At 53.8% G+C, this 57,671-nt stretch carries 48 protein-coding genes, 1 tRNA gene, 1 pseudogene and 1 riboswitch (1 of these 51 running past the window's edge); of the genes and pseudogenes, 17 read left to right on the top strand and 33 right to left on the bottom strand.

What is annotated here, in order from left to right:
* The 8 genes from AC2FF7_RS12875 to AC2FF7_RS12840 form a co-directional block, all read right to left on the bottom strand.
* A protein-coding gene (locus AC2FF7_RS12875) for a biopolymer transporter ExbD (protein WP_170356050.1) crosses the window boundary here: on the bottom strand, nt 1-159 show its 5' portion. The gene continues 168 nt to the left of window position 1, outside the view; the window shows 159 of its 327 coding nt (coding positions 1-159); the start codon lies at nt 157-159; the stop codon falls past the left edge of the window.
* Nucleotides 160-190: 31 nt separating this feature from the next.
* The gene (locus AC2FF7_RS12870; RefSeq protein ID WP_496905746.1) at nt 191-856 is read right to left on the bottom strand and encodes a MotA/TolQ/ExbB proton channel family protein; all 666 of its coding nucleotides are present in this window, start codon (nt 854-856) and stop codon (nt 191-193) included.
* Nucleotides 853-1,287, bottom strand: coding sequence for a hypothetical protein (locus tag AC2FF7_RS12865; RefSeq protein WP_496905745.1), 435 nt, complete (start codon nt 1,285-1,287; stop codon nt 853-855). The genes AC2FF7_RS12870 and AC2FF7_RS12865 overlap by 4 nt, the downstream gene beginning before the upstream one ends.
* A 135-nt stretch (nt 1,288-1,422) precedes the next feature.
* On the bottom strand, nt 1,423-3,711 hold the full coding sequence (locus AC2FF7_RS12860; protein ID WP_496905744.1) for a glycoside hydrolase family 9 protein: 2,289 nt from the start codon (nt 3,709-3,711) through the stop codon (nt 1,423-1,425).
* A gap of 334 nt (nt 3,712-4,045) precedes the next feature.
* Complete coding sequence (locus AC2FF7_RS12855; protein ID WP_496905743.1) at nt 4,046-4,972, bottom strand: glycosyltransferase family 2 protein; 927 nt, start codon at nt 4,970-4,972, stop codon at nt 4,046-4,048.
* A 1-nt stretch (nt 4,973) separates the two neighbouring features.
* A complete protein-coding gene (locus AC2FF7_RS12850) occupies nt 4,974-5,939 on the bottom strand; it encodes a glycosyltransferase family 2 protein (protein ID WP_496905742.1) in 966 nt (321 codons plus the stop codon).
* Nucleotides 5,940-5,976: 37 nt separating this feature from the next.
* The gene (locus tag AC2FF7_RS12845; RefSeq protein WP_496905741.1) at nt 5,977-6,858 is read right to left on the bottom strand and encodes a sulfotransferase family protein; all 882 of its coding nucleotides are present in this window, start codon (nt 6,856-6,858) and stop codon (nt 5,977-5,979) included.
* 73 nt (nt 6,859-6,931) lie between these two features.
* Complete coding sequence (locus AC2FF7_RS12840) at nt 6,932-7,732, bottom strand: WecB/TagA/CpsF family glycosyltransferase (protein WP_170355795.1); 801 nt, start codon at nt 7,730-7,732, stop codon at nt 6,932-6,934.
* A gap of 266 nt (nt 7,733-7,998) precedes the next feature.
* Here AC2FF7_RS12840 and AC2FF7_RS12835 point away from each other — a divergent pair, with 266 nt between their 5' ends.
* Entirely contained in the window at nt 7,999-10,233 is a 2,235-nt protein-coding gene (locus tag AC2FF7_RS12835; protein ID WP_496905740.1) for an exopolysaccharide transport family protein, read from the top strand.
* A 120-nt stretch (nt 10,234-10,353) separates the two neighbouring features.
* Here the strand turns inward: AC2FF7_RS12835 and AC2FF7_RS12830 are convergent, their stop codons facing one another.
* The 3 genes from AC2FF7_RS12830 to AC2FF7_RS12820 form a co-directional block, all read right to left on the bottom strand.
* Nucleotides 10,354-11,658: a polysaccharide biosynthesis/export family protein gene (locus AC2FF7_RS12830; RefSeq protein ID WP_496905739.1), complete on the bottom strand. Its 1,305-nt coding sequence runs from the start codon at nt 11,656-11,658 to the stop codon at nt 10,354-10,356.
* A gap of 42 nt (nt 11,659-11,700) precedes the next feature.
* Nucleotides 11,701-12,405 carry a sugar transferase gene (locus AC2FF7_RS12825; protein WP_353392686.1) on the bottom strand — a complete coding sequence of 235 codons (705 nt, stop codon included), beginning with the start codon at nt 12,403-12,405 and terminating at the stop codon, nt 11,701-11,703.
* Between the two features lie 905 nt (nt 12,406-13,310).
* Nucleotides 13,311-14,738: an oligosaccharide flippase family protein gene (locus AC2FF7_RS12820; RefSeq protein WP_496905738.1), complete on the bottom strand. Its 1,428-nt coding sequence runs from the start codon at nt 14,736-14,738 to the stop codon at nt 13,311-13,313.
* A 446-nt stretch (nt 14,739-15,184) separates the two neighbouring features.
* On the opposite strand from AC2FF7_RS12820, the gene AC2FF7_RS12815 reads away from it, so the two are divergent.
* The 3 genes from AC2FF7_RS12815 to AC2FF7_RS12805 all read left to right on the top strand — a co-directional run bounded on the left by AC2FF7_RS12815 (nt 15,185) and on the right by AC2FF7_RS12805 (nt 18,715).
* Nucleotides 15,185-16,336 (top strand): O-antigen ligase family protein, encoded by a 1,152-nt coding sequence (locus tag AC2FF7_RS12815; protein WP_496905792.1) that lies wholly within the window; start codon nt 15,185-15,187, stop codon nt 16,334-16,336.
* A gap of 187 nt (nt 16,337-16,523) precedes the next feature.
* The gene (rfbF, locus tag AC2FF7_RS12810; protein ID WP_170355784.1) at nt 16,524-17,438 is read left to right on the top strand and encodes a glucose-1-phosphate cytidylyltransferase; all 915 of its coding nucleotides are present in this window, start codon (nt 16,524-16,526) and stop codon (nt 17,436-17,438) included.
* Nucleotides 17,439-17,545: 107 nt separating this feature from the next.
* The gene (locus AC2FF7_RS12805) at nt 17,546-18,715 is read left to right on the top strand and encodes a glycosyltransferase (protein ID WP_496905737.1); all 1,170 of its coding nucleotides are present in this window, start codon (nt 17,546-17,548) and stop codon (nt 18,713-18,715) included.
* Nucleotides 18,716-18,963: 248 nt separating this feature from the next.
* Here AC2FF7_RS12805 and rfbC read toward each other — a convergent pair whose 3' ends face one another.
* From rfbC to AC2FF7_RS12775, 6 genes are all read right to left on the bottom strand, one after another.
* Nucleotides 18,964-19,497 (bottom strand): dTDP-4-dehydrorhamnose 3,5-epimerase, encoded by a 534-nt coding sequence (rfbC, locus tag AC2FF7_RS12800; protein WP_170755137.1) that lies wholly within the window; start codon nt 19,495-19,497, stop codon nt 18,964-18,966.
* A 31-nt stretch (nt 19,498-19,528) separates the two neighbouring features.
* Nucleotides 19,529-20,878: a UDP-glucose dehydrogenase family protein gene (locus AC2FF7_RS12795; protein ID WP_496905736.1), complete on the bottom strand. Its 1,350-nt coding sequence runs from the start codon at nt 20,876-20,878 to the stop codon at nt 19,529-19,531.
* Nucleotides 20,878-21,987, bottom strand: a complete 1,110-nt coding sequence (locus AC2FF7_RS12790) for an NAD-dependent epimerase/dehydratase family protein (RefSeq protein WP_496905735.1) — start codon at nt 21,985-21,987, stop codon at nt 20,878-20,880. The genes AC2FF7_RS12795 and AC2FF7_RS12790 overlap by 1 nt, the downstream gene beginning before the upstream one ends.
* Nucleotides 21,988-22,006: 19 nt before the next feature.
* On the bottom strand, nt 22,007-23,311 hold the full coding sequence (locus AC2FF7_RS12785) for an NAD(P)H-dependent oxidoreductase (protein WP_496905734.1): 1,305 nt from the start codon (nt 23,309-23,311) through the stop codon (nt 22,007-22,009).
* 331 nt (nt 23,312-23,642) lie between these two features.
* Nucleotides 23,643-24,710, bottom strand: a complete 1,068-nt coding sequence (locus tag AC2FF7_RS12780) for a hypothetical protein (RefSeq protein WP_496905733.1) — start codon at nt 24,708-24,710, stop codon at nt 23,643-23,645.
* Nucleotides 24,711-25,271: 561 nt separating this feature from the next.
* Nucleotides 25,272-25,347 (bottom strand) — tRNA-Lys (locus tag AC2FF7_RS12775).
* A gap of 211 nt (nt 25,348-25,558) precedes the next feature.
* Between AC2FF7_RS12775 and dapF the strand changes: the two genes are divergently transcribed.
* Together dapF and mtaB are read left to right on the top strand one after the other, a co-directional pair.
* Nucleotides 25,559-26,401 (top strand): diaminopimelate epimerase, encoded by an 843-nt coding sequence (dapF, locus tag AC2FF7_RS12770; protein ID WP_496905732.1) that lies wholly within the window; start codon nt 25,559-25,561, stop codon nt 26,399-26,401.
* Nucleotides 26,398-27,654, top strand: coding sequence for a tRNA (N(6)-L-threonylcarbamoyladenosine(37)-C(2))-methylthiotransferase MtaB (mtaB, locus tag AC2FF7_RS12765; protein WP_496905731.1), 1,257 nt, complete (start codon nt 26,398-26,400; stop codon nt 27,652-27,654). Before dapF ends, mtaB begins: the two co-directional genes overlap by 4 nt.
* Before the next feature lie 142 nt (nt 27,655-27,796).
* On the opposite strand, the gene AC2FF7_RS12760 is transcribed toward mtaB, so the two are convergent.
* The 3 genes from AC2FF7_RS12760 to petA are packed head-to-tail and all read right to left on the bottom strand — an operon-like array spanning nt 27,797 to nt 30,527.
* A complete protein-coding gene (locus AC2FF7_RS12760) occupies nt 27,797-28,582 on the bottom strand; it encodes a cytochrome c1 (RefSeq protein ID WP_170355726.1) in 786 nt (261 codons plus the stop codon).
* 17 nt (nt 28,583-28,599) lie between these two features.
* Nucleotides 28,600-29,931 carry a cytochrome b gene (gene petB / locus AC2FF7_RS12755; protein ID WP_170355725.1) on the bottom strand — a complete coding sequence of 444 codons (1,332 nt, stop codon included), beginning with the start codon at nt 29,929-29,931 and terminating at the stop codon, nt 28,600-28,602.
* Nucleotides 29,932-29,942: 11 nt separating this feature from the next.
* Complete coding sequence (gene petA / locus AC2FF7_RS12750; RefSeq protein WP_170355724.1) at nt 29,943-30,527, bottom strand: ubiquinol-cytochrome c reductase iron-sulfur subunit; 585 nt, start codon at nt 30,525-30,527, stop codon at nt 29,943-29,945.
* 490 nt (nt 30,528-31,017) lie between these two features.
* Here petA and AC2FF7_RS12745 point away from each other — a divergent pair, with 490 nt between their 5' ends.
* Nucleotides 31,018-31,311: a c-type cytochrome gene (locus AC2FF7_RS12745; protein WP_496905730.1), complete on the top strand. Its 294-nt coding sequence runs from the start codon at nt 31,018-31,020 to the stop codon at nt 31,309-31,311.
* Nucleotides 31,312-31,463: 152 nt separating this feature from the next.
* On the opposite strand, the gene AC2FF7_RS12740 is transcribed toward AC2FF7_RS12745, so the two are convergent.
* Complete coding sequence (locus tag AC2FF7_RS12740) at nt 31,464-32,078, bottom strand: FMN-binding negative transcriptional regulator (protein WP_496905729.1); 615 nt, start codon at nt 32,076-32,078, stop codon at nt 31,464-31,466.
* 55 nt (nt 32,079-32,133) lie between these two features.
* Nucleotides 32,134-32,282: riboswitch (FMN riboswitch) on the top strand.
* Between the two features lie 68 nt (nt 32,283-32,350).
* On the opposite strand from AC2FF7_RS12740, the gene AC2FF7_RS12735 reads away from it, so the two are divergent.
* The 5 genes from AC2FF7_RS12735 (at nt 32,351) to cobO (ending at nt 36,300) form a co-directional block, all read left to right on the top strand.
* The gene (locus AC2FF7_RS12735) at nt 32,351-32,791 is read left to right on the top strand and encodes a 6,7-dimethyl-8-ribityllumazine synthase (protein WP_353392648.1); all 441 of its coding nucleotides are present in this window, start codon (nt 32,351-32,353) and stop codon (nt 32,789-32,791) included.
* 124 nt (nt 32,792-32,915) lie between these two features.
* Nucleotides 32,916-34,016 (top strand): chorismate synthase, encoded by a 1,101-nt coding sequence (aroC, locus tag AC2FF7_RS12730; protein ID WP_353392647.1) that lies wholly within the window; start codon nt 32,916-32,918, stop codon nt 34,014-34,016.
* Nucleotides 34,000-34,674 carry an HD domain-containing protein gene (locus AC2FF7_RS12725; RefSeq protein ID WP_496905728.1) on the top strand — a complete coding sequence of 225 codons (675 nt, stop codon included), beginning with the start codon at nt 34,000-34,002 and terminating at the stop codon, nt 34,672-34,674. The genes aroC and AC2FF7_RS12725 overlap by 17 nt, the downstream gene beginning before the upstream one ends.
* Before the next feature lie 32 nt (nt 34,675-34,706).
* A complete protein-coding gene (locus AC2FF7_RS12720) occupies nt 34,707-35,642 on the top strand; it encodes a DMT family transporter (RefSeq protein ID WP_496905727.1) in 936 nt (311 codons plus the stop codon).
* Nucleotides 35,643-35,700: 58 nt separating this feature from the next.
* Nucleotides 35,701-36,300 (top strand): cob(I)yrinic acid a,c-diamide adenosyltransferase, encoded by a 600-nt coding sequence (cobO, locus tag AC2FF7_RS12715; protein WP_496905726.1) that lies wholly within the window; start codon nt 35,701-35,703, stop codon nt 36,298-36,300.
* Nucleotides 36,301-36,353: 53 nt separating this feature from the next.
* Here cobO and AC2FF7_RS12710 read toward each other — a convergent pair whose 3' ends face one another.
* The 3 genes from AC2FF7_RS12710 to AC2FF7_RS12700 form a co-directional block, all read right to left on the bottom strand.
* Nucleotides 36,354-36,686, bottom strand: a complete 333-nt coding sequence (locus AC2FF7_RS12710; protein ID WP_496905725.1) for a hypothetical protein — start codon at nt 36,684-36,686, stop codon at nt 36,354-36,356.
* Between the two features lie 140 nt (nt 36,687-36,826).
* Nucleotides 36,827-37,447 carry a hypothetical protein gene (locus AC2FF7_RS12705; RefSeq protein WP_496905724.1) on the bottom strand — a complete coding sequence of 207 codons (621 nt, stop codon included), beginning with the start codon at nt 37,445-37,447 and terminating at the stop codon, nt 36,827-36,829.
* Between the two features lie 44 nt (nt 37,448-37,491).
* Nucleotides 37,492-38,346 carry a 6-hydroxymethylpterin diphosphokinase MptE-like protein gene (locus tag AC2FF7_RS12700; protein ID WP_496905723.1) on the bottom strand — a complete coding sequence of 285 codons (855 nt, stop codon included), beginning with the start codon at nt 38,344-38,346 and terminating at the stop codon, nt 37,492-37,494.
* Nucleotides 38,347-38,845: 499 nt separating this feature from the next.
* Here AC2FF7_RS12700 and glf point away from each other — a divergent pair, with 499 nt between their 5' ends.
* The 4 genes from glf (at nt 38,846) to AC2FF7_RS12680 (ending at nt 48,637) form a co-directional block, all read left to right on the top strand.
* Complete coding sequence (gene glf / locus AC2FF7_RS12695) at nt 38,846-40,015, top strand: UDP-galactopyranose mutase (RefSeq protein ID WP_496905722.1); 1,170 nt, start codon at nt 38,846-38,848, stop codon at nt 40,013-40,015.
* A gap of 96 nt (nt 40,016-40,111) precedes the next feature.
* A complete protein-coding gene (locus AC2FF7_RS12690; RefSeq protein ID WP_496905721.1) occupies nt 40,112-43,663 on the top strand; it encodes a glycosyltransferase in 3,552 nt (1,183 codons plus the stop codon).
* Between the two features lie 164 nt (nt 43,664-43,827).
* Nucleotides 43,828-44,148 (top strand): ParA family partition ATPase, encoded by a 321-nt coding sequence (locus AC2FF7_RS12685; protein WP_496905720.1) that lies wholly within the window; start codon nt 43,828-43,830, stop codon nt 44,146-44,148.
* A gap of 751 nt (nt 44,149-44,899) precedes the next feature.
* On the top strand, nt 44,900-48,637 hold the full coding sequence (locus AC2FF7_RS12680) for a glycosyltransferase (protein WP_496905719.1): 3,738 nt from the start codon (nt 44,900-44,902) through the stop codon (nt 48,635-48,637).
* A 39-nt stretch (nt 48,638-48,676) separates the two neighbouring features.
* On the opposite strand, the gene AC2FF7_RS12675 is transcribed toward AC2FF7_RS12680, so the two are convergent.
* From AC2FF7_RS12675 to AC2FF7_RS12640, 8 genes are all read right to left on the bottom strand, one after another.
* Nucleotides 48,677-49,732 carry a class I SAM-dependent methyltransferase gene (locus tag AC2FF7_RS12675; RefSeq protein ID WP_496905718.1) on the bottom strand — a complete coding sequence of 352 codons (1,056 nt, stop codon included), beginning with the start codon at nt 49,730-49,732 and terminating at the stop codon, nt 48,677-48,679.
* Nucleotides 49,733-50,173: 441 nt separating this feature from the next.
* The gene (locus AC2FF7_RS12670; protein ID WP_496905717.1) at nt 50,174-51,073 is read right to left on the bottom strand and encodes an SMP-30/gluconolactonase/LRE family protein; all 900 of its coding nucleotides are present in this window, start codon (nt 51,071-51,073) and stop codon (nt 50,174-50,176) included.
* Between the two features lie 121 nt (nt 51,074-51,194).
* The gene (locus AC2FF7_RS12665; protein WP_170756216.1) at nt 51,195-52,115 is read right to left on the bottom strand and encodes a phosphoglycerate dehydrogenase; all 921 of its coding nucleotides are present in this window, start codon (nt 52,113-52,115) and stop codon (nt 51,195-51,197) included.
* Nucleotides 52,116-52,125: 10 nt separating this feature from the next.
* Complete coding sequence (locus tag AC2FF7_RS12660) at nt 52,126-52,848, bottom strand: acylneuraminate cytidylyltransferase family protein (protein WP_496905716.1); 723 nt, start codon at nt 52,846-52,848, stop codon at nt 52,126-52,128.
* Nucleotides 52,829-53,617, bottom strand: coding sequence for an inositol monophosphatase family protein (locus AC2FF7_RS12655; protein ID WP_480870584.1), 789 nt, complete (start codon nt 53,615-53,617; stop codon nt 52,829-52,831). The genes AC2FF7_RS12660 and AC2FF7_RS12655 overlap by 20 nt, the downstream gene beginning before the upstream one ends.
* Before the next feature lie 2 nt (nt 53,618-53,619).
* A complete protein-coding gene (locus tag AC2FF7_RS12650; protein ID WP_496905715.1) occupies nt 53,620-54,246 on the bottom strand; it encodes an SIS domain-containing protein in 627 nt (208 codons plus the stop codon).
* A 34-nt stretch (nt 54,247-54,280) separates the two neighbouring features.
* Complete coding sequence (locus AC2FF7_RS12645; protein WP_170756220.1) at nt 54,281-55,258, bottom strand: hypothetical protein; 978 nt, start codon at nt 55,256-55,258, stop codon at nt 54,281-54,283.
* Between the two features lie 2 nt (nt 55,259-55,260).
* Nucleotides 55,261-56,307: a Gfo/Idh/MocA family protein gene (locus AC2FF7_RS12640; protein WP_496905714.1), complete on the bottom strand. Its 1,047-nt coding sequence runs from the start codon at nt 56,305-56,307 to the stop codon at nt 55,261-55,263.
* Nucleotides 56,308-56,526: 219 nt separating this feature from the next.
* Between AC2FF7_RS12640 and AC2FF7_RS12635 the strand changes: the two genes are divergently transcribed.
* On the top strand, nt 56,527-57,267 hold the full coding sequence (locus AC2FF7_RS12635) for a hypothetical protein (protein ID WP_496905713.1): 741 nt from the start codon (nt 56,527-56,529) through the stop codon (nt 57,265-57,267).
* A gap of 94 nt (nt 57,268-57,361) precedes the next feature.
* Here the strand turns inward: AC2FF7_RS12635 and AC2FF7_RS12630 are convergent.
* Nucleotides 57,362-57,671 (bottom strand): annotated as a pseudogene (locus AC2FF7_RS12630) (transposase); the annotation flags it as partial.

Here is a 57,671-nt window from a genome sequence, read left to right as displayed (position 1 = left end):
CTCGGGCCCGAGTTGAACAAAAAACCGTTCGGTCGGGGTATCAGAGGGAGTGCCGCCGCCGGTCGCGTTACTCAGCTCGATTTCGGCGTATTTCGAAAAAGTTGACGTGAGCATGAAGAACAGCAGCAGCAGAAAGATCACGTCGATGAGCGGCGTCATCGACAGCGGTCGTCTGACAAAGGGCGCCCTGTTACGCATGTCCCGGTGCGGTTTCCATGGGTTGGTCAGTATCGGCGAGCGGGATCGCTTGCCCAGGCACAAGGATCGTGCGCAGCGCCTTGTCGGCGAATACTCTTTCACGTGCCGTCCGGCTTTCGAACCAAGACAGGACCATTGAGGTCGGCATAGCCACGGCCAACCCTACGGCAGTCGTGATCAGAGCCACCCAAATTCCGCCCGCCAAAAGTGACGGATCAACAGACGAGCCAGCGGATTGCAGGCTTTGAAACGCCTCGATCATACCCAGAACAGTCCCGAACAAACCCAGCAGCGGGGCCAACTGCGCCACCGTGTCTAACAGGCGAAAGCCGCGTTCAAGCCCGGCCAGCGCCAGCCCGGCTTCGGCATCCAGACGTTGGTCCAGCCCTGGTGCATCCGGCGCATCCATGGCCACTTCAACCAGCGGTGCCAGATAGCTGCGGCTTTTGGCCAGCCGCGCGCGCGCCGTCTGCTTGTCGCCATCATCCCAGGCGGCCAATGCCTGCGACAACACCCGGTGCCGTCCAACACCTGACACGGCGAACTGCCAGACCTTATAGAGCGTCACCGCAAGGGTCACGACGGACATGGCAATCAGGATCGCAACAACCGGCCCGCCAAGGTTCAGGATTTCGCGCAGCGCGTCAATCGGGCTCATCCCAGAAGCTCCACATCTGTGCGGCTACTCAGCTTCAGTGCCTCAATGCAGATCGGACTGTCTGCGCCGTCGACCGAGCATTTCTTTGCACCGTTGATCAGCACTTGGCCGATGGACGCGCAGCTTACGTCGCGCAGGTCAAATCGCCGTAACCGGGGACGATCCACGGGCAGTTCGCGAAAAGGGTACAGCGTCAGGGTGATCAGACTGCCGGATGTGTCGAAGATAACCGTTTCGAAACTGGCGTCTTCTATGTCGACACCGGTTTTGTTTTCGACCAGGAAGTTCATACGACAGCCCTGTTCGACATCCTGCAAGGCATTCAATTCAATCTGCAAATTCCCCGGCCCACTGTCCTGAGACTGCGCGGCAGACGCGAACGGCAAGCTACAGAAGATCAAAGCCACAAGGGCCGGGCGGAGAAACGGCATTTACGTGCTCCCGATTGTTCAAAGCGGACATCGAAGACCGACGACACTTGACTGGCGATCCGCTACACATAGCGAACACCGCAAGCCGGTAAAAGAGTAGCAGACGGCTTTGTGAATTTCGTGGCAGACCTGCGCCTATTCGGTTGTAGTGTCACCATTTCCCGACGCCTCATCAGAGGGTCGACGCGTTGCGAATGCACAGGCAACCAACCATTCCATCGCGTTCGCCTTCATGTCATGTTCCGCTGTCACGGCGATACTGCGACTTTCGAAGATCTGATTGTAAATCGGCCAGTCATCCTGGAGAGAAGGGTAAATCGACCCTTGTGTCTTTCTCTGCTCCCATTTGTGCATCTTGCCTCCGGCTACTCCAAAGCTGATCTGGCCGGGAATCGTGGCCGTTCCACGCCGGTCGGTCATCAAAGGGTCCGAAAAATCGCGATGCCCCATACCTTGCACAAAACTGACATTGGCGGGATTGCAGCCCAGCCCGAACCACATGCCTTCCGCAGCCTTGTCCAGCAAATCCTGCGGCACGTCCTCTGCCAACGCACCGTACATGGCAAACTGCCCGGCTCTCCAGTTCGAGCCGGGACCAAAACGCATCCAACCCCGGCCCCAAGGGTACGTGGCCGTCGTGTGCAACCCGAAATCCCGCCCCATTCTTTCGCCTTTTAAAGCGCGCGATTTTATCCAGCGACCGATCGCGGTATACACTTTGCTGTTTACGGGCCTGCCTTCTTTGGCGGCTTTCATATATTCGGTATTGCTGTAGGGATAGACACCCAATCGAACGCCGTCCACAGGCGTATCAGCCTGCGGGGCAAACGGGTTATGAGCTTCAAACGCGGTGCGCGCCTGTTTGTTACCGGTCGCCCGATACAAAGCCGCCGCGGCAGCGACACGAGCCTCGGCGACCCTGCTTTTCGACAAAACGGCCGTCTCATCAGCTTCGTCCATGTCCGGCACGGGTTGCTGTTCCGCCCAATTCCACGCCGACAGGGCTTCGGCAATGATCGCATCGCCCAGCACCTGGTCTGCGCAGGTGTTCTTGATCACATGCCCCAGCTTGGCTGCGCCGAAGACGAACCGATAAGCGGCCCAGACCTCGGGTCCATAGGCATAGATTTTCTGCACCGGGTTCCATGAAACCGATCCAAATATCCCGCTTCTGGAATACTCGACGCCCCCTATGATCGCACCATCCTCGTGCTGTGTGCGACGCCACAAAGACGCGCCCCAAAGTGCCTCGTGGATCAGATCAGGCAGGACGGTTTGACCATCTCCGATATCCTGCGCGTTCTTTTTGGCCTTCACGGCCGGATGCGCGAAAGGTTTGCCGCTTTCAGGCAGATTCAGGTCCAGAGTTCGACAGTGATCATGAGCCTCGACAAGTTCGGCCATGTGAAAGACCACATCCATGTGCTGCACGCGGCGATCCCAGTCACCCGCGTCATGCCATCCACCCCATGCGCTTGGATTGGTCGGCATCGTCGACAGTTCGGGCGCGGCGTCGGTACCTCCTGCCCCCTGTACATACTCGGACAGCAATTCAAAAACGCGCGCTTTTCCGTAGCCCTCGCTTGTAACGCCCAGTTTAACGTCCGTTTGCCATATTCTGAGCCCATCGTCGGGGTGGCCGTCGCGCGGCCGCGATATCCCCTCGCCGAATGGTTCCGCAATTTCACAACCGGATCTCTGGTAATAGTACCAGCGGGCAGCCAGTCGCAGGGCTTTGTCGTAAGGTGCGAGTGATACAGGGAAGGGAAAGGACCGACCCAACCCGTCGACATGAAGATGAAAATCTCCCTCGAGATTCAGGTCAGAAAAGTCAGCCTCATATATATCGCAGCCATTGAAATTAAGGTCTTTCCGATGCGGCTCGGCCCCAGGTTTCACTAGTCGCAGACGACCTGACATCGCTTCGACCCCGTCTTGGGTGGACGTAAGGCGCCAAACCGTGTCCTCCGATACTGCGCCATCCGTGGTTCCGGCCCGGCCGTTCTGGTCCTGCCCCCACCACGCACCGACATATGCCTTCTTTGGCCCGGTCAGAGGATATCCGGAGTGACAAACGTGGATCGCTTCGCTGAACGGGTTTTTTTCTCGGCGGTGTTCGATCCTTTTTACAGACGGCCCCTTGATGGCAACGACCGCACCGTCGGGAATGTCTTGATCCAGTTCGAAGGTTACAACATGCCTTTTCGTGCTTTCGAAACGTCCGTTTGCGACTGCCATCGTCTGAACAGGTGTCGATTTGCGGTACAGCGCGGTCACCTGCACGGCTGTACCGTCGACGGTCACTTGCCACTGATCAGCCTCATCAGCCAAAGCGTGCTTTTGATGGTCTTCTTTGCCCAGACGAAACCCGCCCAAGCGGCTGCCCTTCTCGACTTTGGCCCAACTTGTGAAAAGTTGAGGCATGGTTGCGCTCTCATTCCCCGAGAAGTTCCCTGAACGACCATTCAACTTCCCAACCGAACCGAAATCCTTTGTTGGGTCCGGCGACCATACGACTCGGTCACTAGCGGTCACTTCAACAGATTCAGGTGCTGCCAATTTGGTATCAACAAGAGTGAGCTGGATAGTACTTGCGCCAATAAACCCAACACTATCTTCTGTCACATGCTGTCGCGCCTGAGCATGAACCGGCGCGGCCCCAGCCCAAAAAAGCCCTGCCAAACAGGTGCTTTGCAACAAAAACATACGCCGAGACAAAGCCATTGATCATGCGCCCCCTTCTGATCATTCGCCTATCTTACACCCTTCGATCCAAACTGCGAACGAAGCGCCAGATCAATTTCGGGCGAAACAAGCTGTCCGGGTACATGATCACGCCACATAAGCCTTCGAACAAGGCGACGGGTTTGCGCCCATACAGGTACTGATTTCGGACACCCGACCAAAACGCATCTATGTGCCGCGCACGTAAAAGAAAACGCAAACGCGCGCCGAATTCTTTTTGCATCTCAGGATTAACCGCAATCTTCTTGACGCAAGGCACCTGCTGCACAAACAGCGAACTGCGTGTTTTGAAATTCGCCCCGTTTGCGACCTGACGGTAATACAACAAAGCCGGGCCTCGGATCACGCTGAATTGGCCATGCAGCAAGACACGGCACCAGAATTCCCAATCTTCCCCGGCGGTCAGGTCTTCGTCATATCCTCCGGACAGCCGTGCAACCTCGGTGCGCAGGGCAAGCGCGCCTCCGTTTACGACGAAGTTCTTTTTCAACAAGGCAGGCAGTTGTTCTCCGTCCGGTACCAGCGACCTGTTATCAGCACCGCGCAGATGTTCACCTTCGACATTAATACGCTGGACGCCCGCCAGCGCTCCGATTGCGTCAGAACCTTCGAGAGCGTCCTTGTAAAACAGCAGCCCATCAGCGTGCAGCAGATCATCCGCATCCAGGAATAACACGTAGACACCACGCGCCAGACTTAGACCCAAGTTTCGTGCGGCGCTAACACCCTTGGCCGGCCCGACAACGGGAATGAAACGCGGGTCGCGACCGGCAAACTCTTCGATGATGCCCCGAGTTCCGTCGGACGAGCCGTCGTCAATACAAAGAACCTCGAAATCTGCGAAGGTTTGGGCAACAAGGCTTTGAAACGTTTCTTCGATGAAACGTTCCATGTTGCGTGCGGGAATAACCACCGAAAACACCGGGTTTGCCTGCTGCATGTCAACGCCCCCCTATGCGATCGACCTGAACGGCCGCCGCGCTATATTCGGAAAAGGTTAATCGCGCCATCGCCGCCAGCATTCCCGCACCACGACAGACTTCAAGAACACCCCGATACATCCTTGCTCTGGAGCCGAAACCCAAACACAGGCACAAGGTTGCCCCCCACCCGATGGCCCCGACGCCTTTGACCATCCGTAGAACCACCCCCTGACGCCGGATCAATGCGATGCGCCCCAATGTATTGCCCTTGCGGAACCAACGTCGGCTTAGCCAACGCATGGTGGTCCTGTTTTCCGGGACATCATCCCAAACCAGCGCATCGGCTGCAGACCGGATCATGCCGCCCGTTTGCTTTAACCGCGAAAAGAACTCTTCATCCTCGCCTCCGGTCGTGTTGAAGCGCATGTCGAACCGCAGGCCATGCGCCCGAATGACCGCAGCATCCGCGATCGAGTTGTTCGTTGCAGCAGAAGGTAACTGAGCCCGATGTTCATAAGGCCCCATTTGAAACAGCCCTAATGCGTCCACCCAATCTGGCGGTTGTTTCCGATACTTGGGCTGGACTGCGCCCTGCACAGCAACCGTCTCGGGTGTTTCAATCACATCAAGCATGCGCGCCAACCAAGTAGGAGAGGCCGTTTCATCATCGTCCAAAAAGGCGAAATACCTTGCATCATATGGGGCCTCAGCCAGAGTCCGGTTGCGCGCCGAAACAATTCCGCGCTCGTGCTCGATCACGTAGATCACCGGCCAAAGGCTGAGCCCGTGTATGTCGCCCAACTGGGATTGTGCCGTTTCATCCGGCGCGTTGTCCGCGATGACCAGCGTGATCCGGACATTCCAACCGTCCAGATACTGCGCATTCAGGCTTTCGATCAGCATTTTCAGCCCATGGGGTCGCCGATAAGTCGCAATGCAAATCGCGACATGCAGAACGGGGTCTTGCTGAACCTTAGCGCACATTTTCAATCGCCCCAACTGGTTGGAAGAACCCCATGACTCACCCTTGGGATTCGGAACGGTCAGCAAACACGTCCCGCCATGTCGGCCACGGCAAAACATCTCGACCAGCTTGTTGGGCCACATATTCCATGTCCGGCATGAACTGACTTGCCAGGCGTTGCCGCGTTTCCGGCATCGGCGGTGCCACTTTGGTTTTCAGGTGCTGCCTGTTCATCGACAGCGCCTGTTTCAATCCCGGCAATTCCTTCAGGGAACTTACCAGACCCGGCATGCCCAACGAACGGATTGTATCGCCGCCATATCGGAGTGTTTTTTGCACCCCGGGCATCCTATACGTGATGCTTTCATGGTGGCGGGCACCCAGGGACACAGGGTTGGCCTCGGCCGCGACGCCAAGGTGGTTGCAAACTTTATCATAGGTGCCACGGGGATCGGCGGAAATATCCTCGGAGAACAGCAACAGCAGCGCATCTCGATCAAAATGGGCAAGCCAACTTTCCAGATTGGCCTTGTAGTGACTTTGAAGCGCATAGGCAGGGTTTTGCGCCCATGCGGTCTCGAACGAAGTTGCCGGATCAATGTGGCCCTTGCGTATTTCGTGCATATGGTTCGAAAACGCCCGCTCGATCGGATCACGCAAAATGCAGATCAGTTTGAGATCTTTGTTGTAGGCCCGTGCCCTCTGAGCTGCGTCGCGACTGAAAAAATAGGTGGGCGAACACTCACCCCTGATACGGCCCTCAGAATTGTCGTCGAAACAGGATTCGTACCACGTGTACCCACGGTCATAATTTGCAGTGAAAAAGTTCAGCTCTTTCGTTTCGCTGGTTACCACTTCCGGGTGTTCCGCGAGGACATGATGCAGCCATGTTGTCGCGGCTTTTTGCGCGCCAATGCCAATAAATCCGACTTTCGCCACTTTAAAACACCTTCCAACTCATCAACAGAACCCGCCCGACGACTTGAAATACGAAATACGCCGGCGGTGTGTGTTATTGCCGCCGCAATCGCCGGGATATGTCTTTTCTCAGAACAATACTCAGCGCGTGCGGAATGGTGTGCACATACCTTTTGATCAGGTATCGCGGACCAGTTGCAATTCGGTGCAACCATTCCAGCCCCGACTTTTGCATCCACAAAGGCGCCCGAGCGTAATCACCAACTATGTAATGATAACACCCGCCACAGGTCACAATCCAAGCGCAGTTTTCCAACTTTGGAGCAATGCGCGCAGCGAAATATTGCTCTTTCGGCTTACCCAACCCAACCCAAAGAATATCCGCGCCGCTCGCATTGATATCTTCGATAATGGCATCTTCTTCGCTTTCATCGAAGTACCCATTGCGCCGTCCGGCAATTTTCAAACCGGGATACAAATCCTTGAGTTTTTCGGTACAGTCGCGGTTTATTTCTTCGACGCCGCCCAACAAATAAAAACTAAGATCATTCTTCACTGCGACTTTTGCCGCCGAATGAATAAAGTCAGTGGTCGCAGTTCGTTCGGGGATTCGGGGTTGGCCCTTAATGAACTTGGAGGCCCAGACAACAATCTGGCCGTCCGCATGGACAATATCGGCAGAGTTCATGACCTTTGTGAACCGTTCATCCGTGGAATACGCGGAAATTGCATGCGCATTAGACGAAAACACCGTCAACGCACGGCCCAGCTGTCCTGACCTACGTTGCTTCACGTCTTCAACCATGGCTGACGTGAGTTCTTCGTCACTTGCAACTGCGACAGGCATTCCACCCACCAAAATATGCGGCAAACGCATTTCGGCATGTTTACTCATAATCAGTCGTCCCTAAAAACAAAGGTAGATACTAGGTACGGCGTAAGGTTAGCAGGCGTAGTGATTCTTACTATTAAATTTGGCTCTGAAACCCGGATTGCGGGCGAATTAACCTAAGTTAAGACTATTCTTATCACGTTATCCCGACTTTTAGCATCAATAGTTAAAATTTTAGTCTATTGTTCGCGCAATTGCAGATTTTTCTGTTGAATGCCCCCCTCTCGGCTTATGTTTCAAGATATAGATATTTAGTTTGTTTGTGAGTTATGACCGATCAGTACCGAAGAAGTTTGGATGCGGAATTATCAGGACTGGGACTGACCTCGGCAGGCGACCCGGAGCTTAGGGTTCTGTCAAACATTGCCTGGGCAATCCGGCGTTCTTTGTTTTGGGTACTATGCTTAGGCTTCATGGCGGCAGTTGTGGCCTATGCCCTGACGTATCTGTCGGTTTCAAAATATACGTCGAACGCCAAGGTAATGATCGAAACCCGCGTTCAGACGGAAACTGAATTCACACCGCAAGTATCCGGTTTGCCCTTGTCGCTAACTTCCCTTGAAAGCGAACTGATCTTATTGCGCTCGACTGACTTGATAGAAACTGTCGTTGACCGGTTGGAGTTGCAGAACGACCCCGAGTTTTCCGGGCAAGACGAAGCTACTTCGTTGTCTCCGATTGATCTGGCACGGGGGCTGAAAGACCAGCTGGTCGCCTACCTTGTTGGAGAAGACAACGAGCTGGCGACCGGCGGTGAAGGTCAGCCAGAACTGGACCTGACGCGAGAAACCACCATAAAAAACCTGCAAGACTCAAGAAGTATTGAACAGATTGGCGATCTTTCGGCGGTTTATGAAATTCGGGTAACCTCGGAATCTCCGCAAAAAGCGGCGTTAATCGCAAACAGTCTGGCCAGTGAATATATGACGCTTTTGACCAGAATGAAGCGCGATGACCTTGTGCAATCGCAGCAATGGCTTGCCACCCGGATCGGTCAAATACGCGAGGACTTGAACACGCTCAGCTCGGATCTCGAGGCGCATTCGATTGATACCCCCTTCACTCCGGACGAATACGCGACAATCAAGGCGCAGAGAATTAAGGCCGAAAAACGAGCAGCTCTGGTTGGTGATGAACTGTTCGAGATCGACGGGAAGTTAAAGACCCTGCGTTTCCTGAAAAGCAATGATCAACTGATTGAGGCGGTCGAGTTCGCGACAGAGACCGGGCTGATGTCCCAAGTTCCGGGCAAGGCCCTCGACTCTAAGGAAAGCGTTGCGGTGCTCGAAGATGCCCAAAATGCTGCAGAACGCAGATCTGACGTTCTGAAAGGGCAACTTGCGGCATTGAATCTCACTATCGAAAACTTCAAGGAACAACAGGTTCGTCAAGTTCAGCACGATTCAGTCACCAAGAGAATTGAAAACGAAATTTTGGTCGCTGAAGCAATCTATCGGGATTTTGTTTCTCAGCTTGGCCGCCGTGCAGAGCAAGGAGAGTACCTGGACGCTGGCGCGCATATTATCGAAACCGCGCGGGTTCCCGTTGAGCCTTCCGAACCACGGCGCTCGGTTACTGCGCTTATGGTCATGTTCGTGGTTGTTTTCTTTGGGTTGGCATATGTTGTTATTCGCGAACTATTCCAAAAACGCCTGAGAACCACTTACGAGCTTGAAAACGCCACTGGCATCAAGTTGTCGGCGATTGTGCCAGAAATGAAACGGAACCGTCCGTTCGAAACATTTTTTACAAAGAACGGTAAGATCGATTCCCAGCTTCTTCACTACGGGCGCAAACTTTTGGCGAACGCCGATTTTGGCTTACGTACACTTCGCCAGGATGGGGAATTGTCGACGTCTCAAGCTGCTGAGTTTTTTTCGAAGAGTCTGGACATCAAAAGCAACCATCGTACCCCGGAAAACGGGTGCATGATCTTTTCAGGCGCAACCGCGCTGGCGGATGAAGGCAAGACCTCTACGCTTCTACTGCTTGGTGCTGTCGGTGCCCAGGCGGGGTATCGAACATTGATCGTGGATTGCGACACAGTAACATCGACTTACCGAGACCTGTCTCAAGTCACCGAAGAGTCTCTGAAATACGCTGCCAACCACCCGTTATCTCTGCAGGATTTCATAGTTGGAACACCACAGGACGGGTTGGATGTTCTTCCCCTTGTCGGAACGCAAAAGGACACCAAACTGATCAAGTCCGTTGAGGATTTTCTGTGTTCTCAAACTTTCCTGAACCTGCTGCATGGGTTGGCGGATTCATACGAGGTCATTCTGCTGGACACGCCACCACTTTTGCAGGCCGTCGAGTCCGCCTATCTTTCTCAGGTGTCGCAGCGTGTCATTCTGTTCACGCGCTGGAACAAGACTGACAGAAACTATGTTATGCAGGCAATGCGTGAGCTGGAAAATGCAGGGGTACGTCCGGCTGCCTTGGTCGCAACTCGCGTGGATATGAAGCAAATTAGAAAATATGGCGATCCGCTAATGGCGTAAGCCGGGTTAGCCGGTGGGTTCAAGCGTGCAGAATGTCTGCCGTCGTGAGTTTAAATGCGACCTGCCGATAAACACAGTTTAGCCAGTTTCGGTTCAGCACAAGGCCGGAAGAGAACGCGATCACTCCGTCAGCGGAGGTTCCGGCGCGATTTCCTGGACCGAGATCTCAAGGCTGTCCCCAGGCAGCAACTGAGTCAGCTTGTCGACCTCTCGGGACTGCAACTGGCCATCTACCATCCGAAAAACGGTAACGGTGTAGTCGATATCCATAATCAGGCTTTCAGTACCGATTTCATCCGAGGCGCCCGCAAGATACTTCGAAATAGTGTCCATCTGATGCCGCGCGTCTCGAACGTCCAAAGTAGCTGCCCTTCGTTCCTGAAGCAGCCGCAACGATCGCTCTTGTTCGTATTGCTCTTGGTCCCGTATCAGCCGGGTCATGATCAGACTTGTGCCCGCGAGGTCTTCCTCGACATCCAAAAGGCGGGTCGCTGAAAGAACGGTCGTACGCCGCGTATCAGCCAAACGGGACCCAGGAGCCAGACCTTTGTCGACCAGGCTGACGACTCTTGCTTCTTCCTCTTCGTCGGCCTTCAGCGCCTTGGCCAATTCGGTCTTTTGCTCTTCGAGAATCCGAATTCTTTCAGAAGCCTGTTTTTGTGCATTCGTGAAAAATTCGCGCTCACCGGCCTCATTTTCCTGGTTGATTTTCCGGATTCTGATTTGCTCGGCCACCAATTCACTCAGAACTTTAGGTGATACCGAAACCGCAGTTTCCACCGGCGGCAGCAAATCCATGTCCTGAGCTATCTCGGACGAGGCACGCCAAGCCGTAACAATACCTTCTGCATGTTTTAGTGCTGCTTGTCCGTAAGCGGTTTGCCATCGCAGCAATTGAATAGGATCAATGGTGATATCGTCAGTCAGCAGGCGGCTTCGGACGCCACCGGCCAAAGCCACGGCCTCGCGCGCGGTTATTGCCACCCGAAAATCGATCTGACCGGTTTGCGCAACATCGCCCCCGACAATAATCGGTCGGTAGCCGTTGCGCACGATTTCAATCTCATCGCCGTCCAGCTGGATAATGTAAATCTCGCCGTTCTGGTCGTATTGCTTGACAATTTTTCCGGCCGCATCCAGTCGGACGAGTTGTTCAAGCTCATCTGTGGACCTGCCCTGAGCTTGAAACTGTCCTAACCATTTTAAATTGACATCCCCATGCGCATCTATGGTCGCGTCAAAGGACAGATCCTCGAGCCCGGTGAAGGCGACAGTCACTTCGTCCCCTGGCTCAAGATCAAAATCTGCGGCTGCTGTGGTCGCCACCAACTGACTAAGGGACAAGCCCAATATCACTCCGGAGACCAAGCGAATGCCTTTCACCCGTTGCACGCCGCAGTCACCGTTTCTTTTGTCGCGTTTCATTTCAAAATATCTCTTACCGAAAAACACCGTGACACACCGCAGTCAGCAGCCGGTACCGTTGCAAACCGCCCCAACGGTTCGAACCAGTATCTTAAGGTCAAACCAAAGGCTGATCTTCCGCGAATAGTCGCTGTCAAAAATCGCGCGATGCGAGAATCCAACGTCGTTGCGTTCGGAAACCTGCCAAAGTCCGGTAATGCCCGGTTTCATCAGATTGTACTCCTTCCCGGGATACATCTTCTGCTGTTCAGGCAGCATGGGACGTGGTCCAACAAGGCTCATGTCACCAATCAAAACATTCCATAGCTGAGGCAGTTCATCCAAGGAGGTCGTGCGGATAAATCGCCCGAGTTTCGTCACCCTTGGGTCGTCGTCCAACTTTTGCTTTGTTTCCCATTCGGACGCAAAGTTAGGATTATCGTCTAAATGTTTCTGAAGAAGCTGATCGGCGTTAGGCACCATCGAGCGAAACTTCAAAAAGTCGAATTCCCTGCCACCCAATCCAATGCGCTTTTGCCGGTAGATGACAGACCCCCCCTCAAGCTTGATCATAAGGGCAATTAAACCCATCAGCGGAAGGACAAATGGGGCACCAATCACAACCAGAAAAACATCCAGAATGCGCTTCCCTTTTACGGCATAAAAACTCTTCAAACTGTCTTTGTCACTCTCAAGCTGTACAGAAGCTTGATTATTTTGATAAATTTCAGCGTCTTCTAATTGGAAAGAACCTCGAAGTTGGTTCATGGTAACCCCCAAAACTAGCACTCTCGGACAACGGCCACATCGACGGAGCATTCTTCAAACAAAATGCACCCGAGAAACGCCTGGAACCCAAATGGCTCACGACGTTCCAGCAAACCTAATTTTCGCTCAATAGATTCGAGGTCGCGCGCAGGGTTGCGCGTTTACCCACCCATTATATTCTCCCGACTCACTAAAAAACGTGGTCAGAATTGTAGCCCCACAAGATGATCGCACTTCTGACGAGGCGAAACAACTTTTTTGTTATTAATTGACAAAGTGGATAGGCTCAGCTGCCTGAATTTTCCGCAAATTCCAAGCGCCGACTGTTCGCAGGACGATGTAGAATTTTTTTTCGCGAAGAGTCAGATTAGCTCATCTTACAACACGCCGTCAGGCATTGCGACCAGAAGAGTTTTCGGTTTTCATCTGCACTTTACGCGTGAATTTTTCACGCAACTTTACGTTGAACGCAAAATTAAGACCCGCGATCAGAACCGGAGCACAACATCCGATGAACAAGCTGGTCAACGCAGCTGATCCAATGGTCGTTCCGGAAATAAGAAATGCTACAAAACACATTGCGGCGATCAACGGACCTGCCAGTAAGTAGACTGCTAGCATTGTTCTCTAAGCTCTTGCTCTTGGTGTTTCGCGTATTTTACTCTGCCTATCATGCGCCTCAAATGTGCGTTTTTTGGGGCATCCACTCACCAATATAGGTCAGTGAATCCTTTCGTTATGCTTTGACACATAATTTTGAAGCTGGTGTCATATTACCATCATATCTCTGGAACAACGACACATCCGGCACAAAAAACCAAAATACGCAGCGTCGTTAGGCAAAATTGTGCCACCCAATATTATTGAGCTTTGCGCGCATTGGTTAAGAAGCTGTTAATAATGCGCTATTTCAAAGAGGGAAATTCGCCGATGTTCAGCCCGCGCCTGATTTTTGCGACGACAACAAGAGCGGCGGTTTGTTTTACGGCCACAAGAGTGGCAAACATCGCCACTGCGGCAAGGGTCAACAAGCCAAGTTGAACCGGCAAGCCCGATGACGAGTTGGCCAATAACCCCAATGGAACAAAGGCAACGATCCCGGCGATAGCCTTGTAGATTTCAGGCGCTGGCACAGTGACCGGATCAATTTTGCGGCCGAAATACTGATAGGCCATAAAACTCAGGAGGGCGCTCAGTGCAAAGGCAAGAGCGGCGCCTCGCGCGCCCAAGAGCTCGATGATTAAGTAAGACAGGATCACATGCGCAATCAGGGCACAGCAGGTTATTGTCAGCTGCAACCCCGTCCGCTTCGCCCGCGTGAAGGAAAAGCTGATATAGGCGCCCTGAAGCCCGAAAATAAATGAACCAAGCGTCAATATCCGAAGGTATTCTGAAGAATTCTCGACAAAATCAGCCTCGAACAGAAGACTGGCCAATACCTCAGGAGCGCAGATCAGCGCCGCAGCAAGGGGAATCGACACCAGCATCAAGAACGAAAAGTAACGCTCCAAATAAGCGTTCGAGCTTGCGGTGCCATGCTTTTCCTGCATTTCAAAGACAGAGGGTGCGACAACGCGCATTATGGTGCTCATCAGTAGCCCCAAGGTTCGTGTAGCCAGTGCCTGCGCAGCGGCGAAGTATCCGGCAACCTCTAACCCGGCCAACGCAGCCAAAAGAGATTGCGACGACATCGCGAAAAACGTTGAGCTTGACGCAACCACGGCCAGCGGAAAACCGAACCACAGGTACGTTTTTATTGCGCTGAGCTGTGGCCAGGCGATACCAGACTTCTTTAACGCGATACCCAGCGCATAGGCACCCGTCAGCGCAGCCCCCAGTGACATCCCGATCACCGCGCTTTTGTACCCCCCACCACTCAGCACAAACCCGATCGCGAAGGCCACGCCAAGCGCATGACGCAGCAGGGTGACCGCAGCGAATTTCGGGCCTTCGTGATACAGCCGAAGGCACGTTGTTCCCACTTCGTGCATTGCCAGACTGACGCTGAAGATCGCAGCGTAAAACAGCCCGTCCACCCATGCTCCGGGCAAAATCAAGGAAGCAATTACGGAAACGACCAACACCATGACCGACAAGATCGCGCCCGCGCCCAAGGTCATTGCAATCGTGGTACCTTCGAATTCCTTAGCATGGTGAAATCGGCTGATCGCGATAACCAGCCAAAGAAACGTAAACGAGAACAGGATAGTCCCCAGTAACATTGTCAGATTGTACCTGGCAAAATCTGCCGGCCCCAAAACACGGGTAATTACGACTAGGATCGCCACCACAAAAACTGCGGACAGGATTCTGGGAACAAAGAACCAAGTCATCGAGACCGGCACCCTGTGGTCGCCTCTTTGAAACTCATTAGAACCTAACTGCCGTGATCAGGCACTTACACGACTCATAAACAACTGCACTGGAATTGCAGCAAGGATGGAGCCCTCCTTTTGACCTGTCAACTTTCCCCCTGGCTCGAGCAGGCAAAGTGGGCTCTGAACCAGACTTGAACGAGCGTTCTAGGGACCGACCCGTTTCGATTGAGTTCACGAAGATAGACAAGGCGTGGGGTGGTTAGTACGCTTTCCCAGCCTGAGCCGTTTATTGGAGCTTATAGGCCACTTTTAGTCCGAACCCCGAATCGTGCCTTGACCCTATGAAAGCAACATACCGCACATTTTCGAGCCAGACCCTGGATGGGAGCACATTCCATCAGGTCGTATTAATGGTGTGCCAGGTTCTGATCGTTCTGACGGGAACTGGGCTTTTGTCCATCGTGCTGTGGCAAAACTCGCTGGCCAATAAAATCGAAATCCTATCTCTGGCGCCGATGCTTGCAATCACGTGCCTCTATTATCGGCATTTGCTCCGGGGGGCCGTCGCATCACCCGAGATCGTGTTGATTGTGCTCCTTGCTGCAGCATCAGTGACGTGGAGCACCTATCCCGCCGAGTCTTTGGAACGCAGCATTCCGCTAATCGTAACAACCGCATTCGGCCTGGCCATGGGTAGTATGATGTCGCTGCGAGGGTTGCTTTTGTTCATTGCGACATTTTTCGGCTTATCAATGGTGCTGGCAATGGGAGCAATCATTGCGTTCCCGCAAGCAAGGGGTATCCCGCCGTGGGGGGACACTTGGAATGGGATCTATATGCACAAAAATGGGCTTGGGGCAGCGGCCACAGCTGCCTTGTTGTCTTGCACCTATGCAGTGAAAACACTTACTGGAAAACTGAAAACTCTGTTTGTTTTACTAACATTGCTGTCCCTGTTTCTGCTTATTGCATCAGAATCCAGAACCTCTCAGATCCTGGCTGTGGTGACGATGTCTGCACTTTTTTTACGCGGCCTCTTCCCGAATCGCGAAATCATGTGGGCCATCTGTTTCATACTAATCTCGCTGTTTTTGGTGGGCGTGACTGCATTTGTTCTGACATCGACTGTCGCAGAGCCTTTGTTCGCACTGATCGGGCGTAAGCCAACACTTTCGGACCGTATTCCGCTGTGGGAAACCGTATGGCCTTACGCGATGGACAGGTTTTGGCTGGGATACGGCTATGTCGCGCATTGGTACGAAGACGCACCGTACTTACGCATTTACTTCATCAAACTGGCGTTTCAGCCTTTCTATTCCCACAATGGCCTGATTGAAACTTTCCTGAATGTCGGATTTGTCGGCGTTGTTTTGTTTTTTCTTGCGCTCATGCGGTTCTTCTACGCGATTTTCTACAGCCTGTGGTTCATCCAGAACCGCGACTCGATCGCCTTCACCCTAGTTCTTGGGATGATGTTCGTCTTTGGCAACATAACTGAAAGTTTTATTCTGGAGAGGCTTTCCGCCACTTGGATGTTTTTCGTGGCTTATGCGACCAAGATGAACTTGATCGTTAAAACCGTGCGCACTGGTCAAGCTTCAGCCCAACAATAAAATTCGCGCCGTGCGTTTCCGTTATGGAAATAATATTGCATATTTTGCGCAATGTTTCCAAAAACTGCTTCTGCAATCGCGCTTTGATCTTGCGGGAAGATTGACAGCAACCCGCCAAGTGTTGTCGACTTTGAATATTGAAAATTCGAGTCTTTTTCTAATCTTAGGAACTTTTGGGGAGGCCCAATTGAAGACAGCAATATTTGCAGGTGGCAAAGGATCCCGCCTGATCGAAGAAACCCGCATCCGCCCCAAGCCTCTGGTTGAAATCGCCAACCGGCCGATCCTTTGGCATATCATGCAGCACTACTCGACCTATGGGCATCACGATTTTGTCCTGGCCCTTGGGTATATGGGCGATCTGATCAAGCAGTATATATCCGATCTATGCCAGCACGACGGAAACCTCCGAGTGGATTTCGCCAAACGCGAATTGTTCGGCGAGCCCGAATATCACAACAGTGTGCTGGACGCGCAGATGCCGCCCTGGACGGTTGATCTTATTGATACTGGGACCAATACCATGACCGGCGGGCGCCTTGCCCGACTGCAGCCTTATCTGGGCAACGAAACTTTCATGCTGACCTATGGCGACGGCGTGTCCAACGTCGACCTTGATGCGTTGCTGGCCTTCCACAGGTCACATGGCAAGCTGGCCACGATCACCATGGTACGACCCCTTACGACGTTCGGCCATTTGCAGGTCCGCGAAGATGGTTTGGTCGAAGGCTTCATGGAAAAACCCGAAACGGCCGCTGACTGGATCAATGGCGGGTTTTTCGTACTGGAACCCGAGGTGTTCGACGCAGTGGCGGACGTCAATGGCGACGAAATCATGTGGGAAGAAGGCCCTCTGCCCAAGCTGATGGAATTGGGCCAACTGATGGCCTATCGCCATTCCGGCTTTTGGTATTGCATGGATCACCTTGCCGACAAACGTCGCCTTGAAGATATGTGGAAAAGCGGCAACCGGCCCTGGGCAACCTGGGAAAACGCGAATGGCAACGCGCCCCAGGCCACAGAAGATGGCAACGGAAAACACCGCCCCGGAATAGGCCGAGGCGGCAATCCCGGCGATTGGGTGAGATACAAGTCCCTGTGACACAAACCGCCATTCGGGCCGGGCATAGACCGTCTGTCAGAAAGGCTTTGTTACAAGGCGTTAAGCTTGCATCAGGTACAGGCGCGTTGTGTGTAAGGAGTAAAAGTGTGACCAGTTCCGCAGTTTCCGCACCGGTGCGACGCGAGGTATTGATATTCTCGCAACGCAAACTCAACGCAAATATCTCTCGGTGCTCGGGCTATGAGTTTGAGGATGTCGTTGCCGAGATCGAGGACGCTCAGGTTCTGACACCGACCCGTACCAGACAACCTCGCATTCCGTTGAATCCCAAGCGATGGTTGTCCAAACGGACTGACCTTTTCCAGCACTGGCCCTCTGGTGTGCCGCAATCTCGCTTGACCAAGGATTACGATCTTTTTCTTTGCAATGTGCAAAGACCAGAAGAGCTATTGGTACTGGATGCGGTACCGAACTGGCGCGACCAATGCGACACGGCAGTCTGTGTACTGGAAGAGGTTTGGAGCGGCGATATCGATCTATACACTCCATTGATCAAGTCCCTCTCGCAATTCGACCTGATCGCCTGCGCCTTTGCCGAAACCTGCGGCATGATTCAGGATCTGACCGACACCCCCGTCATCCAGATGCCCGCCGCCGCGGATATGGTCAGGTTCGCGCCCGACTCCCTGAACGTCGATCGGCCGGTCGACATGTATTCCATGGGCAGACGCCGCGCTGAATTGCACCAGAACCTGCTTGCCGCAATCAAGCAGAGACAGGGCTTTTACATCTACGATTCTGCCACCAAACCCCCGGTCACCGGCGATCATACGGTGCATCGCGATTTGCTCGCGAATCTGATTCAGCACTCAAAGCTGTTCATGGTGGATATCGCCAAACTGGGCCATGCAGACCAAAAAGCAGGCAATATCGCCTGGGGCCCGCGACACATTGAGGGCTTTGCAGGCGGTGCTATTCAGGTCGGATACGCCCCGGATATGGAGGACTATCATCGGTTCTTCGACTGGCCCGACTCGGTCATCAGATTGCCCGAAGACCCCGATGAAGCCTTGGAAAGGATCGTGGCCCTTTGGGATGATCCCGCCGAACAGGATCGGATTCGCAGGGTCAATTTTGCGCACGGCCTGCAAAAACACGACTGGATGCATCGTTGGGCGCAAGTGTTGGACCATCTTAACCTGCCCGAGCCCGACGGTATGCTAAAACGTCGTCAGCACCTTTCAGATATCGCGGGGAAACTAGGTGCAACGCAACAGGAACAGACACTTGGGCCGAATTCCCTGGCGGCCACTTGATCCATCCCATTTCTGTGGTGAAGTCGTGGGGCGGCAGGTCGCACTCAGTACCCCCTCAAAACCAGTCAAAAAACCAGAACGTGCTAAAATCAAACTTGCCGCCCACACGAGAAGAATGACATTGTGGCAAAATTGTGTCCACTCCTCGAATGGAAACTGATTGTTAGCTTTTTGGAAACTATCGCTTGAAAACCGATTCGATTGATCGCTTTCAGGAATCGCGTTCGCCTGAGAACACGCTCCGCGTATCAGTCGTTTTCGATCAGCGGCCAGCTTGTGTCCTTGGCTGAAATCTCAGTCACTTCATGCGGCCACATTATACTAAGCGCTGGGTCGTCGTACCGAAACCCGCCCTCATCTTGCGGCGAGTAATACTCGTCAACCATGTAACTGGCGACTGAGTCTGGCTGCAGCGTTTGAAAGCCGTGTGCAAAGCCCTTGGGCACATACATGGCAAGTCCGTTCTGTGCGCTCAATTCAGCGCTGAAACTCTGCAGATAGGTCTTGGAACCGGGGCGAATATCAACAATTACATCGAACAACGCGCCCGCAACACATCGGATCAACTTGGTCTCTTGCGCCGGGGCGTGTTGGAAATGCAGACCGCGCAAAGTCCCTGCGTCACGGCTGAGGCTCATGTTCCCCTGCACGAAATTGGTCACAAGATCCTGCGCTGCGAACTCTTGCGCGCAGAACGTCCGGGCAAAGAAGCCGCGATCATCGCCGCGCCGCTCCAACTCGATCAGATAGGCACCGGACAGAGGCGTTTCCTGAAAGATCATCGTTGTCCCCTTTTCCTTCCACTGCCGTTGGTTAGGACACCGCAGGCTGCAAACCGATACCTTCGTACCGAGAAACGCTGTCCTTGGGTATCATCCGGCGCCCGTCGATCACCAAAGGCTGTACCGTTTGACCGTTCAACAGCATGGGAAGCTCGGAAAACTCGGGCCAACGCGTGACGATCATGACTGCATCTGCCCCATTTAGAGCCTGTTTCAGATCGTCCTCATAGGTAATCCTGTCCCCGAACAGTGCTTCGGCCTCATGCCGGGCAATTGGATCATAAGCGGTCACAACAGCCTCATCTGCCAACAACTCGCTGATAATGGTCAAAGCAGGGCTTTCGCGGATATCATCCGTACCCGGCTTGAAGGCCACGCCCAGAACAGTGACGCGCCGCCCGGCCAAAGCCGGGATATGCGATCTGAGCCGATCCATCATCTGATGCGGCTGTTTGGTGTTCGTCTGGATCACCGCGTTCAGCAGAGGCATGGGTGCACCTGCATTTTCGCCATAGGCAATCAACGCTTTTACATCCTTTGGAAAGCAACTTCCGCCAAAGCCGCAACCCGCCGCCAGATAGGTTATGAACCCCGGCCAGACCCTTTCAGCGTTTTCCGGCAGGATCGGCGTGAACCGCTTGTCCAGATGCATCCCCTCCATCGCTTCGACAACGTCGACACCGACCTTGGCACAGAGATTTCCGATCTCATTCGAGAAGGAAATCAACGTCGCCAACAGAGAGTTTGCTGTATATTTGATCATTTCCGCTGTCGCCGGGTTTGTCCGCACGATGTCGACGCCGGGGAAAACAGAATAAAGCTTATCCATCACGGCGATTGCGCGACTGTCATTGCCGCCGATCACGATCCGGTCGGGATGCATGAAATCGGCAATCGCTTCACCCTCTTTGAGAAACTCGGGGTTCATACCGGTGCCAAAATCCTGCCCTGCTTTTTTGCCAGAGGCTTCCTCAAGAATGGGCGTGACCACCGTATCCGTCGTGCCGGGCACCACCGTGCTTTTGACCACCACGACATGGTAGGCGTCTTTGTCTTTTAACACCTCGCCAATCTGACGGGACACGTCGCGGATGTATTTGAGGTCAATTTCACTGCCGTCGAACGGTGTTCCAACCGCGATCAGTGAAATGTCTGAGTTGAGCACCGCTTCGCGCAGGTCTGTTGTTCCGCGCAGGGTCTTGCCAACAGTTTCGCGCAACAACTCGGCCAGTCCGTCTTCGTGTATGGGCGGGGTACAGGCGTTGATCTGGTCGATTTTTTGCTGAACCGTGTCCACGCAAACCACATCGTGCCCTTTGCCCGCAAGACAAGCGCCTGAAACCAGCCCGACATACCCTGTTCCGATAACCGAGACGCGCATCACTTATCCTCTGCCTCTTGATTGCCGCTGTACCACAGCAGCGCACGCCGCAGGCCCTCATCCACGTCGATCTCGGGGTCATATCCGATTTCGGCGCGGGCCTTGGCGATCACCGGACACCGGCGGTTTGGGTTGTCGACCAAATAGTCCTTGTCGTCCGAGACCTGAAACACGACCTTGCCGGAATACCCGAATTCATCCTTGGCAATCGCGGTGACACGCTCGGCCAGATTGGCCATCGAAATCTCGGGTTCTTCGATCCCGATATTATAGGCCTCACCCGGTTTTCCGTTCAGCATGATCTTGTAATAGCCACAGACCGCATCGGCGACGTAGCAAAACGTCCGGGTTGGTGCGCCATCGCTGAGCATTACGATATCGCGCCCCGCAAAGATATCGCGGGCGAAATCCGGCAAAACCCGCCGGTCCGAGATCTTAAGCCCCGGCCCATAATTGTTGAAGGGCCGCGCGATCGTGATCGGCAAGTCGTGCTGTTGCGCGAACACGACGCACAGCGTTTCTCCATACCGCTTGGATTCGTCGTAACAGGCGCGTGGGCCGGTGCAGGACACATTGCCCCGATACGTCTCGGGTGTGGGAATGTTTTCGGGGGTCGGATCGCCATAAATCTCGGAGGTTGAGTAGAACAGGAACCCTTTGATCGGCTTGCCCTTTTGAGCCTGTTTCAAAGCATATTCCAACATATACCTCAGGCCACCAACATTCGCGTCCATCGTCTCGAGCGGGTGTTGGCGATAGTAGATCGGTGACGCGATCGAGGCCGCGTGGATGATATAGTCATAATCGCCCATATCATCCGGCAGGGGGTTCGTGATGTCATGCGTGGCCAAGGTCAGGTTGGCATCACCTTCGATCGCTTTCAGCCAATCGGGAACGCCCCGGATATAATTGTCGAAAACGGTCAACGAGATCGGCTTTTGGCCGGACAGCTTGTTCCAATGCAGGACGGATTGGACAAGGTAAAATCCCAGAAACCCTGCGCCTCCGAGGATCAGAAGGTTTTGACCCGACATGGCTTGAAACTCGGGCCCGATCTTGCGGGCGATATAGTCTAAATCAGCAGAAACAACATCTTGAGCAGTTTTCACGAGAGTTTTCTCTTTAAAGTTAAGGACTGGTAACAGGGAACATTTCGTCTTGTTGCTGGCGCAGTTTGACCGTGAGGCTATCGGTTGGCAGATCGACATCGTCATATGTCAAGACGGCATCTTTCGAGATATCGCGCTTTAGCGTTGCGTTCTCGGCCAGACCAATCGGTAGCAGGCTCTGCGACCGCACCACGTCATAGTTTTCGCACATGCCATAGGTCATGTATCCGCCCAGACCATCCAGTTTGGCCCCGGCTTTCAGGTCGGTCTTGGCACAGGTGATTACATCCACGACCGGACCGGCGATAGGCGCGATCACGGTATCCTGAGCCAAAGCCACACGCGCGGCGGACAGCGGCACCTCAAAAATCGTCAGGTGGTAAGGCACATAAAAGCTGTAAAGGTCGTTCTGCCCCAGTTTGCCATAGTTCAGATAGTGGCGCTGCATATCGTCCTGCGCCTCGGCAAAGACGTACACGCCGGGGCTGGGCTGACTACCGACCACATACTCAACGATCCCGCCCAATGCGCGGATCTGGTCAAGATCATAGGCCCCGGTCAACTCGTCCACATGACCTTTGTGCTCAATCCCGATCATACCGCGTTCGGCCACTTTGAACCCGGTCGCATTGGCCACAATTGCCTGCTCGAAGCTGATCTTGGTGCCATCCGCGAACGAGGTGACCATGTGCGGGGTTTGCCCCCATTGCTTGGCGAAACCCTCCTGCGTGGTCGGATTGCGGTAACGATCCTGCAAGCCCTTGATGTTGCCGCAAACCCGAGGGATCAGACCGATGCTTTCAACAAATCGCAGCAGGTTGATCTGCACGCCCGGCTGATCGCCATCACATCCGGTCAGAATAACGCCCGCCTGATCTGCCATTTGCTTAAGCAGAGGCCCGACCGTGCTGTCCAACTCGGCATTCATCAGAACCATGTGTTTGCTGTTCTCAATCGCAGCTGTCGTGACCCGAGCGCCGTATTCCACATGGCCAGTTGCTTCGATCAACACATCGACCTGTGACATCGCACAGGCCACCAAAGGGTCTGCGGTGATCACGGACTTGCCCTGTTCGACGGCTATGTCAGCCGCAGCGACAGTTTCAGCTTCGACGATATCACTGGGCGGAACGCCGGCATCCAGCAATGCCTGTCGCGCGGCGGAAACAGTGCGGTTACACAAGACGCCGACATGCATTCCGGGGGTATATCGCACAACCTGATTGACCAGACCGCGCCCCATGAACCCGGCGCCAAATACACCGATCCGGACTGGGTTATTCTCGGCAGCACGGTTCTTGAGAAGGGTATCGACAATGATCATTTACATACAACCAATTAAACAACTAACAGTTCGATCTTTGCGCCAGTAGATAGCAAATGGCAGACTTTAGTCAGACTGGGCCTTGCGCAAACCAACGCGCTTTGCTCACAAGCACTTGATCAAAGGATAAACTGGAATCGTGATTCACATAAACGATTCGATTTATCTGAGCATTCAGTGGCTGATTTAACACGGCGCATTCCAAAGGATTGTCCAAAGAATAGTCAAAAGTACCGCCGGATTCGGGGGTGTGCTTCCTCAAAACCATCCGAACCATGCGTCACTCGCCTCGTGATCAATGGCTCGGTATGCTCCGCATCTGTCTACTCTGTCAATTGGACCCTAGGCCTGCTGCCGATGCCGCTTTGACCTGGGTTTCTTCAAGAATGGACAGGCAGCGTCGACAAAATGTTTCCGACGAATGTTTTGCAAAGTTTTGAATTGGAAACAGGACAGCTTGACTGGGTAAATCAGAGGAAATGCGCTTCATATGCCGCCAGTAGGAAGGGTCGTCGAACTTAAATCCACCTTCGCAAACATAGATTTCACCTGAAACGTTATCGATTACCAAGTCATGCGCGAAAAAACCGTGGCCAAGAACATGGTGTAGGTTCCGCGCTATGCCTTCGAATGCCTCAGCATTTGGGACGACCAGAACGTCGTTCAGGTATTCGACCAAAGCGGGTTCAAGGGGAGTATCTTTGGCATGCACACTAGGGTTCTCTTCCTTCGCGTCGCGGGCCCTTGGATAAGAATGAAGGATCGTGTCGTCGATGCAAACGATTCTGACGGTCGTGTAGAACAGTCGGCCGTCGTACTCGATCCGCGTGTCAATGAAGTCAGTAAATATCCGCCGTTCATCCTCAGCAGGTAATGCCTCGGTTCCCTCTTGAATCTCGGTCGGTAAGGCCGTCCCGAAACGACTTCTGACGAAGCCCCCGGTTTCCCTGAGCGTCGGAACCGGGATACCAGCATCCACAAATGCCTTGTGCGACGCCAGCTTGTCCGCCAACAACTGACCAGCCTCGGCGGTATTGAATGTCGCGACGGCTTTCTTTTCGAGATCCAGCACCTTCGCACTGAAAATATCACTATGGTCTTCACCAAATAGGTGGACCAGAAAAACCGGCACTTCATCGCTCAGAGACGCATCCAATTCAGCAACATTCGACGCCCATTCGGTTGCGAACCCATTCCTTCGCAAGGTGTCGCAAAACGTCGGAAGGAACTCGAATGCCGAAACCTTTCCGTTGGCGAGTGGCCCAGCCTTTGTCAGGGCCGAAAATACGACTTTTGCGCGTTTCTCGGTTGGCTGCGATTCTTTAATTAGCCGATCGAGGATAAAAAGCGGTATCTTCGGAGAAATCTGCAGTACTTGCTTGGCGAATTCTTTTAACACAATGGAATTCCAGTCTAAAACAGAGTAACAAACCGTAGTTTCAAAACTGCCGTCTTGCTTCGCTAACAGACACCTAAAGCTTTTTGACCATTGGCTGGTCTGTCGTTCCCGCTAAAGAACGTAGCTTCCTTGTCGGTAAAACCTTACTCCGAAAACTTGGCACATTTGCAGTTCTCTCGCAACTCGGCCGTCGTTTGCCGCAAGACGGGTACGAAAATCGAGTTATTCCATCAAAGCGACGACCCGTAGTCCCGATAGTTTCCAAGCTCCTGCTGCCCAGTGAAAGCGATATGGATTAACGATACCCTTAGCTTCGGTCTTTGCCAGGCCGCGTCGCTCTTGTGTCTGAGGTCCTTTCCTAAAAGGATATCGCTTTTCCGGCAAAGCGGTGATCCGTGAAGGGTTCGAAATTTAAACCCTTTGCTAAGGCGTTCTCGCTGTGGTTCGTTGGGTACAGTTCAATCGGTTTCACTATGCTTCCGTATTGCTTTCGGAAACCAAGTGAGAACGTATGGCCACCATTGTGCAACCAATCAACAGCTTGTGTTTATTTGAAAAAAGTGGTGAGCCGTGCAGGATTCGAACCTGCGACCCACTGATTAAAAGTCAGTTGCTCTACCAACTGAGCTAACGGCCCACTCTTTTGTTAGGATCTTTCGATCCGTGGCGCTCTCTAAGGCATTTTCCCGATCGGGTGCAAGTCCTTATTTCACACCTCGTTTCGCCTGTAATTTCTTACGCTCCGGCGACCCGATAGGCGGCCTAATTAGGCAGGGGACGCTGGGGGGTCAACCCCTTTTTTCAGGAATCTGCGCGATAGGGTGGATTCATTTCAAAGGCAGGGTTATATGCCCGCCATGCAACGAATACTGACCTCGGGTTTGCCCTTCATGAAGATGCACGGGCTAGGCAATGACTTTGTCATTGTGGATGCGCGTGCGCAAAGCATTGACCTAACACCCGCCCTGGCAAAGGGAATCGGGCACCGTCAGTTTGGCGTCGGCTTTGATCAGTTGGCAGTCATCGAAAACGGCGAATCGGATGCGCATCTGGTGTTCTACAACGCGGACGGGTCGACTTCGGCCGCGTGCGGCAATGCCACGCGCTGCATCGCCCGCTTCCTGATGGAGGAAACCGGCAAGCCCGAGCTGACCCTGACGACGGAACGCGGCACGCTTTATGCGCGTGACGCGGGCGACGGGCTGACCTCGGTCAACATGGGCCCACCGCAGCTGGAGTGGCACGAGATTCCGCTGGCTGAAGAGGTTGATACGCTGGAACTGCCTATCGAAGGCGTTCCCTCGGCAACCGGAATGGGCAATCCGCACTGCACATTCTTTGTGGACGATGCCGAGGCCATCCCACTGGAAGAATTCGGATCACGCTACGAATATCACCCGCTTTATCCCGAACGCACGAACGTTCAGGTGGCGCAGATCATCGGCCCCGATCACATCCGTATGCGCGTGTGGGAGCGCGGCGTGGGCATTACGCTGGCCTCGGGCTCGTCTTCATGTGCCACAGCGGTGGCGGCTGCACGGCGTGGCCTGACCGGGCGCAAGGTGCAGATTGAACTGGACGGCGGCACGATCTGGATCGACTGGCGCGACGATGGCGTTTGGATGACCGGCCCGACGGCTTATGTCTTCTCGGGCACGCTGACCCCTGAGTTTCTGGGGGCTCTGGGATGAGCACGCCCAAGTTCACCACTCTGGGCTGCCGCCTGAACGCCTATGAGACCGAGGCGATGAAAGAACTGTCGCAACAGGCGGGTCTGTCCAACGCCGTTGTGGTGAACACCTGCGCCGTGACGGCCGAGGCCGTGCGTAAAGCCCGGCAGGAAATCCGCAAGCTGCGTCGCGAGAACCCCGATGCCCGCCTGATCGTGACCGGCTGCGCTGCTCAGACCGAACCCGAAACCTTCGCCAAAATGGACGAGGTCGACGCGGTCATCGGCAATACCGAAAAAATGCAACCCGACACCTGGAAAAGCATGGCCGCCGATTTCATCGGTCAGACTGAGGCGGTACAGGTCGATGACATCATGTCCGTGACCGAGACCGCAGGCCACTTGATCGACGGCTTCGGCACTCGTTCGCGCGCCTATGTGCAGGTTCAGAACGGCTGTGACCACCGCTGCACCTTCTGCATCATCCCCTATGGCCGCGGCAACTCGCGTAGCGTCCCTGCGGGCGTGGTGGTGGACCAAATCAAGCGGCTGGTGGACCGGGGCTATAACGAGGTGGTGCTCACAGGCGTCGACCTGACCTCGTGGGGCGCCGATCTGCCCGCACAGCCCAAGCTGGGCGATCTGGTGATGCGCATCCTCAAGCTGGTGCCGGACCTGCCGCGCCTGCGGATCAGTTCAATCGACTCGATCGAGGTGGATGAAAACCTGATGCAGGCCATCGCGACCGAACCGCGCCTTATGCCCCACCTGCACCTGTCGCTGCAGCATGGCGATGACCTGATCCTGAAACGGATGAAACGCCGCCACCTGCGCGACGACGCCATCCGCTTCACCGAAGAGGCCCGCAAACTGCGTCCAGACATGACCTTTGGCGCGGATATCATCGCAGGCTTCCCCACCGAAACAGACACGCATTTCGAAAACTCGCTGAAACTGGTCACGGATTGTGACCTGACCTGGCTGCATGTCTTCCCCTACTCCAAACGCGAAGGCACGCCCGCGGCCCGCATCCCGCAGCAGATCAACGGCACCATCATCAAAGCCCGCGCCGCGCGCCTGCGCGCTGTCGGAGACGCTCAGGTCGCGAAACACCTGACCGCACAATTGGGCAAAACCCATCACATCCTGATGGAAAACCCACATATGGGCCGCACGGAACAGTTCACCGAAGTCACCTTCGATACGCCCCAACCCGAAGGTCAGATCGTAACCGCCTCGATCACCGATTACACGGACAGCCAACTCAAAGCCTGATCCGTCCTTCATCTGGCTAAAAATACCTCGGGGTTGAATTGGCCGCAGGCCAAGAAGGGGCTGGCCCCTTTATCCCGCCAGAAACAAGAAACCCCCGCAACCGGATGGCGCGGGGGATTTTAATTTCAGCGATGCAAAAGCCTTAGTGCTGACGCTTGCCTTTGACACCGGCCCACAGGCGTTTGTTCACCAGATACAGCAGCACCGACAGAACCGACAGGAAGATCACGCCGACAAAGCCAGAGTACTTACGCTCCATCATCTTCGGTTCAGCCGTCCACATCAGGAAGGCAGCGATATCCTCGGACATGGCCTCAACCGACGCCGAGTGACCATCGGCGAATTCCACCTGATCCTCGGACAGGGGCGGTGCCATCGAGATCCAGCCGCCAGGGAAGGCTTTGTTCTCATAGAGAACGGTGCCTGCCTCTTCCTTTTCCTCACCGGTATAGCCATCCAGCAGGGACGCGATGTATTCAGCTCCACCCATGCCTTTGAAGAACTGGTTGATCCCCAAGCCGTACGGGCCGTGGAACCCGGCGCGGGCCTTTGCCATAAGGCTCAGGTCCGGTGCGCCAACGCCAGTGTTAGCCGGGAAGTGATCGGTTGGGATCGCAGGACGGAAATCATCCAGTTCCGGATCGAATACTTCGAAATTCTCTGCCGAATAGGCGATGACTTCTTCTTCCGAATATCCCAACGCTTCCAGATCACGCAGAGGTACATATTGCAGACCGTGGCAAGCCGCACAGACTTCGGTATAGACCTGAAGACCGCGTTGAAGCTGGTTCTTGTCCCAGGTGCCAAACGGCCCCTCGAATGAAAAGCTGAAGTCCTCGATATGCTGCTCGCCGCCGCCTGCCGCGAAGGACGCAGCAGGGGTGAGGGCCAGAGCAAACGCGGCACCGATTGCAAGTTTCTTGAACATGTTTCCGGTCCCTCTTCTTACTCGGCCGGCGTGGCTTCGGCGTCAGCCTTGCCATAATGCGCGTTGAAGTCTTCTTCGATGGTCTCGGGCTGGGCCAGAGGTTTCTCGATCACACCAAGGATCGGCAGGATCACGAAGAAATAGGCGAACCAGTAAGCCGAGGCGATCAGCGAGAAGGTCGCATAGGGCTCCTCGGCGGGCATCGCACCCAGCCACATCAAGGCAAAGAAGTCGACGATCAGCAGGTAGAACCACCATTTGAACATCGGACGGTATTTGCCCGAACGCACGCTGGAAGTGTCCAGCCACGGTGCCAGAGCCATCGCCAGGATCGCACCGAACATCGCAATCACACCAAAGAACTTGGCATCGATGATGCCGCCGGTGATGAAGCTTGCGAACTGAACAACCCAAACCTCACCGGTGAAGGCCCGCAGGATCGCGTAGAACGGCAGGAAGTACCATTCAGGCACGATATGTGCAGGTGTGACCAGCGGGTTGGCCTCGATATAGTTATCGGGGTGGCCCAGATAGTTCGGCATGAAGCCCACAACCGCCCAGAACACGACAAGGATCACAGCCAGCGCAAACAGATCCTTGATCACAAAATAGGGCCAGAAGGGCAGCGTGTCTTTCTCGGCATCGGCTTTCGACGTGCGGCGAACCTCAACACCTGTGGGGTTGTTGTTGCCGGTGGTGTGAAAGGCCCAGATATGCACTATTACCAGCGCCGCAATCACGAACGGCAGCAGATAGTGCAGCGAGAAGAAGCGGTTCAGCGTGGCGTTATCCACCGCGGGTCCACCCAGCAACCAGGTCTGGATGGCGTCGCCAACGAAGGGGATCGCACCAAACAGGCCGGTGATCACGGTTGCACCCCAGAAGGACATCTGACCCCAGGGCAGAACATAGCCCATGAAGGCAGTACCCATCATCATCAGGTAGATCAGCATCCCGATGATCCACGTTATCTCACGCGGGGCTTTGTACGAGCCGTAGAACAGGCCACGGAAGATGTGGATGTAGACCGCAACAAAGAACAGCGATGCGCCATTCATGTGCAGATAGCGCAGCATATAGCCGCCATTCACGTTGCGCATGATGTGCTCGATGCTGGCAAAGGCCAGATCAACATGCGGGGTGTAGTGCATCACCAGAACGATACCGGTAATGATCTGCAGTGCGAGACAGAATGTCAGCACGATACCCCAGATCCACATCCAGTTCAGGTTCTTGGGGGTGGGGATCATGAGTGTATCGTACAGCAAGCCGACGATGGGCAGGCGGCTGTTCAGCCACTTTTCGCCGTTTGTCTTCGGCTCGTAATGATCGTGGGGAATTCCGGACATTTGGGTCTCCCTTAGCCGAGTTTGATGGTGCTGTTGTCCGTCCACTCAGCGGGCGGAACAGGCAGGTTTTCAGGCGCAGGGCCCTTACGGATACGACCGGCAAGGTCATAGTGCGAACCGTGGCAGGGGCAGAACCAGCCGCCAAAGTCACCGGCATCGCCCAGCGGCACACAGCCCAGGTGCGTACATACGCCCATCTGAACCAGCCAGGCACCGGGGGCTTCGCCCTCAGGCGAGGGCATGACGCGGTTTTCGTCGGTCGCGGGCGCATCAGCCGGTTGGTTGAAGTTGCGCGCCAGCGGATCGGGCAGCGCATCCAGACCTTCGGCGTCCTGCTCTTTGGCCTCTTGGATCTCGGCACCGGTGCGGTGACGGATAAAGACGGGTTTACCCAGCCATTTCACAGTCAGCTGCGTCCCCGGCTCAACGCCGCTCACGTCCACACGGATCGAGGACAGCGCCTGAACGTCTGCCGAGGGATTCATTTGGTTGATCAGGGGCCATACGGCTGCACCCGTCGCAACGACACCTGCGCCGCCAGCGACGTAGTAGAGGAAATCTCTGCGGGTGCCTTCGTTGTCTTCTGCGTGGGACACGAGGTTTTCTCCGATTCCGGCGCCCGGAGGATACCGGGCAAACATGCATCAGCACCGCATCAAAGCGGCGTCTCATCGCGGCTATCTAGCCGGGAGAAATCGGTTCGTCCAGCGGTCATAGGCGCGCACTACGCCGCATCTGGGCATTCATGTCACTACGTCAGGTACTTTTTTCAAGGTTGGAGCTGATTTTAGCCAAAGGATTCGAGCACCAGGGCCATGTCTCTGCTCAGGTGATTCGCGCTATTAACGGGCAGATCCGCGCGCGAACCGTCAGGTTTTACAAAGCAGAAATCGAAGAGGCCAAACTTTCAAGAATATTCCCAATTCTTGCCTTATTTTCCTCAACTTCAGCTGGATTCAGAGCGTGTAAATTATTGAATTAAAGATAGATATTTCAAAATGACCCCATACGCTCGGAATTTGATTGCGCTTGGCACGCGAATGCAAGAAGGCGCGGGTCAGGACAACTTTTAGCAGGACTTTTCCCATGCCACAGACTTCACGGATCACGCTGCTTTTCGCTTTGTTACTATCGACACAGGCCCTCGCGGCCGGAGATCCAGCCAAGGGCGAGGCGCTTTACAACAGGTGTTCCTCTTGCCACGCGATCATCAAGGATGGTGAGGTTTTGGTCAAAGGAGGAATCACCGGGCCGAATCTCTTTGGTGTTGTCGGTCGCACAGCTGGTACCGAAACCGACTACCTGAATGGCAGTGAACGGCTGCCGATCGGAATGCTCACCGACGACATGATCCTCGCGGGCCAGGAAGGGTTGATCTGAACCGAGGACAACATCGCCGCTTATTCGAAAGATCCGATTCGCTTTATCAAAGACTATCTCGAAGATGAAACGGCCCGTCCCAACATGAGCGTAAAGCTGAAAAAAGGGGCCGAGGACATCGCGGCCTACCTGGCAACGTTCAGCGACTGACCCTAGCGCTGACCTCGCATCAGCGCGGTCAGCCTCGAAAGCTCTGAACCGATCCCCTCTGCCACCTGATCCGCTGCGGCCAAGCGCACGGCTTCGGGTTTGTTCTGGTTCAGCTTCCATGTGCCCTGAATATCGTTGACCTGCATCCGGCACGGCACGATCATGCGCATCATCCGGTCCAGTGCATCAGGGGTCATCTTGCCGGTTGTCCAAGCTGGTTTAGGCAACAACCGCTGCTCATAAAAAGCCGACTGACGGTCCAGAAGATCCCGTAATTCATCATGCGGGCGCAGTTCCAGCTTTCCCGTCAATTGAACGGCGACATAGTTCCACGTAGGCACCTGATCTTCGACCCCGTACCAATCGGGTGAGACATAGCCGTCCGGCCCGGCGACGGCGATTTTCGCCGCGCGCGGGACTGTCAGCGCGCGAACAATCGGGTTCGACCGCACAAGATGCAATTCTGCAACCGTGCCATCTTCGCTCAACAGGAAAGGCACATGACTGATCAACGGAGCGCCTTCGGTGGACAGCGCCAACACGCCAAAGGCCCGCGCGCGGGCAAATTCGACGCTTAGGGCCTGATCTTCAGAGCGGAAAGCCGGGTTTGGGTGCATATCAAATCTCCTAACGGAACGCCTTGCAGATTCGCGGCGATCTTGGCAAGGTCCGCGTCGTTCTCAGGGCGGGGTGAAATTCCCCACCGGCGGTATGCGGGCGCTGATCCGTAAGCCCGCGAGCGGCCTCGGTACACGAGGTGACAAGCAGATCTGGTGAGAAGCCAGAGCCGACGGTTACAGTCCGGATGAAAGAGAACGCGCAGCGTGCCCCTCGGCGCGGCTGCTCGTGATCGCCTTGGGTGACGTGTCTGTTTACGTAGGAGATCATGATGACACACACCCGCTATGCTTTCGTCAAAGCCAACTGGCATTCCGATATCGTTGATCAGGCGCTTGAAGGGTTCCTGCAACTTATCCCCGCCGACCAGATCGACGTGTTTGACGTCCCCGGCGCGTTCGAAATGCCCCTACTGGCCCGCGACCTGGCGCAAACCGGGCGCTATGCGGCCATCGCCTGTGCCGCTTTTGTGGTGGATGGTGGCATCTACCGGCATGATTTCGTAGCGCAGGCCGTGGTCGATGGGTTGATGCGCGCCGGGATGGACACGGGCGTTCCGGTCCTGTCGGTCTCGCTGACCCCGCATCAATATCAGGAAACTGACCACCACAACGCGATCTACCGCGCGCATTTCGTGGAAAAAGGGCGCGAGGCCGCGCAGGCTGCACTCAAAATCACCGAAACCCGCGAAAAAGTTGCGCAGGCGGCCTGATCTTCATCTTTTCGCAAATACTCAAACGCGCTGCCCACAGGGCAGCGCACCCCGCCCCAACCGCAAATCCGCTTGAGGCCAGAGGCTCTCCCCGCTAATCACAACCCTCAAAGGAGCACGCCCCATGTCGATGAACAGTTTCGGACACCTCTTCCGCGTCACCACTTGGGGTGAAAGCCACGGCCCCGCCTTGGGGGCGACGGTGGATGGTTGCCCTCCGGGCGTTGCGATCGACGAGGGTATGATCCAGCATTGGTTGGACAAGCGTAAACCGGGTCAGAACAAATTCACCACCCAGCGGCGCGAGCCCGATCAGGTCAAAATCCTGTCCGGCGTGTTCGAGGGGCAGACAACCGGCACGCCCGTTCAACTGATGATCGAGAACACCGATCAACGCTCCAAAGACTACGGCGATATCATCGACAAGTTCCGTCCGGGTCACGCTGATATCACCTATTGGCAGAAATACGGCATCCGCGACTATCGCGGCGGCGGGCGTAGCTCGGCGCGCGAAACCGCATCTCGTGTTGCCGCTGGAGGATTGGCGCGCGAGGCCATCAAACAGATCGCGCCAAATGTGCAGATCACCGGCTATATGACCCAGATCGGCCCACACAAAATCGACCGCGCCAACTTCGACTGGTCGCAGATCGAACAGAACCCGTTCTGGACACCCGACGCCCAAGCCGCTGACGACTGGGCCGCCTATCTGGATGATCTGCGCAAATCCGGCAACTCGGTTGGCGCTGTGGTCGAAGTCGTCGCGCGCGGCGTCCCCGCAGGGATAGGCGCGCCGGTTTACGCCAAGTTAGACACTGATCTGGCCGCAGCGATGATGTCGATCAACGCCGTCAAAGGCGTCGAAATCGGCGAAGGCATGGCCGCCGCAGAACTGACCGGTGAGGCCAACGCCGATGAGATTTTCATGGGTCAGAACGGCCCACAATACAGCTCCAACCACGCGGGCGGTATTCTGGGCGGCATCTCGACCGGACAGGACATCGTTGTGCGGTTTGCAGTCAAGCCGACCTCCTCCATTCTGACGACGCGCAAGACGATCACCAAATCGGGCGAGGAAACCGAGATCATCACCAAAGGCCGCCACGACCCCTGCGTCGGCATCCGCGCCGTCCCGGTGGGTGAAGCGATGATGGCCTGTGTGATCCTTGATCATCTGCTGCTACATCGCGGCCAGATCGGAGAAAACCGTGGACATATCGGCTGACCTGCGCGGCCGCTTGCGCGGCGTCGTCGCGCAGCGCATGGAAACAGACCCGGCCCATGATCTGGCCCATCTGGACCGCGTCTGGGTGAACGCACAGGCCATTTCTGATGACCGGACAGATATGACTGTTCTGCTGGCGGCCAGCTATCTCCACGATCTGGTAAACCTGCCAAAAGATGATCCGGATCGCCATTTGGCTTCACGTAAATCTGCCCTGGAATCAGAGCCTATTCTGGGGGGTTTAGGTTATAGCCGCGCCCAGATCGACGCCACCAAACATGCCATTGAGGCGCATAGCTTTTCGGCAAATATTCCGCCCGAAACGCCCGAGGCCCGCATTCTGCGCGACGCCGACAGGCTGGACGCATTGGGCGCCATCGGGATTGCACGGAACTTCTCGGTCTCGGGCGCTTTGGGGCGCACTCTGTATCATGCAGCTGATCCCTTTGCCGCTGATCGCACACTAGATGATCTGCACTTTTCACTGGACCATTGGAAAGTGAAATTGCTGAACTTGTCCGACGATATGCTCACCGAATCCGGACGGCAGATTGCAAAACGCCGTACCGCGCGGATGATCCGGTTTCTGGAAGACTTCGCCGAAGAAATCGGCAGTGAACTACCCAATACATGGATAAACGGCGAGGCCACCCGTTGATCTTTGCCGACTAAAGGCGCAGGGTTCGGCCCATGGCAAAATTCTTAACATCGCATCGACCCGTCTTGGCGGTGGGTCTAAAGCTGGGCGCTTTGTTCCTGTTCACGGCGATGGCTGCAGTGGTCAAAGCGGTGTCGGATGACTTTCCGCCCGGCGAAATCGTGTTCTTCCGATCACTTTTTGCGATACCGGTCGTCGTTGGCTGGCTGCTTTGGCGCGGAGAACTGGCACAAGGTCTAATCACCAGAAAACCCATGGGGCATTTCTGGCGAGGGGTTCTGGGAACGTCAGCCATGGGACTAACCTTCACCGGTCTGGCTTTACTGCCCCTGCCTGAGGTTACGGCGATTGGGTATGCCACACCGATCTTCACCCTGATTCTGGCGGCCTTCATGTTGGGCGAACGTATTCGTATGATCCGCATCGGCGCAGTCAGTCTTGGGCTGCTCGGCGTATTGATCATGATATGGCCCCGGCTGGGCGGCAACAACATGGAAAGCACAGCGGCGATCGGGGCGCTTTGCGTTTTGGTTGCGACGATGGCGCGTGGGTTTGTACAAATCCACATCCGACAATTGGTGCAGGTCGATCACCCCGCCGCCGTGGCTTTTTACTTTTCACTGACAGCAACCCTTTTATCGTCCTGTACGGCCTTGTGGGGCTGGACGACACCAACCCTTGAACAGACTCTGACATTGGCAGTTATAGGAATAACAGGCGGTGTTGCTCAGATTTTGGTGACGACGTCTTACAAGTTCGCGCAGGCCTCCATGCTGGCGCCTTACGACTATACAACGATGCTGTTTGCCGTGGTTATCGGTTACGTTTGGTTCGACGAACTGCCCACACTCGTCATGTTGATCGGTGCCACTTTGGTAATTGCGGGCAACGTTGTGGTTATCCTACGCGAACGTCAGCTGGGCTTGGAACGCAATAAAGCCCAATCTGCAACCGATCCCAAGACCTGATCTTTACCTTTGCCGAACTTCACCTAGGTTGGGCGCAACAGAATGAAAGGTTCCTCTCATGAGTGACGCGCAGGATCACAAGGAAAAGATGCAAAAGGTGCAGGCCCAGCACCGCAAGAAAGTATCCGAGGCCGTAGACCCGGATCGCGGGTTAGTCTTGATCAACACAGGCAAGGGCAAAGGCAAATCCTCAGCTGCGTTTGGTGTAGTGATCCGGGCGCTTGGCTGGGGTCAGAAAGTGGCCGTGGTGCAGTTCATCAAGGGCAAGTGGAAAACGGGCGAGCGCCGCTTTTTCGAAGAGCTCGATCTGGTCACCTGGCACACGATGGGCGAGGGCTTTACCTGGGACACTCAAGACCGCGAGCGTGACATCGCCGCCGCCAACGCGGCCTTTGACAAAGCGCGGGCGTTGATGGCCAGTGGCGAATACGACCTTGTGGTGCTCGATGAGATCAACATCGCCCTGCGCTATGAATATCTGACGGAGGATCAGGTGATTGACGGTCTGAACGAACGGGCAGTCAAGACTGGCGTGTTCTTGACGGGCCGCGACGCGCCGCAAGCCCTGCGAGACTATGCCGATCTGGTCACGGAAATGACCGAAGAAAAACACCCGTTTCAAGCTGGCATCAAAGCCCAGCGCGGCGTGGACTATTAAACTTTGGGATAAAAGAGCGCCCCCGATCATAAGTCTGGGGCGCTCTGATCCTATCAAATCGCACGAGACTTCGGGTCCAGCGTGATCGACCAAAGCTCGGTATCGGCGCGGTCCATCAAGCGTACCGTCATCTGTTCGGTTGCACCGTCGATATCCACCAATCCAAAGAACTGAAGGCCAGCGCTGGGCGGCAGGTTGGCCCCCTGATCCTCAGTCGGGGCTTTGACGACTTTGACTTCGGGACCAAAGGTCCCATCCAGCGCGTTCGGACCAAAGGTTCCAGCGTGGAAAGCTGGCGGGTTAGTCCTAAGAAAATTGAGAACTTGTGGGGCTAAGAAGGCCTGTACTTGCCACATCGGCGCAAGAAGCAGCGGCGGACCTATCACAAAGACAGTTCTGTCATCCAGCTTAGGCAATACAACCGAAACCGGCTTCGTAATACCCTGAATATGCGCCCGACTCTGCCTGAAACTTTTTCATAGAAACGCCAAATTACTGGCACTGAAACTGGGGGCTAGACAGTAAGTTAAGAAAAAAATCGTCCGCTGTTTTTCAGTCTTCTAATTACTTCACGTTCCTCACTAAAAGTACTGTCAAGGATTTCCAAGTCTTCTTCGTCGTACAATGCATCGTATCGCAATTTGTTGGGGTTAGCGTTTACAGACGGTAATCCAATCGGACCAAGGCCAACTTTTTGAGATACGCGTTCAAACTCTTTATCCAAATTCGCAAAGCTTGCGATCTTCGTTATAATAACGTTGCCTTTGTTATCGAGTGCATAGTGCTGAATCCCCTGTTTGTCCAAGTAAGAACTTCGAAGGTATTCTTTGAAAGACATTCCATTTGCCCATTCATACGCTTTGGGATTTCGGTCGTTGTGGCGTTTCGCATGAAAAAAATAGGACGCAACTCGTTCGGTGTACGGACGGTCAGCCAATAGTAGGACCTCTTCAAATGAATTGAAGCGTTCAGCACCCCACTCATGTTTAACTGCTGCAGCGGTAGAATGTTTCCAGAGCGCCCTTTTTTCTTGGCCCTTGGCGCTTCTAGCTTCCCCCGTGCGTGTATAACCAAGATAGTCGCAGCGACTGTCCCCAAGCACTTCAATGAGAGTCTTGCAGAATGCTGTTCCACCACATTTGCGCAAGTGCCATTGCCCCGATGAACCAGAAACCAATCATGCGGAAACAATTATACTTGACCAGTCAAATTGGGCCTACCACTCGAGCTACGGGCTAGGACACTCTCCAGTTCTTCCCTCTCAAAGACATTCAGCCTCGTGCGTCTAGAACAATTGACAATGCGTACACCCAATTTTTCCGCTTCCGAGCGGGCTTTTGCATAGGAAACCTCCAGAACATGCAAATTTGGTGAGTGCCATTTTTCCCCCGGAAGGCGATAAAGCGGGTGAAAGTGGTTCTGCTCTCCGTCGCTGACCATAACACCCTTTTCGCCCTCAGAGACTTTACCGTCGGTATATTGGTGGTCCAGACCCAGCAGGCAGATTTCTGTGAAACCCATGGCTATCGCTAATTGTATCTCGGTGTAAACGATTGTTGACCCCCACGCGATCCCGCTGGTCAGGTCTGGATTGAACTCTGGGAATTCAGAATCTTCCAGCGGGTTATCCCAATTTTTGGGTGGTATCAAAGGAAAACACACCGCACCTTCAAATCTCTTAGTGTCAGAAAAAAAATTGGCCGGAAACAGTTTTTTGCATCCAGACAGTTTTTGTATTTCATCAAGGCACTGAGTAAAAACCAGCTTATCTTCAACACAATAGAAATTGGGACGCCAGGATGTTTGATCGTAAATCAGAAAAATTTTATTGGAAGCAAACGATATCTCATCCTTTATCTTTTCAAGGTCCGAAGCGGTAAGGCTTGGGCCATTCCCAATGATAAAACATCTATTTCCGGCGTATTTTTTGGTCAATCCGTTTAGGTAGTTTTTATCCCGCTTACTGACGTTTGAATAAATTCTGGTGCGATACCCGGGCACAAAAGCACGCTGCAACTCTCTTTTGATTTTCCATAGTGGAACCATGATAATTTACCGAGCTCCAAACTTGATAACCTTTTGAGCGGCCATTAGTTCTAGTGACAACGAGGCAGTTTGAGCAAAACTCAATGTTCCACTCATCGCGCGACCTTAAGCAACCCATACAGGGTTGTCCAGAAGACAGCGCGACCAGAGATCGTGTTGGAAATGAGTTCGTAGTATTACTCAAGTCGTCGCAAGAGAACTAGGATCTACTTCCGTGGCAGCTCCCCGTTGGAGCGAAAGCAAAAAACAGGCCTTGGTCATGAATCGTCTTCGGTGGCTGCTCATTTCTAGCTTTTCAGCTGCCTAAAAGGGTACGCCGGGAAGACGGGCGATTGTTGTTTCTGTGGATTCTTGCGCAGATTCTTGCCTCTAATCCATACTGTTTAGCTGCGTCGCCTTCGCGGCCTTGGGGCACCGGGCAGATCCCACAAGTGTGATTGCGTAAAGACAGGTACTCTATTAACACTTGCGCTGATAAGACCATATGGTTGGGCAGGGCATGACAAAAAAATATCTGATGGTGGGGACCGGGCTTTCAGGTGCCGTAATCGGGCGCCATTTAGCCGAAGCTGGGCATGATATAACTATAGTCGACAGCCGCGATCACATCGGTGGGAACTGTCATACTGCCCGCGATCCTGACTCCGGCATAATGCTCCATGTGTACGGCCCACACATTTTCCACACAGATGATGACGAAGTGTGGGGCTACGTTAACCGGTTTGAGGAATTCCAGCCCTTTAAAAACCGGGTCAAGACGACCTCTTGTGATCCAAGTGGCAAGCGAAGCGTATTTTCCCTTCCGATCAACTTACACACCATCAACCAGTTTTTCGGCAACACAATGCGGCCGGACGAAGCCAAAAAATTTATCGCTGAGGAACAGGCCGATAGCAGCATTGATGTTCCAAAGACCTTTGAAGAACAGGCGCTACGGTTTGTTGGTAAAGATCTGTATGAAGCCTTTTTCAAGGGTTATACGATCAAACAATGGGGTATGCACCCGTCAGAGCTGCCTGCCTCTATCCTGAAACGGCTACCGGTGCGTTTCAATTATGACGACAATTATTTCTTTCATAAATTCCAGGGCATGCCCAAAAACGGCTATAGCGCGATGATACAGGCGATTTTGGATCACCCCAAAATCACGGTTCACCTAAACACAAGTTTCACTCGCGCGATGGGGGAAGTTTATGATCACGTGTTCTATTCCGGTCCGCTCGACGGGTACTTTGATTTTGATTTGGGGCGTCTGGGGTATAGGACGCTCGATTTCGAACGGTTTGATTACGACGGGGATTATCAGGGATGCGCTGTCATGAACTATGGTGAGGAAACCGTACCTTACACCCGCATTACTGAGCACAAGCATTTCGCACCTTGGGAAGAACACGAAACCTCTGTCTGTTATCGTGAATTTTCGCGCTTGGCAGAGGCTGACGATATTCCCTATTACCCGATTCGTCAGGTCAAAGAAAAAGAACTGCTGACCGCGTATGTTGATCTTGCCAATGCCACTCGCGGCGTAACGTTTGTGGGCCGGCTTGGTACGTATCGCTATCTTGACATGGATGTAACAATCCGAGAGGCGCTGGATACCGCCCGCGGGTTCGAGGCTAAAGTGGCTAACGGTGAAGAAGTACCGGCATTTTTTGTCAAACCCGTATAGCAATTGCCTTGCAATTGCGATCTAACGTATTGCGTCGTCGACCCGATCAGAAAGAACTTTCAATGAAAAAAACTTTCGGTAACGAGAATTTTCGAGATGTCTAGAAACGCAATTGTTTTTACAGCCAACACCATGCATGTGGCGCAAGCCAATTTGATGATAGAGTCCCTGTTCGACCCGGAAAAAGGTAATTTCAATGGGGATTTGTGGGTCATCTCTACCCATCTGAGCGCAGGGTGCCAGGAATACCTCGAAAGCCGTGGAATCCGCTTTCTGATCAATCCACTTACCAGCTTCCAGAACTGGAAATACCGTCGTGACATAGCTCGATCTCAACCTGAATTCCTGCGTGGAAAACTGGAAGAAGACGACGCTTTTCTTCTGTACCGCAACAAGAGAATGAGCAAGCTGATCATCAATGATTGGGTGGAAAAGTTCGGTCGAAACTATGACGCTGTGGCGTTGTGCGACAACGATCTTTACTTTCAGCGTGATATAAATGACCTGTTTCATCGTACCGCTCAGTCTGATCCAGATGCGTTATGGTATTGGCAGGAAGAAAACAGAAATTTGCCGGGCACCAACCTGTGGATGAAAAATGCCCACTATTCCCGACTTCACGCAAGCGACGGGTTGGATTTTGGCCAGCATGAAATAAACATCGGGTTTGTGATCTCTTCCCCCAGGGCAATGCGTTCGATATTCCGACAGGTCGAAGCGCTTTTCTCAAGCTGTCACATCGAACTGTTCCGGGACTGCCTCTGGCACGATCAGGATCTGGTGCGGTTGATCCGGGCCCAGGATCCCAAGCTGTTCCGCTTGTTTGAGGAAGGGGATGTCCTGCATCTGTGCAACGGCGGGGAAAATCTGCTGGACGAGCGTAGCCCGCAAGAGTTCTTTCACAAAAAAACAAAAGAAAAACCGTATGTTGTGCACTTCGCGGGTGGCGCTTGGAGGGGCTATCGTTCAATCGCACCATCCTATTTGGTCGACCAAAACGCATATTTCTTTGTGGAAGAGCAAACGGAACGGTTCGATGAAATCCGCCAGTTAACCGATTACGACCCGTTTGACGTCCCATCGCCGTTTTTCACTGAGCACAACATAAAGACTAAAGCCGCGGCTCGTTCAGAATGGATGAAGTTGACAGCCGACAGCCAAAAGAAGCGGATGCTGTTCTTTTCCTGGCTCGACACCGGTAGTCATCGTCCACTGCGCGGCGCATTGAAGGATTTCCTCGACAACAACGCTTTCGACCTAGCGGTGATCGACGGAAACGTAAACACCAATGACAATGACGGGCAGATCGCCGAGGATTTGCCTGACCTGTTGGCTCATGTGACACGCACGGTTTTCAATAATCGTTTTGGCCGCCAGTTCGGACTTAGACGAAGCGACATTCCCGAAGAGGCAATTTCGGATGCGATCGCCGCTTTGATCAAGGAATATGGATGTTCGCAAAGAAATGCCCGTGCAGTGGCGAACGCGGCATATATTTATTTAAACAAAGCAATATCTTTCTACAGACCGGATGTGGTTGTTGGCTGGGGCGCATTTTTGTTGTGCTCGCGAATCCTCAGGCAAATCTGCAAGCAACGTGGCATCCCGTTTCTAACCATGGAGCTCGGAGTTCTTCCAGAAACACTAGCCTTTGACTGCTTGGGTCACATGGGCGAAAGCTGGGTCGCCCAAAATTTTGATGCCTTTAACGCATTGCCGTTGGCGGATGCCGACAGGTTAGCCGCCAAAAATTATCTCGAGAAGACCCAGCGTGAACGGCCAACGCGGAACGTCAAAATCGATGTTTCGCCATCTATTTCGAACCAGCTTTTGAGGCTGAAAAATTCAGGGAAAAAGGTTGTCGCTTATATCGGCAGCAATTGTGCCTTTTCCGGCCATGTACCCTACGACGACACCGCCCGGGCATATCATTCACCTTTTTTTAGCGATAATGACGATGTGGTTCGCAGCTTGTCTGACGCATTTTCGGGCGATCCGGACACCCATCTGATCTACAAGCCGCATCCCATTTCGATAACGCGTGGCTTAGACCTGACCGATGAGTACCCCAATGTGACAGTCCTGAAGGACGTGAACCTTGATGACTGCCTGCAGATTGCCGATCTCGCGCTGGTCAAAGTTTCGCAAGGCAACTACGAAGCACTTTTGCGGGACACTCCAGTCTTAATGCTTGGGCGCAACCAATTGAATGGCTCCGGCGCGGTTTATGAACTGAGCAGCAGGGATGCTCTCAGAGATGATGTTTTGAACGCTCTTCAGACCGGCTTAACGTCAGCTCAAAAGTCGTCATTCGAAGATCATGTCGCGCGGCTTTTAAAATACTACGTTTATTCTGTTTCTGGTGCAGAATTTGGTCGACCGCAGTCACATGTTTCGAAAGACATTGAGGCGTTGCTAGACGCATCCGGGCCTAAGCATCTGGAAGCCGAACAAATTGCCCTGAACATTCATAACAAGGCTCCGCAGCTTGTCGAGGGAACGCCCGCTCTTTCGATCATCATGCCGGTTTTTAACGGCGAGCAATATCTGGCCGATTGTATCGGGTCGATACTTTCACAGAGGTTTGCTGACTTTGAACTTCTCTGCGTGAACAATGGCTCTACTGATGGTTCGCAGGAGATTCTGGACTATTTTGCCCGCCGGGACACGCGTGTGAGACCGCTCTATCAAGAAGAGCCCAACCAACGCTCGGCTCGTAACCTTGGGGTGAAACACGCAAAAGGCGCTTACTTGCACTTCTTTGATTGCGACGACCTGCTGGTCCCTACTGCGTATGAAGAGCTTCTGTCAGCGATGCAGGAAACGAAAGCGGATGTGCTGTATTTCTTTTTTGACGAGCTTTACAATGCCTCCAAAACGGGCCGGCCAAGGCATCGCGAATTTCAGAACTATTTGCCGCGGCAGGGGCTTTTTGCGATGGAGGAGCAGCATAAACGCCTGTTCGCGCAATATCCCTTTCCTTGGGCAAAGGTGTTCAAGGCCAAATTCTTTCGCGACAAGGACCTCTATTTCGATCTCGACTGCGCCAATTTCGATGACAACCCGCAGAACTTGCGCACCTTGCTTTCGAGCCAGAACATATTTGTGCTCAACAAGCCGTTTTACAAGTTTCGAATAAACCAAAACTCAATGACCCAATCGGTCAATCCGCGTGTGATAGGAATGCTGGATGCTGTCCGGCTGATGAATGAAATTTATACCAAATTCGGGCGCTATGACGAGTTCCAAAAATACTACGTTCCTTACAAAATACACCTTCTGCACTTTGCCTGGACCCGATTGCCGGAGGATTTGAAAGAGGCTTATCTAGCTGACATCCCAGATCTTTTCCTTTCCGGAGACGATGATTACTTTGAACGTGACGACCTCGCGTCGATGTTCTCTTACATGTCGCCGGAAAAAATTGAATTTACACGCTCTGCTTTACGCGGCGAGATTCCGAAGGCGGTTTCAGGGTTGCGAAATACCCCGCCGGATGGCGGTTCACGGAATACCGGCTGGATGCGCCCAAGGACAGAAAAGTTAAAAAAGCATAAACGTATCTTTAGGTCTTCAAAACGCTATGCGCGCGGCTTGGCTCGTTCCTTGAAGCGTGCGTCTCGCACTTTGCGGGGTCGTCGCAAATAAGAACCCTAGAAGCTTCGATGCCGTCCAAAACGGAGGTCTAGATACCGGACGACCTGATGTTTCGGTCGTAAGTTTTAACAAAATCGCCGAGCCAAGGCTAAGAGTTGTTGGACGCGAACCGCCGAAAACCTAATTGTACGCGCACGCTCGTCGGTGCTCCGAATATGGGCGACATGGTGAAGCCTGCCAAACTCATTGAGGTGCTTGGCGCGGCTGTCCTGGTGTTGATCCCGTTTCGACCTTCCCCTGACGATTTGCGGCCCGTTGGCGTGACCATAGCCACCGTAAACGCCGCAATAACCCTATCTCAGACGCCGCGCAGGGATCACAGAAGAGCGGCTCGCGTCATGGCGCAACATGGCACAATTGCCCCGGTGAAAATCGCTCAACGTGTTGCTTGTGCTGACACCGGCGCGACAGGCAAAGAGTTGTCCCAAGCTACCGACGACAAGGGCGGGGCAGGGGTTGCCGCCGTATGGGATTAAGCTACGGTGATTTTTAATGTCTGAAAAGCGCGTGGCCCTCAATGGGCTTTACAACACTGAAAACCGTCCAACCGCTACTGGCATATGGCAATGCGGGTAAGGGTAATCAATTCAGGAAATGAAGTCTAAGCGGGAGGGAGAAAAACGCCTGACGTTTGCTCTCGAACGTGAAACGTACCGCAACCTGATAATGCACGCAGCAGAAACCGTTCAAACTCACCAAGACACTTTAGAAACAACCCTTGCCGAATACCTCAAACGCGCAATTACGTAGGTACGCAAATGCGCCACTTTGAGCGTGGGTCGTTTCGCGCGAAATACGCAAACATGCGTTCATGGCTTCCTTCCCCCCCTATGAAACGTTTCGACAGCGTTGTTTTCGCCAGTTGTTACAAGGCCATCAAACCACTCACAGAAAAGCGTAGCATGCTGCTCATTTCTATCCATCACAGATTTGTAAACCGCGACAAGTCTGTTTCAGCGCCAAAAGCCTCAGACACCAGCCGGTTTTCTTGGAGTAGTTGTCCAGCTCGAAAACAGATGCTTATCTTCGCCCTTGCTAGCGAAGCTTGATTCATGGCAATTGGTACGCGGCACAGCATAGGACTCCAAATTCGCAAAACTTACCCGCAGATTGCTGAGAGATTGAATCTCCTACATGCTTCGCTTGAAAATCATTCTATGTGAGTCGGTGGTTCCGCTCTAGCACAAGAGTCGCCAACAACATTGAAAAACGGAGGCCGCTAGACCCATGACCAGACGGGCAATCGTCTTTACCGCCAACACTGTTCATGTCGCACAAGCGAACCTAATGATCGAATCGTTGTTTGATCAGGCACGCGGCAACTTCGATGGCGATCTCTGGGTTATCTCGACCCATCTTAGCATGAGATGCCAACAGTTCCTCGAGAGCCGCGGCATTCGATATTTGATCAATCCGCTGATTTCACTAAGTGATTGGAAGTATCGCAGGGAAATCGCGAAATCTCAGCCCGAGTATGTAAGTGGCGCGCTCGATGAGGACGCCGCTTTCGCGCTCTATAGAAACAAACGCATGAGTAAGCTGATAATTTGCGACTGGGCGGATAAATTCGGCGACACCTATGATCAGATGGCGCTCTGCGACAACGATCTCTATTTCCAGCGTGACGTCAACGAGTTGTTCGACAAGTGTCAGGCGGACACGTCGGTAGTCTGGTACTGGCAGGAAGAAAATGAGAACCTTCCCGGTACCAATCTATGGGTGAAGAACTTCCATTATGCGCGGTTCCACGAAACTTCGGGTATGGATTTCGGCAAACACGAGATCAATATCGGCTTTGTCGTTTCGACGCCGCAGCTTATCAGCAGGGTCTTTGCTCAGGTGCGCGACCTATTCTCATCCTGCGCAATTGAACTTTTCCGTGACTACAAATGGCATGACCAGGATCTGGTGCGGGTCATCCGTGCCAAGTCGCCTGAGTTGTTCAGGTTGTTCGACGAGGGCGATGTGCTTCATTTGTGCAACGGTGGCAAAGACTTGTTAGAGGAGACGGAGCCGCAGTCCTTTTTTCACAAGAAGACCGATCAGAAGCCTTACGTCGTGCATTTCGCAGGGGGCATGTGGAAGCCCTTTGCATCGATTGCGCAGTCCTACATGGTCGACGCGGACGCCTATTTCTTCACGGAAGAGAACTCGTTACGTTTCGATGCGCTTAGGCAAAATAGCGAATTTGATCTGTTCGACGTGGTCTCGGTTCTTTTCAGCGAACACAACCATCGCACACGCAACAAGGCCCGAGCACATTGGATGAAACGCCGCAAGGGCTGCGTCAAGAAAAGCATGCTCTTCTTTTCCTGGCTCGACACCGGAAGCCACGTGCCGCCACTCAGCAAACTGTCGGATTTTCTTGGTGACGAAACCTTCGATCTCGCCATCATCGACGGCAACGTAAAACATCGTGACCACGACGGCCTATTGTTCGAGGATCTGCCCGATCTGCTTGCCAAGGTGACGATGACCGTCCGGAACAAAGACTTTGCGCGGGCATTCGGCTATCGGCGCAATGACATTCCAGAGGAAGCGATATCCGGGTCCATCGCGGCGTTGCAAAAGGAATATCGCTGCACCGAGCGGGCAGCGCGTGCAGTCGCCAATGCAGCGTATCTCTACCTGGCGCGCACGATGGCGTACTACCGCCCCGATATTGTCGTCGGCTGGGGTACCTATCTTCTGGTTCCGCGAATCCTCAGGCACATATGCGACGACTTCGGCGTTCCAATGATGACGATGGAACTCGGTGTCCTGCCGGATACGCTGGCCTTCGATTGTCTCGGTCACATGGGCGAGAGCTGGGTCACACGCCATGCCGACAAGTTCAATGCCTTGCCGCTCTCAGACAAGGATCGCACCACGGCGCAGATCTATCTCAAACGCGTGAGAGCCGAACGCCCGTCGCGCAACCTGCCTATTGAAGTCAGCGACAGTACCCGATGCCAACTTGAGCAGCTCAGTGCGTCAAAAAAGAAGATCGTGCTTTTTGTCGGCAGCAACGACGCCTTCTCGGGGAATGTACCTTACGGCGATGCCGCTCGAATATTTCATTCACCTTTTTACAAAGACAATGACGAGATTGTCAGCCATTTATCGGAAGTCTTTGCCAATAACTCGGACGTTCAGATCGTCTACAAACCACATCCGATAACTATTACCCGCGGTCTGGACCTCACCGAAGCTTATGCTGATATTGTGACGCTGTCGGACTGCAATCTCTGCGACTGCCTTGAGATTGCGGATCTTGTTATTGCCAATGTCTCGCAGGGCAGCTACGAGGCCCTGTTTCGCGAGAAACCGGTTCTCATGCTTGGCATGAACCAAATCAATGGTTCGGGTGCCGTCTATCAGCTCGGCGACCGAGACGGGCTTGCGAAGGCGGTCTGGGACGCGCTCGCGGGAGGGTATACTGACGAACAACGCGCCCGCTTCAATGACCACGTAGCGCGCGCCTTGAAGTATTATCTTTACAATGTCTCCGGAAGCACCGGTGCGCGACCGCAGGACCGGGTCGCGCCAGACATGTTGTCTCTTCTTAATGGCAAAGCCGCAGAGCACCTTTCGGATGAAACCAAAGCCCTTGCCGCCTACCGAAAACCCCAGCGCTTCAAGGCCGGCAAAACCCCGCGGTTGTCGATCGTCATGCCGGTCTTCAACGGCGAAGAACATCTTGCGGACGGCATAGGCTCGATTCTCAACCAGACCATGTCTGATTTCGAGTTGCTTTGCGTGAATAACGGCTCGAGCGACGGCACGCAGGACATTTTAGAATATTTCGCTGCGCAGGATTCTCGGGTTAGGGTCATTTGGCAGGACGAACCCAACCAGCGCGCCGCACGAAATCTCGGTGTCGAGAATGCCCGCGGCACGTATCTGCAATTCTTCGACTATGACGATCTTCTTCATCCGGACGCATACCGCCAGATTCTGGATGCGATCGAGGAATCGAAAGCCGATGTCCTTTACTACTTCTACTCCGAGATGTATTCGCGGCCTACCATCGGAAACCCTCGGTATTTCCGGTTCAGAGACTTCCTTCCCCAAGACCGACTTTTCCGCATGAGAGAACAAGACAAGCTGCTCTTCGCTCTCTATCCGTTCCCTTGGGCAAAAGTGTTCCGGCGCGATGTCCTCGTTGAGAAGGGCCTGCTATTCGACCTCGACTGTGAGATTTTCGATGACATTCCGCAGAATCTGCGCACGCTTCTTTCCACGGATGACATCTTCGTTCTGAACAAGTCTTTCTACCGTTTTCGCATCCACTCGAAATCTATGACACAGTCCACGAACGGAAGAATCTTCGGTGTGATCGATGCTATTAGGCTTATGAACGAGACTTGCGAGACGTTGGGGAAGTACGCGCAATTCCAGCCGTACCTCGTACCCTACAAAATCCACCTTCTGAACTTCGCTTGGGACCGGCTGCCGGACCAGAATAAGGAGGACTTTCTTGATGCGATCCCAGACCTGATCCGGCCTGGCGACGAGCGCTACTTCAGTGACGGGCCCGCGACTTCGATCTTTTGCAATCTCGATATTGGGTCGATCGATTTCGTGCGCAATGCCGCAGCGGGTGATAAGCGAGTAGCCCGCGACCTAAAGGTTAAGGCTGCCGACAAACCCCCGATCGCGAGCGAACAAGCGTCATTGGCAGAGCTGCGGGAGGCCCAGGCACAGTTGCTGACGGCGGCTACTCGATTCGCAGCGCTTCCGGTAAACCAGCGTGCCCTGCGGGAAGCTGGGGCGCTCGCCGACGACGGCTTACAGCTTTTTGCGCTTGCGAGGTTGTTGCACAAATCGGGCGGTATCCGTGGCGCGAAGCTGTCGCGACTGGATAAGGCTATACTTTCGATCTTCTATCCCCTGCAATCGGGTTATTATCGCGTTTCGGGAAAACGATCCAAGTTGCGGGCAGCGGCTCGCAACAGCATCTCTCCGGGGCCAACGCCGAAATGAAACGTCGGCAGCCTTGGCCCGAGCGTCACGCAATCGAAGTCAATACCGGGGCTTCAACCGGACAGCCACTTGCTGATGGCTGGGAACGCAGCCGATGTAGTCGAAGTCAAACGGACCGTCATTGACGAATTCTTGGAAGGCCTTGTATTCGTGTTCCTCCCAGCCGTCATAATTCAGATATTCATCGAAAATTAGGATGGCGCGGTTGTCCATATGGTTTCGCAGGGCTTCGAGTACGAACTTCGTACTAGAGTATAGGTCGCAATCTACATGGATCAGCTTGAGCGGTGCATCCAGGTTCTTAATGAAGCCCGGGAGCGTGTCTGTGAACCAGCCCTTGACCAAGGTCACATTCTCCGGAACCTCTGGCAACGTTTCCATCGCGAACATCCCACGCCCATATCCGGGTCGCCAGTCCTCGGGTAAACCTTGGAAACTGTCAAAACCAAAAAGCCTGGTCGTGGGCGGCGAGGCGGTTGCCAGCGTCTTAATCGTTACGCCGGAATACACACCGAACTCTAATATAACGGACGGATATCCTGCTTCCTGCACGCAGAATTCAAGCAATTGATCTTTTGACGGAAAGAACGATACCTCCCGCATTTCGCGCTTGAGTAATCTCGCTGAGTCCAGCGCCGCGACAAGGTCATTGAGCCCTTCCATATCATACGCAGTTCCAGGTCCGCGAATGGGCTTAAGTGGGAGCCGACGTTCGATTTCGAGAAGCCGCCGGCGGATCGTGGCCAGTTCTTCGAAGGCTTTGGACATCCCTACGCGTGTCCCGGTCAGTTTGCCGTGCATGTCGGGAAAGCGTTTTTCGAGACGTGCAACGCCTTCCTGGACTTCAACAAGCCGCCAGGTGATCTCGGCAATCCGCTCTCGGATCGCTACTTCGTTGAAGTTTCGCTCATCCAGTCGCGCCTCGATCCGGGTGATGGCGGTCAAAATTCCTTGCTCAAATGCAGATGGAGGCACTTGATCCGTGACTTGTGCGCCGGATACCGCCTGATCATGAACAAAAGGTGGCACTTCGCGTCCCAGAAGCGAGTCCGCAGCTCTGGATAGCCGACGTCTCGCATCTTTAAGAAACTTCATAATGCCCGACTGTCAACGTAGTATTAGACGTGTCGCAACACATCGTGTATTCAGTTCGCGTCTCGATCATCTTTTAATTGAACCCTTGTTTTGCAGTTCGTTAGCGTGCCCTGTTCAGCGGTTACTAACCGTGAGGTGTAAAGTAGCGTGGGTGGTGCCGCGGCGCCAGACCTCTGAAGAGCTTATCCGGTGTTAAGCAATTGTTTCAGGATGCGACCGCGTTGTACCCGAAAAAATACGTCAAATGACTAACCCGGTCTACGACGCGAATCTGTCTGCCGAAGGCAACAAACGGTTGGCGGAGTTCGTGGATCAATCGATTTTCGGGCAGTAGCGGCTGCCACGTTTAGGAACCGGCCTCACGTATCTGTGCGTTCGCGTCAGAATGGGAAGCAGGCTAACCCGCAGAACACGTTTTGAATAGGTCAGGTTTGAGCATTGCTATTTGAGAACAACGCGCGGTTCAGCACAACCACGCACATCCAAATGGACAAGAAACGTGTTTCCGGCATGTTGAAGCCACTTCGAACGATTTTCGGGTACCTTCTGGCGCGCCGTCGTCACAAAGAGATGCTGAAAATCCTGACCCCCAAACGCAGGGCAAGACGTGTGGCCGGTTGGGAGATCAATCGCGGACAGGAAAGCTCCTTCGGGGCTGTAGCGCGCGACGCGGGCCGAACCCCATTGAGCGCTCCACAGGCATCCTTCTGCATCCACCACAGCACCGTCTGGTTTGCGTTCAGGATGGTCATCTGTAGCGCGCAAATCGACAAATATCGCCGCCTCGTCCAATGGCCAACCGTTTTCGGGGTCAACCCGGATACGCCAGATGATACGGGTTTTGGTGTCGGAATAATACGCGCAGTCCCGGCTATGGTCGAAGCAGATGGAGTTGGGAGTGCTCATATCGCGCTTCAAAACCTGCAACTCACCGCCCCCATGGTGATCCGGACGCCAGCGATAGAGCGTTCCCATGCCTGTATCTCCGGATTTGCTCATGGTGCCGACCCAAAAGCCACCCCAGGGATCGGCTCGACCGTCGTTGGAGCGCGTCAAGGGGTTGTCGGATTCGATGTCGCAGAGCATTTCTTCGGACCCTGACACGAGGTTGAAGCGGCTCAACCCGGTTTCGCTGGCAATCAGCAGATGGTCCCGGTCAATCCAACCCGCAGCGCTGACATTACGGTCGAATTGCCAATTTAAGGACTGGGTTCCGACGCGCGACAGGAGTCTCGAATTGACGATATCAAACCAGAAAAGCTGCTGGCGCTCCGGATGCCAGATGGGGCCTTCGCCAAGGGTACAGGGGCGATCATCAAAAATCTTCGCTTGATGGGTCATAAAAAATCCAGACAACAATGCGCCTCAGACGTATTCCTAGACAACCTGATACCCGTCACATGAAGTCGGCCACTAAATTCACCTCTCTCTGTCGATCCCGCTTGCATAGCGCCCCGCACGATTATAACCCCAGGTGCCGGTACAGATTATTCAACGTGTTTTCATGCACATATTCGATAGCCTGCACGGTGCTGTTGGCATTGTGGCTTGAAACGGCGACGTTTTCGAACTGCAGCAGCGGATGATCGGTGGGCAAAGGTTCCTGTTCAAAAACATCCAGCGCTGCGGCTGCGACTTTGCCACTTTGCAGCGCGGCAATCAGCGCCGCTTCATCCACAAGCCCGCCGCGCGCCACGTTGCACAGGATCACCTGATCACGGGCTTTTTCCAGCGTATCCGCGTTAATCTGATGATAGTTCTCAGGCGTTTGGTTACAGCACAAACAGATCACATCGGCCTGATCCAGCAGGTCATCAAACGAAACGATCTGCGTGCCGTCCGGAGCTGAATCCATATGGGGATCATGCGCAATCACATTCATGCCCAGTCCGCGCGCCCTTTGGCCCACCCCTTGACCGATGGCGCCATAGCCTACAACACCCATGGTCTTTCCTGTCATTCCGGGAAAGCGCCCCTTCGGCCATTCACCCGCGCGGATCATCCGGTCGGTGCGCGCTAGGCGGCGTGTCGCGGCAAGCAACAGGCCAATGGCATATTCGCTGACCGCATCCCGGAACGCGCCCGGCGAATTGCAGACTGGCACGTTCAGGCGCTGCGCTGCTTTAAGGTCAATGCTGTCGATACCGGTACCCCATTTCGAGATCACTTTGAGCCGCGGCAAATAAGACTCAAGAACGGTTTTCGTGATCTGATCATCACCGGCGAGCCAACCATCCACGCCTTGGGCATATTCCAGACACTGATGTTCAGCCATGAACTGGTTTACTTCGGGCCAGATAGGCATCAACCCTTTTTCCCGCAAAACCGCGTCAAAACGATCTTTTTCGTTTATCATCATGATGTTGGAAACAAGCACATGCATGACTGAACCCTTATGCGTTTTTGCGTTTTGCCAGAACGCCCAAAAGAGCTTCGGCGATATCAAGGTCTTCCTGTGTTTTTATCACGTGGCCCGAGATCGCACTCACTGGGTAAAAGGCGATCTTGCCATTGTAAGTGCCGATGGTGCCAGCTTCTACTGCCTCAATATAGGACTTTGCACGCCAACCGGTGATAGACCAGGTGACGCGCTGGGTGGGCTCCAGATCTTGTGAGTTGGTTTTCTCTTTGAACGTGAAGTTGACAGGCTGATCTCTATACGCCACTTCAATCCGGTCTTGGATGCAAGAGAGCATCACATCCGCGTCCGATGCGATAAACGCCTCGGCAAAGTTCTTTACTTCTTCCGCTGTCAGCAAAGGTGCGATCGAATGCACCTGAATAAGAAGGTCGCAATCGACGTTTTTCAGGAAGTCATAAACAAACTGCTCTGATGTTGCGACCGAATTGCCCAACTCCTCGGGGCGCTTGTAAAAGTTGATACCGTAATGATCAGCAATGGATCCGAACTCTGCATTTTCCGAATTAACGTAGACCTCGTCAAAGCAGCCTGAGGTCTTGCATTTCTCGATCGCGTGGGTAATCAGCGGTTGCCCTGCTAGCGGGGCAAGATTTTTCTTCTTCAGGCGCTGGCTACCCATACGAGCGGGTATCATTGCTATTGTTTTCATGTCTTCCTTCTCATCGATAGCCAGCTTAGACGCAACTGCGGGCAAATAGCGGCTTTTGCTTCTCAAAAATTTCCCGAGGCGCACAAAGGCTTTTTTGATCGTTGTCTAGTCTGACCGGCGCGTCACCGAGATCATAGCTGGCATAGCGCAGCCCGGCCTCCTGCGCGATCAGGGCACCTGCCATGTCATCCCAGCCTTTTGCTTCCCGGCTGGCGACAAGGCTGACGCGTCCGGCTGCAGCGTAACACAAATGCAATGCCTGACTGCCAAAATTGCGCAGTTTAAACATGGTCAGCAACTGTGCAAGCGCGTCAGGCGCGACAATTGCAAAATCCTTGAGCAAGCCAGAGGACACAATTGCCAAATTTGATTGCCTGGGCTCGGGAAGCAAGGGTTCTTCGTTCAGGCGGGCACCGCCGCCCTTCTGCGCCGAATAAAGATCGTTTTGTACGATATCATACACAGCGGACAGCGTCGGTTCGCCGTCGATCATCAAAACCACAGCAACACTGTAAACGGGTAACCCGGCAACAAAGTTCACGGTTCCGTCCAACGGATCAACCAGCCAGAGTGGACCTGAACCCTCGTGCGGGCGGTAGTCTTCCTCTCCTACTACTGAGGAACCGGGAAGCAATTCCTGCAGCCTAGCCTTGAGCAGCCTTTGCATGTTCAGGTCCACATTGGTGACCAAGTCCAAACCATCTGAGCCTTTGCTCCAGATTTCTGGCTGCTCGTTAAAGACCTCCTTCACCCAACCTGGTAGTGCTGCGCACAACGCCGCACGTATCCCGTCTAGCGCCGGCTGACCAGACATGGTCAAAACTTACGTTCTGCAATAAGTGCTTCGTCCATATTTGACATACGCATATACTGGGTAAGAATATGAATGAATGACATGTGGATATCTTCGATGACGCCGTAGTTCGTGGCTTCAACATGCACGTTCACGTCCGCCATATCCTTTGATCGCCCGCCTGAAAACCCGGTAAACGAAATGGATTTCATGCCAATGTCCTTTGAGACTTCAAGCGCCCTCACGACATTTTCGCTGTCTCCCGACGAGCTTACGGTCCATAGCAGATCACCGGGTCTGGCCATGGATTGCAGCTGGTAGGCAAAAACCTCGGCATATGAAATGTCATTTGCCAGCGCCGAGTTCATTTCGGTATGTGCGGAAAGAGACATGAAACGCGGTGTTAGCTCTGTGTCTGTACGTACGCACTTCAAAAAGTCACACAGTGAGTGGTTGGCAATACCGGCAGAGCCACCATTGCCGCAGATGTAGATGAAGTTGCTCGCCTGGATTGTTTCCATTAGCAACGCACTAACCTGGTCCAATGCACTCATATTGCTTAATGCTGCAGCCTTGGAGAGGGTGTCGAAGTACTGGCCAGCAAAGCTTTCACAACTCGAAAAACGTTTGTTTGGGAAAAAGTCTCTCATTTCCATTCATCCTTCGAAGATGGGTCGGTCACTCTTAGGTTTCCAAGACAAAGCGCAGAACCCCGGATCTCAGGCTGCGCTGTAGCAGGATTTGCAAGTCATGCAAACGGTTCTGGTCAGCCTCGCGAAAAAAACCAGACCAGAATGGGATATTTGAATTCTCAGTGGTCTTGAAGTAGCGATCCAGAATGACCGCGTCCAGCCGACCGGGCGTTGAAATTTCAAGAACCGAAAGCCTGACCTTTGCGCAAAGTGCCTCAAAGCCCTTGATCGAAAAAACGGTCAGCCGATCGAGCGGAATGAAACTTGGGGAATCCGCCCCCAGGATTTCATACTCCAAACCGTCCGCGCAGGAACTGGCTATGAAAATCACAGTTCCAGCGGGAACCGAGTGCTTGATTGTCCGAACCAGGGCCTCGGGGTCGGCGACCCTATCTAACTCTGTCGGCATCAAGACTGCCCGGGGCGCTATGTTCCTGAGACGTTCACCAATATTGTCAAATCCAGCGTTTTCGAGGCTGAGCGGCAAAAAATCCCAACTACGGTTGTGGCTTAACCGCCGCGTCGACTCGGGCCAGGCGGTCGCATGCGAGGCAAACCGGATGTCGACAACTTTATCAAGCGGGCGCTGCAGTCGCGCCTCGGTCAGGCTGATCCAATTCATGAGCGAGATGTATTCAAACTCGCGGGTATTGCCTGTATCTCCGGTTTCTTTCCGACTGATGATGTCAAGCCGCAGACGGTCCAGCGTTTGCTGGCTGGGAACACGCTGCGCATAAATGGTGTTGCAGTCTGAGCAGCGCTGAAATTCCAGCAGTGTCTGGGAAAAGTTCTTGCTCTTGGCACAATCTCCTCCGCAGGCCGGACAATTCCGACGCACCGTCCACGTCGTATCGCGATCCAGCATCAACTCTAACAATGCCTTGTTACGCGCAAGACGGTATCGAGCGGGTTTTTCCCCGGTGACGGTATTTACATCGGGAAGATGATCAAGGAAAACAGGTGTTTGCATTGTCAGATTGCCTGATCGGGAAGCGGGGTTTGGTCTTGCAGTATTCGATGCCACTCTGGATCAGCGGAGTAAATTCTCTCGACCAGTTCCATCACATCCAACGCTTGCTGAGAAGTGCCGCAGCGCAACGGTTCTTCCTTTACAACCGCGTCATAGAACTCGGCGACTTCCTTGTCCCAGGACTTGTCTTCCGTAAAACGCAATTCCTGACTTTCCGGGTTCGGGATTGGATTTCCGGTTGTATCCAACCTGTTTAACGCAACCGTCAGCACCTCCGTTCCATAGCTGCCCGAAGCCGAGAGGATGCCGTCCACCGAAACAAAACCATTGCGCAAGTAAAGCTCGAGCCGAAACGTGTGTTGCCACTGCGTTGCGGAAGAGTGGACCGAGGCAACGATGCCATCAGCGTTCTTCATCAGCGCGAAAGCGTTGTCTTCAACCGGAACATCTGTCCAAAAATTGCGCTGGACATAGCTTTGTACATTCTCAAAACGACCAGCAAACATCTGAAACAGATCTAACATGTGAATGCCCTGATCAATCAAAATGCCACCACCAGATTGTGCCGGATCGTTGCGCCAACTCTGCGCATAGTCCGGGCCGCCCGCCTTGCCGTAAACGCCTCGCATGAAATAGAGCTCGCCCATTGTGCCAGCGTCGATCAGCTTCTTTGCCTCTTCTATCGCGTCATGGACCCGGTGATTGAAGCCAAACTTCAAAACCCGATCTTTTGCCGCGCGCTCAGCTGCTATCATGCGGCGCACATCATCCGAGCTACGACCGGGTGGTTTTTCCGAGAACACATGTTTTCCGCGTTCCAGCGCCGTGCAAACCACATCCGGGATCATCATGTTTGGGACGCTGCAAACAATGATGTCCGGATTGAAGTCATAGACAGCCAAAGGGTCAGTAACCATAGCAACATTTGCATCTGGATCCTGCGATGTGTCGCAGGCTACTACCACTTCGAACCCGCCGTGACGTTCCATGGCCTCGTGACGAATCCGTCCCATTTTACCATATCCTACAATGGCCACACGCAAGGTCATGAACAAGTCTCTCTTCATCGCGGCAAAGTACCAAGCAACGTTCTGAAACCGTGCAATAAAGTCTGAACGCCAAATCGTGGCGAATATATCAGGCTGCAAACCCTGAGCAAGTTGGAATTCCTTCCAAGGCGTGAGCACTCGCCAATTGAGAAAAACTTCGTTTGCACTGCGCTTATTCAGCGTTATGGATTACCCGACACAGGGGATTGCAGTAGAATTATGGATCAAAAACGCTCAAAATACCTCTGCGCAGCGCTCTCGCGGGCCCGAACAGCAGGGCGCCCCGCTCTGCTGGAAAAGTCAGACATACCGGAAAACGTGTCCGAGGCATATGCCATCAGCTTTGCGCAAATGGAAAAAACCGCGGCGTGGAAAGTCGGCGGGGCCAATCCATGGTCGCGGAAAGTCTTCCGGAATAAAGACATTTTCATTGGCCCGCTGCATCCAGAAGAGTTGTCCGTAAAAACTCCGTCCATTCCAGTTGCCCATCTCAATGCGCCACTGGCTGAACCGGAGATTATGCTCGAGCTTGTGCAAAGTAACAATGCTGGCGGCGATGTGCAGTTTTCCCGCATGTCGATCGGGTTCGAAATTCCCGCATCGGTTCTTCCCGAAACGTTGAAAACAAATCTGAACGGACAGATCGTGGACCGGGCCGGAGCTGGTGCGCTTTGGATCACCGGGATCACTCCATTTGATCAAACCATCTTGCAACAGGAGTTTTCATGCCGCACTTGGCGTAATGGAACAGAAACCCCATGCGGCAGTTCCACCAATCTGTCCAAGGGTCCGCTAGGAGCTGCTTTCGAGTTTCTTCAGGTTGCGAGCAATCTTGGCGCGCCGCTACTGCCAGGGCAATGGGTCGCAACGGGTGGCCTTAGCCCAGCTTTCCCAGTTAGAACTGGCGATACTCTGCGCGTTAAAGCCCTGGACTGGGATGAAAGCCTCAACCTGATCTGAGGCGCGACTTGAGTTCCGGTCTGGCGCCAAACATCCACACAAGCCCGTGGTCCGGTCGAACCAAGGTTCGTCTTTAGGTTCTGGCCTCATTGATTTACAGCCAGAATAGCACGTTTGCTGCTAGAGCGATGGCCGACAGGAAGACTTTTGGGCATCTGCCATAGCGAGTGGCGACGCGGCGCCAGTCCTTCAGTCGTCCAAACATAATCTCGATGCGGTTTCTGCGTTTGTAGCGACGCTTGTCGTCCCGGATGGGCTTGTCGTGTGACTTTCGACCTGGGATACAGAGCTTTATTCACCTGTCCTTAAGGGCTTCGCGGAACCAGTCTGCGTCATAGCCTCGATCTCCCAGCAGCCAGTCAGCCAATGGCAGACTGTTTACCAGAGCCTTGGCCCCGGTGTAG

The sequence above is a fragment of the Ruegeria sp. YTSC325 genome, from assembly GCF_059609525.1.
Note: the sequence above shows the minus strand (reverse complement) of the source record. Positions and strands in the feature narration are given on the sequence as shown.

Excerpts from the sequence above, each read along its gene's own strand:
- AC2FF7_RS12870 (WP_496905746.1), bottom strand. The coding sequence starts at position 856 with ATGAGCCCGATTGACGCGCTGCGCGAAATCCTGAACCTTGGCGGGCCG.
- AC2FF7_RS12865 (WP_496905745.1), bottom strand. The coding sequence starts at position 1,287 with ATGCCGTTTCTCCGCCCGGCCCTTGTGGCTTTGATCTTCTGTAGCTTG.
- AC2FF7_RS12860 (WP_496905744.1), bottom strand. The coding sequence starts at position 3,711 with ATGCCTCAACTTTTCACAAGTTGGGCCAAAGTCGAGAAGGGCAGCCGC.
- AC2FF7_RS12855 (WP_496905743.1), bottom strand. The coding sequence starts at position 4,972 with ATGCAGCAGGCAAACCCGGTGTTTTCGGTGGTTATTCCCGCACGCAAC.
- AC2FF7_RS12850 (WP_496905742.1), bottom strand. The coding sequence starts at position 5,939 with ATGTGCGCTAAGGTTCAGCAAGACCCCGTTCTGCATGTCGCGATTTGC.
- AC2FF7_RS12840 (WP_170355795.1), bottom strand. The coding sequence starts at position 7,732 with ATGAGTAAACATGCCGAAATGCGTTTGCCGCATATTTTGGTGGGTGGA.
- AC2FF7_RS12835 (WP_496905740.1), top strand. The coding sequence starts at position 7,999 with ATGACCGATCAGTACCGAAGAAGTTTGGATGCGGAATTATCAGGACTG.
- AC2FF7_RS12830 (WP_496905739.1), bottom strand. The coding sequence starts at position 11,658 with ATGAAACGCGACAAAAGAAACGGTGACTGCGGCGTGCAACGGGTGAAA.
- AC2FF7_RS12825 (WP_353392686.1), bottom strand. The coding sequence starts at position 12,405 with ATGAACCAACTTCGAGGTTCTTTCCAATTAGAAGACGCTGAAATTTAT.
- AC2FF7_RS12820 (WP_496905738.1), bottom strand. The coding sequence starts at position 14,738 with ATGACTTGGTTCTTTGTTCCCAGAATCCTGTCCGCAGTTTTTGTGGTG.
- rfbC (WP_170755137.1), bottom strand. The coding sequence starts at position 19,497 with ATGATCTTTCAGGAAACGCCTCTGTCCGGTGCCTATCTGATCGAGTTG.
- AC2FF7_RS12795 (WP_496905736.1), bottom strand. The coding sequence starts at position 20,878 with ATGCGCGTCTCGGTTATCGGAACAGGGTATGTCGGGCTGGTTTCAGGC.
- AC2FF7_RS12785 (WP_496905734.1), bottom strand. The coding sequence starts at position 23,311 with ATGATCATTGTCGATACCCTTCTCAAGAACCGTGCTGCCGAGAATAAC.
- dapF (WP_496905732.1), top strand. The coding sequence starts at position 25,559 with ATGCCCGCCATGCAACGAATACTGACCTCGGGTTTGCCCTTCATGAAG.
- mtaB (WP_496905731.1), top strand. The coding sequence starts at position 26,398 with ATGAGCACGCCCAAGTTCACCACTCTGGGCTGCCGCCTGAACGCCTAT.
- AC2FF7_RS12760 (WP_170355726.1), bottom strand. The coding sequence starts at position 28,582 with ATGTTCAAGAAACTTGCAATCGGTGCCGCGTTTGCTCTGGCCCTCACC.
- petB (WP_170355725.1), bottom strand. The coding sequence starts at position 29,931 with ATGTCCGGAATTCCCCACGATCATTACGAGCCGAAGACAAACGGCGAA.
- AC2FF7_RS12745 (WP_496905730.1), top strand. The coding sequence starts at position 31,018 with ATGCCACAGACTTCACGGATCACGCTGCTTTTCGCTTTGTTACTATCG.
- AC2FF7_RS12740 (WP_496905729.1), bottom strand. The coding sequence starts at position 32,078 with ATGCACCCAAACCCGGCTTTCCGCTCTGAAGATCAGGCCCTAAGCGTC.
- AC2FF7_RS12735 (WP_353392648.1), top strand. The coding sequence starts at position 32,351 with ATGACACACACCCGCTATGCTTTCGTCAAAGCCAACTGGCATTCCGAT.
- aroC (WP_353392647.1), top strand. The coding sequence starts at position 32,916 with ATGTCGATGAACAGTTTCGGACACCTCTTCCGCGTCACCACTTGGGGT.
- AC2FF7_RS12720 (WP_496905727.1), top strand. The coding sequence starts at position 34,707 with ATGGCAAAATTCTTAACATCGCATCGACCCGTCTTGGCGGTGGGTCTA.
- cobO (WP_496905726.1), top strand. The coding sequence starts at position 35,701 with ATGAGTGACGCGCAGGATCACAAGGAAAAGATGCAAAAGGTGCAGGCC.
- AC2FF7_RS12700 (WP_496905723.1), bottom strand. The coding sequence starts at position 38,346 with ATGGTTCCACTATGGAAAATCAAAAGAGAGTTGCAGCGTGCTTTTGTG.
- glf (WP_496905722.1), top strand. The coding sequence starts at position 38,846 with ATGACAAAAAAATATCTGATGGTGGGGACCGGGCTTTCAGGTGCCGTA.
- AC2FF7_RS12690 (WP_496905721.1), top strand. The coding sequence starts at position 40,112 with ATGTCTAGAAACGCAATTGTTTTTACAGCCAACACCATGCATGTGGCG.
- AC2FF7_RS12685 (WP_496905720.1), top strand. The coding sequence starts at position 43,828 with ATGGGCGACATGGTGAAGCCTGCCAAACTCATTGAGGTGCTTGGCGCG.
- AC2FF7_RS12680 (WP_496905719.1), top strand. The coding sequence starts at position 44,900 with ATGACCAGACGGGCAATCGTCTTTACCGCCAACACTGTTCATGTCGCA.
- AC2FF7_RS12675 (WP_496905718.1), bottom strand. The coding sequence starts at position 49,732 with ATGAAGTTTCTTAAAGATGCGAGACGTCGGCTATCCAGAGCTGCGGAC.
- AC2FF7_RS12670 (WP_496905717.1), bottom strand. The coding sequence starts at position 51,073 with ATGACCCATCAAGCGAAGATTTTTGATGATCGCCCCTGTACCCTTGGC.
- AC2FF7_RS12665 (WP_170756216.1), bottom strand. The coding sequence starts at position 52,115 with ATGCATGTGCTTGTTTCCAACATCATGATGATAAACGAAAAAGATCGT.
- AC2FF7_RS12655 (WP_480870584.1), bottom strand. The coding sequence starts at position 53,617 with ATGTCTGGTCAGCCGGCGCTAGACGGGATACGTGCGGCGTTGTGCGCA.
- AC2FF7_RS12650 (WP_496905715.1), bottom strand. The coding sequence starts at position 54,246 with ATGAGAGACTTTTTCCCAAACAAACGTTTTTCGAGTTGTGAAAGCTTT.
- AC2FF7_RS12645 (WP_170756220.1), bottom strand. The coding sequence starts at position 55,258 with ATGCAAACACCTGTTTTCCTTGATCATCTTCCCGATGTAAATACCGTC.
- AC2FF7_RS12640 (WP_496905714.1), bottom strand. The coding sequence starts at position 56,307 with ATGACCTTGCGTGTGGCCATTGTAGGATATGGTAAAATGGGACGGATT.
- AC2FF7_RS12635 (WP_496905713.1), top strand. The coding sequence starts at position 56,527 with ATGGATCAAAAACGCTCAAAATACCTCTGCGCAGCGCTCTCGCGGGCC.